The sequence below is a fragment of the Streptomyces sp. NPDC049837 genome (assembly GCF_040674455.1).
Taxonomy (GTDB): Bacteria; Actinomycetota; Actinomycetes; order Streptomycetales; family Streptomycetaceae; genus Streptomyces.
In genome coordinates, this window is the sequence record NZ_JBFAMP010000015.1 from 112,789 (window position 1) to 170,459 (window position 57,671).

46 protein-coding genes (2 of these 46 only partly in view) are annotated in these 57,671 nt (G+C 72.2%); 31 read left to right on the forward strand and 15 right to left on the reverse strand.

The genetic code is table 11. The features are described 5' to 3' along the window. On the forward strand, nt 1–329 hold the 3' portion of the coding sequence (locus AB0J57_RS31480) for a DUF4190 domain-containing protein (RefSeq protein WP_366131765.1). It extends 310 nt beyond the left edge of the window; only the last 329 of its 639 coding nucleotides appear in the window; the start codon falls outside the window, past its left edge; it ends in the stop codon at nt 327–329. 202 nt (nt 330–531) lie between these two features. Here the strand turns inward: AB0J57_RS31480 and AB0J57_RS31485 are convergent, their stop codons facing one another. Next, nucleotides 532–1,083, reverse strand: coding sequence for an NADAR family protein (locus AB0J57_RS31485; protein ID WP_366131766.1), 552 nt, complete (start codon nt 1,081–1,083; stop codon nt 532–534). A gap of 175 nt (nt 1,084–1,258) precedes the next feature. Between AB0J57_RS31485 and AB0J57_RS31490 the strand changes: the two genes are divergently transcribed. The 7 genes from AB0J57_RS31490 to AB0J57_RS31520 all read left to right on the forward strand — a co-directional run bounded on the left by AB0J57_RS31490 (nt 1,259) and on the right by AB0J57_RS31520 (nt 9,029). Then, nucleotides 1,259–2,764, forward strand: coding sequence for a gamma-aminobutyraldehyde dehydrogenase (locus AB0J57_RS31490; RefSeq protein ID WP_366131767.1), 1,506 nt, complete (start codon nt 1,259–1,261; stop codon nt 2,762–2,764). A gap of 32 nt (nt 2,765–2,796) precedes the next feature. Further along, the gene (locus AB0J57_RS31495; protein WP_366131768.1) at nt 2,797–4,041 is read left to right on the forward strand and encodes a spermidine/putrescine ABC transporter substrate-binding protein; all 1,245 of its coding nucleotides are present in this window, start codon (nt 2,797–2,799) and stop codon (nt 4,039–4,041) included. 40 nt (nt 4,042–4,081) lie between these two features. Continuing rightward, nucleotides 4,082–5,230, forward strand: coding sequence for an ABC transporter ATP-binding protein (locus AB0J57_RS31500; protein WP_366131770.1), 1,149 nt, complete (start codon nt 4,082–4,084; stop codon nt 5,228–5,230). Continuing rightward, nucleotides 5,227–6,153 (forward strand): ABC transporter permease, encoded by a 927-nt coding sequence (locus tag AB0J57_RS31505; RefSeq protein ID WP_366131771.1) that lies wholly within the window; start codon nt 5,227–5,229, stop codon nt 6,151–6,153. Before AB0J57_RS31500 ends, AB0J57_RS31505 begins: the two co-directional genes overlap by 4 nt. Continuing rightward, complete coding sequence (locus tag AB0J57_RS31510; RefSeq protein ID WP_366131772.1) at nt 6,153–6,947, forward strand: ABC transporter permease; 795 nt, start codon at nt 6,153–6,155, stop codon at nt 6,945–6,947. Before AB0J57_RS31505 ends, AB0J57_RS31510 begins: the two co-directional genes overlap by 1 nt. 22 nt (nt 6,948–6,969) lie before the next feature. Beyond that, nucleotides 6,970–8,388, forward strand: coding sequence for an FAD-dependent oxidoreductase (locus tag AB0J57_RS31515; RefSeq protein WP_366131773.1), 1,419 nt, complete (start codon nt 6,970–6,972; stop codon nt 8,386–8,388). Between the two features lie 182 nt (nt 8,389–8,570). Next, the gene (locus AB0J57_RS31520; RefSeq protein ID WP_366131774.1) at nt 8,571–9,029 is read left to right on the forward strand and encodes a hypothetical protein; all 459 of its coding nucleotides are present in this window, start codon (nt 8,571–8,573) and stop codon (nt 9,027–9,029) included. Here the strand turns inward: AB0J57_RS31520 and AB0J57_RS31525 are convergent. After that, nucleotides 9,017–9,766: a phosphatase PAP2 family protein gene (locus tag AB0J57_RS31525; protein WP_366131775.1), complete on the reverse strand. Its 750-nt coding sequence runs from the start codon at nt 9,764–9,766 to the stop codon at nt 9,017–9,019. The two genes, AB0J57_RS31520 and AB0J57_RS31525, sit on opposite strands and share 13 nt — an antisense overlap. 137 nt (nt 9,767–9,903) lie before the next feature. Then, the gene (gabT, locus tag AB0J57_RS31530; protein ID WP_366131776.1) at nt 9,904–11,238 is read right to left on the reverse strand and encodes a 4-aminobutyrate--2-oxoglutarate transaminase; all 1,335 of its coding nucleotides are present in this window, start codon (nt 11,236–11,238) and stop codon (nt 9,904–9,906) included. Nucleotides 11,239–11,489: 251 nt separating this feature from the next. Between gabT and AB0J57_RS31535 the strand changes: the two genes are divergently transcribed. From AB0J57_RS31535 to AB0J57_RS31590, 12 genes are all read left to right on the forward strand, one after another. After that, nucleotides 11,490–13,532: an ATP-binding protein gene (locus AB0J57_RS31535; RefSeq protein WP_366131778.1), complete on the forward strand. Its 2,043-nt coding sequence runs from the start codon at nt 11,490–11,492 to the stop codon at nt 13,530–13,532. 96 nt (nt 13,533–13,628) lie between these two features. Continuing rightward, nucleotides 13,629–15,191: a PucR family transcriptional regulator gene (locus AB0J57_RS31540; protein WP_366131779.1), complete on the forward strand. Its 1,563-nt coding sequence runs from the start codon at nt 13,629–13,631 to the stop codon at nt 15,189–15,191. A gap of 357 nt (nt 15,192–15,548) precedes the next feature. After that, nucleotides 15,549–16,511, forward strand: coding sequence for an EamA family transporter (locus AB0J57_RS31545; protein ID WP_366131780.1), 963 nt, complete (start codon nt 15,549–15,551; stop codon nt 16,509–16,511). A 110-nt stretch (nt 16,512–16,621) separates the two neighbouring features. After that, entirely contained in the window at nt 16,622–18,064 is a 1,443-nt protein-coding gene (locus AB0J57_RS31550) for an aldehyde dehydrogenase family protein (RefSeq protein WP_366131782.1), read from the forward strand. Nucleotides 18,065–18,241: 177 nt separating this feature from the next. Then, the gene (locus AB0J57_RS31555) at nt 18,242–20,179 is read left to right on the forward strand and encodes an acyl-CoA dehydrogenase family protein (protein WP_366131783.1); all 1,938 of its coding nucleotides are present in this window, start codon (nt 18,242–18,244) and stop codon (nt 20,177–20,179) included. Nucleotides 20,180–20,233: 54 nt separating this feature from the next. Beyond that, complete coding sequence (aroA, locus tag AB0J57_RS31560) at nt 20,234–21,463, forward strand: 3-phosphoshikimate 1-carboxyvinyltransferase (RefSeq protein WP_366131784.1); 1,230 nt, start codon at nt 20,234–20,236, stop codon at nt 21,461–21,463. A 47-nt stretch (nt 21,464–21,510) separates the two neighbouring features. Beyond that, nucleotides 21,511–22,761, forward strand: a complete 1,251-nt coding sequence (gene dxr / locus AB0J57_RS31565; protein WP_366131785.1) for a 1-deoxy-D-xylulose-5-phosphate reductoisomerase — start codon at nt 21,511–21,513, stop codon at nt 22,759–22,761. After that, a complete protein-coding gene (locus tag AB0J57_RS31570; RefSeq protein ID WP_366131786.1) occupies nt 22,758–24,059 on the forward strand; it encodes a site-2 protease family protein in 1,302 nt (433 codons plus the stop codon). Before dxr ends, AB0J57_RS31570 begins: the two co-directional genes overlap by 4 nt. 112 nt (nt 24,060–24,171) lie before the next feature. Next, complete coding sequence (ispG, locus tag AB0J57_RS31575) at nt 24,172–25,326, forward strand: flavodoxin-dependent (E)-4-hydroxy-3-methylbut-2-enyl-diphosphate synthase (RefSeq protein ID WP_366131787.1); 1,155 nt, start codon at nt 24,172–24,174, stop codon at nt 25,324–25,326. Nucleotides 25,327–25,893: 567 nt separating this feature from the next. Then, nucleotides 25,894–26,739 carry a GNAT family N-acetyltransferase gene (locus AB0J57_RS31580; protein WP_366131788.1) on the forward strand — a complete coding sequence of 282 codons (846 nt, stop codon included), beginning with the start codon at nt 25,894–25,896 and terminating at the stop codon, nt 26,737–26,739. Between the two features lie 20 nt (nt 26,740–26,759). Beyond that, on the forward strand, nt 26,760–27,299 hold the full coding sequence (locus AB0J57_RS31585; protein WP_366131789.1) for a GNAT family N-acetyltransferase: 540 nt from the start codon (nt 26,760–26,762) through the stop codon (nt 27,297–27,299). A 68-nt stretch (nt 27,300–27,367) separates the two neighbouring features. After that, the gene (locus AB0J57_RS31590) at nt 27,368–29,062 is read left to right on the forward strand and encodes a proline--tRNA ligase (protein ID WP_366131790.1); all 1,695 of its coding nucleotides are present in this window, start codon (nt 27,368–27,370) and stop codon (nt 29,060–29,062) included. Nucleotides 29,063–29,109: 47 nt separating this feature from the next. Here the strand turns inward: AB0J57_RS31590 and AB0J57_RS31595 are convergent, their stop codons facing one another. The 4 genes from AB0J57_RS31595 to AB0J57_RS31610 form a co-directional block, all read right to left on the reverse strand. Beyond that, entirely contained in the window at nt 29,110–30,063 is a 954-nt protein-coding gene (locus AB0J57_RS31595; protein ID WP_366131791.1) for a slipin family protein, read from the reverse strand. Nucleotides 30,064–30,152: 89 nt separating this feature from the next. Next, on the reverse strand, nt 30,153–31,046 hold the full coding sequence (locus AB0J57_RS31600; RefSeq protein WP_366131792.1) for an aminoglycoside phosphotransferase family protein: 894 nt from the start codon (nt 31,044–31,046) through the stop codon (nt 30,153–30,155). Between the two features lie 31 nt (nt 31,047–31,077). After that, nucleotides 31,078–31,500, reverse strand: a complete 423-nt coding sequence (locus tag AB0J57_RS31605) for a DUF4439 domain-containing protein (protein ID WP_366131793.1) — start codon at nt 31,498–31,500, stop codon at nt 31,078–31,080. After that, nucleotides 31,497–32,168 (reverse strand): hypothetical protein, encoded by a 672-nt coding sequence (locus AB0J57_RS31610; RefSeq protein WP_366131794.1) that lies wholly within the window; start codon nt 32,166–32,168, stop codon nt 31,497–31,499. Before AB0J57_RS31610 ends, AB0J57_RS31605 begins: the two co-directional genes overlap by 4 nt. A 153-nt stretch (nt 32,169–32,321) precedes the next feature. Here AB0J57_RS31610 and rimP point away from each other — a divergent pair, with 153 nt between their 5' ends. The 9 genes from rimP to AB0J57_RS31655 all read left to right on the forward strand — a co-directional run bounded on the left by rimP (nt 32,322) and on the right by AB0J57_RS31655 (nt 44,006). After that, nucleotides 32,322–32,819 carry a ribosome maturation factor RimP gene (gene rimP / locus AB0J57_RS31615; RefSeq protein WP_366131795.1) on the forward strand — a complete coding sequence of 166 codons (498 nt, stop codon included), beginning with the start codon at nt 32,322–32,324 and terminating at the stop codon, nt 32,817–32,819. A 2-nt stretch (nt 32,820–32,821) separates the two neighbouring features. After that, nucleotides 32,822–33,817 carry a transcription termination factor NusA gene (nusA, locus tag AB0J57_RS31620; protein ID WP_366131796.1) on the forward strand — a complete coding sequence of 332 codons (996 nt, stop codon included), beginning with the start codon at nt 32,822–32,824 and terminating at the stop codon, nt 33,815–33,817. A gap of 116 nt (nt 33,818–33,933) precedes the next feature. After that, nucleotides 33,934–34,212, forward strand: coding sequence for a YlxR family protein (locus AB0J57_RS31625; protein WP_366131798.1), 279 nt, complete (start codon nt 33,934–33,936; stop codon nt 34,210–34,212). Between the two features lie 148 nt (nt 34,213–34,360). After that, nucleotides 34,361–37,417 carry a translation initiation factor IF-2 gene (infB, locus tag AB0J57_RS31630; RefSeq protein WP_366131799.1) on the forward strand — a complete coding sequence of 1,019 codons (3,057 nt, stop codon included), beginning with the start codon at nt 34,361–34,363 and terminating at the stop codon, nt 37,415–37,417. A 139-nt stretch (nt 37,418–37,556) separates the two neighbouring features. Next, complete coding sequence (locus AB0J57_RS31635) at nt 37,557–37,850, forward strand: DUF503 domain-containing protein (RefSeq protein ID WP_366131800.1); 294 nt, start codon at nt 37,557–37,559, stop codon at nt 37,848–37,850. A 51-nt stretch (nt 37,851–37,901) separates the two neighbouring features. Further along, complete coding sequence (gene rbfA / locus AB0J57_RS31640) at nt 37,902–38,348, forward strand: 30S ribosome-binding factor RbfA (RefSeq protein WP_366131801.1); 447 nt, start codon at nt 37,902–37,904, stop codon at nt 38,346–38,348. Further along, on the forward strand, nt 38,345–39,244 hold the full coding sequence (gene truB, locus AB0J57_RS31645) for a tRNA pseudouridine(55) synthase TruB (RefSeq protein WP_366131802.1): 900 nt from the start codon (nt 38,345–38,347) through the stop codon (nt 39,242–39,244). The genes rbfA and truB overlap by 4 nt, the downstream gene beginning before the upstream one ends. Before the next feature lie 211 nt (nt 39,245–39,455). Then, on the forward strand, nt 39,456–43,019 hold the full coding sequence (locus AB0J57_RS31650; RefSeq protein WP_366131803.1) for a trypsin-like peptidase domain-containing protein: 3,564 nt from the start codon (nt 39,456–39,458) through the stop codon (nt 43,017–43,019). Between the two features lie 42 nt (nt 43,020–43,061). Next, a complete protein-coding gene (locus AB0J57_RS31655) occupies nt 43,062–44,006 on the forward strand; it encodes a bifunctional riboflavin kinase/FAD synthetase (RefSeq protein WP_366131804.1) in 945 nt (314 codons plus the stop codon). A 348-nt stretch (nt 44,007–44,354) separates the two neighbouring features. On the opposite strand, the gene AB0J57_RS31660 is transcribed toward AB0J57_RS31655, so the two are convergent. From AB0J57_RS31660 to eccE, 8 genes are all read right to left on the reverse strand, one after another. Next, on the reverse strand, nt 44,355–45,320 hold the full coding sequence (locus AB0J57_RS31660; protein ID WP_366131805.1) for an ABC transporter ATP-binding protein: 966 nt from the start codon (nt 45,318–45,320) through the stop codon (nt 44,355–44,357). Next, a complete protein-coding gene (locus tag AB0J57_RS31665) occupies nt 45,317–46,285 on the reverse strand; it encodes an ABC transporter ATP-binding protein (protein ID WP_366131806.1) in 969 nt (322 codons plus the stop codon). The genes AB0J57_RS31660 and AB0J57_RS31665 overlap by 4 nt, the downstream gene beginning before the upstream one ends. Next, nucleotides 46,282–47,169 (reverse strand): ABC transporter permease, encoded by an 888-nt coding sequence (locus tag AB0J57_RS31670; protein WP_366131807.1) that lies wholly within the window; start codon nt 47,167–47,169, stop codon nt 46,282–46,284. The genes AB0J57_RS31665 and AB0J57_RS31670 overlap by 4 nt, the downstream gene beginning before the upstream one ends. Continuing rightward, nucleotides 47,166–48,200: an ABC transporter permease gene (locus AB0J57_RS31675; protein ID WP_366131808.1), complete on the reverse strand. Its 1,035-nt coding sequence runs from the start codon at nt 48,198–48,200 to the stop codon at nt 47,166–47,168. The genes AB0J57_RS31670 and AB0J57_RS31675 overlap by 4 nt, the downstream gene beginning before the upstream one ends. A gap of 3 nt (nt 48,201–48,203) precedes the next feature. Beyond that, nucleotides 48,204–50,006, reverse strand: a complete 1,803-nt coding sequence (locus tag AB0J57_RS31680; RefSeq protein ID WP_366131809.1) for an ABC transporter substrate-binding protein — start codon at nt 50,004–50,006, stop codon at nt 48,204–48,206. A 191-nt stretch (nt 50,007–50,197) separates the two neighbouring features. Next, a complete protein-coding gene (locus AB0J57_RS31685) occupies nt 50,198–52,765 on the reverse strand; it encodes an SCO5717 family growth-regulating ATPase (RefSeq protein ID WP_366131810.1) in 2,568 nt (855 codons plus the stop codon). A gap of 295 nt (nt 52,766–53,060) precedes the next feature. Beyond that, nucleotides 53,061–53,801 carry a hypothetical protein gene (locus AB0J57_RS31690; RefSeq protein WP_366131811.1) on the reverse strand — a complete coding sequence of 247 codons (741 nt, stop codon included), beginning with the start codon at nt 53,799–53,801 and terminating at the stop codon, nt 53,061–53,063. Continuing rightward, nucleotides 53,801–55,084: a type VII secretion protein EccE gene (gene eccE, locus AB0J57_RS31695; protein WP_366131812.1), complete on the reverse strand. Its 1,284-nt coding sequence runs from the start codon at nt 55,082–55,084 to the stop codon at nt 53,801–53,803. Before eccE ends, AB0J57_RS31690 begins: the two co-directional genes overlap by 1 nt. Nucleotides 55,085–55,270: 186 nt before the next feature. On the opposite strand from eccE, the gene eccB reads away from it, so the two are divergent. Continuing rightward, nucleotides 55,271–56,818 (forward strand): type VII secretion protein EccB, encoded by a 1,548-nt coding sequence (eccB, locus tag AB0J57_RS31700; protein WP_366131813.1) that lies wholly within the window; start codon nt 55,271–55,273, stop codon nt 56,816–56,818. A gap of 12 nt (nt 56,819–56,830) precedes the next feature. Continuing rightward, nucleotides 56,831–57,671, forward strand: partial view of a type VII secretion-associated serine protease mycosin gene (gene mycP / locus AB0J57_RS31705; RefSeq protein WP_366131814.1) — the 5' portion only. It continues 401 nt past the right edge of the window; the window shows 841 of its 1,242 coding nt (coding positions 1–841); the start codon lies at nt 56,831–56,833; its stop codon lies off the right edge, out of view.

Below are 57,671 nucleotides of genomic sequence, written 5' to 3' on the forward strand. Positions count from 1 at the left end.
CGGCCCCGGCCAACGGCATGGGCATCACGGCTCTCGTCCTCGGCATCATCGCGGTGGTCGTCTTCTGCCTGTGGGGCCTGGGCGTCATCCTGGGCGTCCTGGCCCTGATCTTCGGCATCATCGGCCGCAAGAAGGCCCAGCGGGGCGAGGCCAACAACCACGGCATGGCGCTGGCCGGCATCATCCTCGGCGCGGTGGGGATCGTGATCAGCGGCGCGTTCCTGGCCTTCATGATCTGGTCGATCGTGACTCGGCAGGGTGACGTCTACGAGGAAGACAGCAGCGAGGACCCCTTCGCCACGTCGCTGGTGATCACGACGTCACGCTGACGTCCGCCCCGAGGGGTCCCCTTCTGAGCCCCACCCGTTGTGGGCAATCGTCCCGCAGGGCGGGACGGGTGGGCACAACGGGACGGGGCGGTGCCTTTGCCCGGTGCCCCCTGGGGCGGTGCCTGGTCCCGGTGACCCCGGGTGCGGGCCGGTGGGTCGGGCGGTCAGCCCGGCCGGATGCCGGGTGCGGGGCAGGGGCCGGTCAGCCCGTCGCTCGTAGCTTCGCGCGGGCCTCCATCAGCGCGAAGCCCAGCAGGTTCAGGCCGCGCCAGCGGGCCGGGTCGTGGGCGCGCTCGTCGTCGGCGGCGAGGCCGATGCCCCAGACGCGGTCCACGGGGCTCGCCTCCACCAGGACGCGGTCGCCCGTCGACAGCAGGAACGCCCGCAGCCCCGGGTCCGCGGCGAACTTGTGCTCGCTGCCCGCGACCACGATGCCGAACCGCTCCCGCTTCCATATCGCCTCGTCGAAGCCGCGCACCAGCCGGCCCGCCTTCTTCGCGAGCGCCGGGTTCGGCGCCTCGACGGCCTGGCGCTCGGCGTCCGCGTCGCCGAAGAGGCGGGCCTTCGACGCCATCATCCAGTGCTCGGCCGTCGCGTACTCCACGCCGTCGACCGTGAACGGCGACGGCCACCACTGGCTCAGACAGCTCGCCCCGAGCGTCCCGTCCCGCTTCGGCGTGTGCCCCCAGAAGTGCAGAAACTTGACGCGCTCACCCCTGCTGACCTGCTCGATCAGCTCGTGGATCTTCTCCATGCACGCCAGTCTGGCAGTCGCCACTGACACTCCGTACCGAGATTCCCGCGCCCGCCCGACACATGGTCGACCGAATCCGTCGCGTAACCAAAAGGCAACAACGGAATCCCTTGTTGGGTAGGGATACCTCTGTCAGGATCGGCACTCAATTCGAGCCGGGACAACGGAGAGCGTCATGGGCAACCGCTTCCAGGAACTCGACCGCTTCGCGGCCGGGGCGCAGTACATCGGCGGGCGGCTGCGGCCCGGCACCTCGGGGCGCGAACACACCGTCGTCGACCCGGCGACCGGCGGGGACGTGCTCACGTACGAACTCGCCGGCACCGCCGACGTGGACGCCGCCGTCGCCGCCGCCCGTGACGCGCTGCCCGGTTGGGCGGGCGCGACACCGGGCGAACGGTCCGACGCGATGCACCGGTTCGCCGCCCGACTGGCCGAGCGGGCCGAGGAGTTCGCCCAGGCGGAGTCCCTCCAGTGCGGCAAGCCCATCAAGCTGACGCGCGAGTTCGACGTGCCCGGCACGGTCGACAACACCGCCTTCTTCGCGGGCGCCGCCCGTCATCTGCAGGGCCAGTCGGCCGGTGAGTACAGCGGCGACCACACGTCGTACGTGCGGCGGGAGCCCATCGGTGTCGTCGGGTCGATCGCGCCCTGGAACTATCCGTTGCAGATGGCCGCGTGGAAGGTCCTCCCGGCCATCGCCGCCGGTAATACGGTCGTGCTGAAGCCGGCCGAACTGACCCCGCTCACCTCGCTGATGTTCGCCCAGGCGGCCACCGACGCCGGCATCCCCGACGGTGTCGTCAACATCGTCACCGGGGCCGGGCGGGAAGCGGGGGAGCATCTGGTGGGGCATCCGGATGTCGCGATGACGTCGTTCACCGGGTCCACCGCCGTCGGCAAGCGCGTCGCCGAGATCGCCACCGCCACCGTCAAGCGGCTCCACCTCGAACTCGGCGGCAAGGCACCCTTCGTCGTCTTCGACGACGCCGATCTGGAGGCCGCCGTCCACGGCGCCGTCGCCGGCGCGCTCATCAACACCGGCCAGGACTGCACCGCCGCCACGCGCGCGTACGTCCAACGGCCGCTGTACGACGCGTTCGTGGAGCAGGTCGCCGACCTGATGGCGAGCGTGCGCCTGGGTGACCCCTTCGAGGAGAGCACCGACCTCGGGCCGCTCATCAGCCACGCCCAGCGCGACCGCGTCGCCGCCTTCGTCGACCGCGCCCGGGCGTACGCCACCGTCGTCACCGGCGGCGTCGCGCCCAACAATGGCGGCGCCTACTACAGGCCCACCCTCATCACCGGCGCCGCCCAGGACAGCGAGATCGTCCAGGCGGAGATCTTCGGGCCGGTGCTGGTCGTGCTGCCTTTCGACGGTGATGACGAGGGCATCCGGCTGGCCAATGACACGCCCTACGGCCTGGCCGCGTCCGCCTGGACCCGCGACGTCTACCGCGCCGGCCGGGCGACCCGCGAGATCAAGGCGGGTTGCGTCTGGGTCAACGACCACATCCCGATCATCAGCGAGATGCCGCACGGGGGCTACAAGGCATCCGGCTTCGGAAAGGACATGTCAACGTACTCCTTCGAGGAGTACACGCAGGTCAAGCACGTGATGTACGACAACACGGCGGTCGCCAGGAAGGACTGGCACCGGACCATCTTCGGGGACCGATAGCCCACGACGGCCCACACCGAAAGGCACAGCGCATGGAGCAGTACGAGCCCGACCTCTCCGCGGCACAACTCGCCGCGATGCGGCGCAGCCTCACGAACGGCAGGGGAGCCCTCACCCGCCGTTCCATGCTGCGCGCCACGGGTGTCGGCGCGCTCACGATCGGCGGCGTCGCCGGTCTGGGCGCCTGTGGAATCCCGCCCGCCAAGCGGGAGGGTGATGGTCCCGCCTCCACCGACTTCTCGGCCAAGGAGAAGCAGCTCACCTTCTCCAACTGGACCCAGTACATCGACATCAGCGACGACGAGAAGCACCGTCCCACCCTGGAGGCGTTCACCAAGCGCACCGGGATCAAGGTCAAGTACACCGAGGACATCAACGACAACGTCGAGTTCTTCGGCAAGATCAAGCCGCAGCTCGCCGCCGGCCAGGACACCGGCCGCGACCTGATCTGCGTCACCGACTGGCTCGCCGCCCGCATCATCCGGCTGGGGTGGGCGCAGAAGCTCGATTCGGCCAACCTCCCGAACGCGTACGCGAACCTGTCGTCGCAGTTCCGCCGCCCCGACTGGGATCCGGGCCGCGCCTACTCGTACCCCTGGACCGGCATCTCCACGGTCATCGCGTACAACAAGAAGGCCACCGGCGGCCGCAAGGTCGACTCCGTCACCCAGCTCCTCGACGACCCCAAGCTCAAGGGGCGGGTGGCGTTCCTGTCCGAGATGCGCGACTCGGTCGGCATGACGCTCATCGACATGGGCAAGGACCCGGGGAAGTTCACCGACGCCGACTTCGACGCGGCCCTCGGCCGTCTCCAGAAGGGCGTCGACACCCAGCAGATCCGCCGCTTCACCGGCAACGACTACACCGGCGACCTCAACAAGGGCGACATCGCCGCCTGCCTCGCCTGGGCCGGTGACGTCATCCAGCTCCAGGCCGACAACCCCGACATCCAGTTCGCGATCCCGAGCGCCGGCTACATCACCTCCAGCGACAACCTCCTGGTTCCCGCCAAGGCGCGGCACAAGACCAACGCCGAGAAGCTCATCGACTACTACTACGAGCTTCCGAACGCCGCCCGCCTCGCCGCGTACATCAACTACGTCTGCCCGGTCGAGGGCGTACGCGAGGAACTGGCCAGGATCGACCCCGCCCTGGCGTCGAACACCCTGATCCTCCCGGACAAGGCGATGGCCGCGAAGTCCCGTGCCTTCCGCTCCCTCAGCAGCGCGGAAGAGACGGCGTACGAGCAGAAGTTCGCCAAGCTCATCGGTGCCTGAGCCCATCGCCCGCCCCTCGACACCCCTGGGATCGCAACCCATGACTGACACGAACACCGGCGGCGACGTCCGCCTGTCCGGCATCAGCAAGACGTACGGCTCCTTCACCGCCGTCCACCCCCTCGACCTGACCGTCCCGCAGGGCTCGTTCTTCGCCCTCCTCGGTGCCTCGGGCTGCGGCAAGACCACCACGCTGCGCATGATCGCCGGCCTGGAGGAGCCCACCACGGGCACCGTCTTCCTCGGCGACAAGGACGTCACCGACCTGCCCCCCTACAAGCGGCCCGTCAACACCGTCTTCCAGAGCTACGCGCTCTTCCCGCACCTGAGCATCTACGAGAACGTCGCCTTCGGGCTGCGCCGCCGGGGCGTCAAGTCCGTGAAGAAGCAGGTCGACGAGATGCTCGACCTCGTCCAGCTCGGCGACAAGGCCCGGCACAAGCCGCACCAGCTCTCCGGCGGCCAGCAGCAGCGCGTCGCCGTCGCCCGCGCGCTCATCAACCACCCCCAGGTGCTCCTCCTCGACGAGCCGCTCGGCGCCCTCGACCTCAAGCTGCGCCGCCAGATGCAGCTCGAACTCAAGCGCATCCAGACCGAGGTCGGCATCACCTTCGTCCACGTCACCCACGACCAGGAGGAGGCCATGACCATGGCCGACACGGTCGCGGTGATGAACGGCGGCCGGGTCGAACAGCTCGGCGCGCCCGCCGACCTCTACGAGAACCCGCGCACCACGTTCGTCGCCAACTTCCTCGGTACGTCCAACCTCATCGAGGCCGAGGTCGTCGAGGCGGGCGCCGACGTCGTGGTGACCGCCGGCGACGGCAAACTGCGGCTGCCCGCCGACCGGTGCTCCGCCCCCACCTCGACCGGCGGCCGACTGCTGGTCGGCATCCGCCCGGAGAAGATCACGCTCGCTCACGCCGACGACGCGGGCGCGATCGCCACCGGGCGCAACAAGGTCACCGGCCGGATCGTCGACACCTCCTTCATCGGTGTCTCCACGCAGTACGTCGTGGACAGCCCGGCCGGCAGCGGCCTCCAGGTGTACGAGCAGAACGTCGAGCGGGACTCCCGGCTGGTCCCCGGCGCCGAGGTCGTCCTGCACTGGAACCCGGCGCACACCTTCGGCCTGGACGCCGCCCAGGACATCGACGCGGGCGTGGAAAAGGTGGAGGACGGAGCGTGACGATCACCGAAGCACCGCCCGCGTCCGAAGCGCCACCCGCCGTCGTACGCAAGACGGCCACGCGCAAGCGGCTCGTCCCCTACTGGCTGCTCCTGCCCGGCATCCTCTGGCTGCTCGTCTTCTTCGCGCTGCCGATGGTCTACCAGGCGTCCACCTCCGTCCAGACCGGCTCCCTGGAGCGGGGCTTCGAGGTCACCTGGCACTTCCAGACCTACTGGGAGGCCTTCACCGAGTACTGGCCGCAGTTCGTCCGGTCCCTGATGTACGCCGGCACCGCGACCTTCCTGTGCCTGCTGCTCGGCTACCCGCTCGCGTACCTCATCGCCTTCAAGGCGGGCCGCTGGCGCAACCTGCTCCTGGTCCTGGTCATCGCGCCGTTCTTCACCAGCTTCCTCATCCGTACGCTCGCCTGGAAGACGATCCTGGCGGACGGCGGCGCCGTCGTCGGCGCCCTGGACGCCCTGCACGTCCTGGACGTCACCAACTGGCTGGGCTGGACCCAGGGTGACCGAGTCCTGGCCACGCCCATGGCGGTGGTCTGCGGCCTCACGTACAACTTCCTGCCGTTCATGATCCTGCCGCTCTACACCTCCCTGGAGCGGATCGACGGGCGGCTGCACGAGGCGGCCAAGGACCTGTACGCGTCGCCCGCCACCACCTTCCGCAAGGTGACCTTCCCGCTGTCCATGCCCGGCGTGGTCTCCGGGACGCTGCTCACCTTCATCCCGGCGAGCGGCGACTACGTCAACGCCGAGCTGCTCGGCTCGACCGACACCAAGATGGTCGGCAACGTCATCCAGTCGCAGTTCCTCCGGGTGCTGGACTACCCGACGGCGGCCGCGCTGTCCTTCATCCTGATGGCCATCGTGCTGATCATGGTCACCGTCTACATCCGCCGGGCCGGAACGGAGGACCTGGTCTGATGCGCTGGCTCCGCAAGAACCTCGTCGTCATCGCGGGTCTGCTGACCCTCGCCTACATGATCCTGCCGAACGTCATCGTGATGGTGTTCTCGTTCAACAAGCCGGCGGGGCGCTTCAACTACTCCTGGCGGGAGTTCTCCACCGACGCCTGGCGGGACCCCTGCGGCGTCGCCGACCTGTGCGGCTCGCTCACGCTGTCGCTCCAGATCGCCGCCTGGGCGACCCTCGGCGCCACCCTCCTGGGCACCATGATCGCCTTCGCGCTGGTCCGCTACCGCTTCCGGGCGCGCGGCGCGGTCAACTCGCTGATCTTCCTGCCGATGTCCATGCCCGAGGTCGTCATGGCCGCCTCGCTGCTCACGCTGTTCCTCAACATGGGTGCCGAGCTGGGCTTCTGGACGGTCCTCATCGCGCACATCATGTTCTGCCTGAGCTTCGTCGTGGTGGCCGTCAAGGCACGGGTGATGTCCATGGACCCGCGCCTGGAGGAGGCCGCCAGGGACCTGTACGCGGGACCCGTGCAGACCTTCCTGCGGGTCACCCTGCCCATCGCGGCGCCCGGCATCGCGGCGGGCGCCCTGCTCGCCTTCGCGCTGTCGTTCGACGACTTCATCATCACCAACTTCAACGCGGGCTCCACCGTGACGTTCCCCATGTTCGTGTGGGGCTCGGCGCAGCGCGGCACGCCCGTACAGATCAACGTCATCGGCACGGCGATGTTCGTCATCGCGGTCCTGGTGGTCGTCGCCGGACAGGTCGCGGCCGGCCGGCGCAAGCGCACCGAAGTCTCATGAGTTCCTGAGGGAGTTGGAAACCATGGCCCCAGTTGCCATGCGTACTGCTGCACAATCACTCTCGGACGCCCAGCCCGTCCCCTTCTGGCTGGAAGACCCCGGCAAGCCCGCCGCGCTGCCCGCCCTCACCGGCACCGAGCACTGCGACCTGCTTGTCGTCGGAGGCGGCTACAGCGGCCTGTGGACCGCGCTCCTCGCCAAGGAGCGGGACCCCGCGCGGGACGTCGTCCTCATCGAGGGCCGGGAGGCGGGCTGGGCCGCCTCCGGCCGCAACGGCGGCTTCTGCGCCGCCTCCCTCACCCACGGCTTCGGCAACGGCCTCGCCCGCTGGCCGGACGAGCTCGCCACCCTCGAAGAGCTGGGGGAGAAGAACCTCGACGCGATCGAGGCCGCCGTCACCGCGTACGGCATCGACTGCGACTTCGAGCGCACCGGCGAGATCGACGTCGCCACCGAGCCCCACCAGGTGGCCGAGCTGACCGGGATGTACGAGGAGGCCGACCGGCTCGGCCTCGCCGGCCACCTGGAGCTCCTCGACCGGGACGCCGTGCGCGCCGAGGTGAACTCGCCCACCTTCCTGGGCGGGCTGTGGGACCGGCGTGGCGTCGCCATGCTGCATCCGGCCCGACTGGCGTGGGGCCTCAAGCGGGCCTGCGCCGGCCTCGGCGTACGCGTCTACGAGAACACCCGGGGCCTGGAACTCGCCCGCGCGGGTGCCGGGATGGCCGTACGCACGCCCTACGGGCGGGTCTTCGCCCGGCAGGTCGCGCTCGGCACCAACGTCTTCCCCTCGCTCGTCAAGCGCGTGCGCGCGTACACGGTCCCCGTGTACGACTACGCGCTGATGACCGAGCCGCTGACGGACGAACAGCTCCAGTCCATCGGCTGGAAGAACCGTCAGGGCCTGGGAGACAGCGCGAACCAGTTCCACTACTTCCGGCTCTCCGCCGACAACCGCGTCCTGTGGGGCGGTTACGACGCCGTCTACCCGTTCGGGGGGCGCGTCCGCGCGGAACACGATCACCGTCCCGAGACCTACCTCAAGCTCGCCGAGCACTTCTTCCGCTGCTTCCCGCAGTTGGAGGGTGTCCGGTTCAGCCACGCCTGGGGCGGTGCCATCGACACCTGCTCCCGCTTCTCGGCGTTCTTCGGCACGGCGCACGCGGGACGGGTCGCGTACGCGGCCGGCTTCACGGGCCTGGGCGTCGGCGCGACCCGCTTCGGGGCGGACGTGATGCTCGACCTGCTGTCGGGTGAGCGGACCGAGCGTACGGAGCTGGAGATGGTGCGCACCAAGCCGCTCCCGTTCCCGCCGGAGCCGATCGCCTGGGCGGGCATCGGGCTGACCAAGTGGTCCCTGGCGCGGGCCGACGCCAACGGGGGCCGCCGCAACCTCTGGCTCAAGGCGATGGACCGGCTAGGGCTCGGCTTCGACAGTTGAGCCGGACGCCCGGCTCGGTTTCGGCGGTTGAGCCGAATGCGCCCGCGGCGCGCCCCCGGCGACCCGGTTCACCACCACGCCGGTCTCCCAGTCGCGTAATGATCCACGCGGACCCCTGTCTCCCCGTGTGAACGCACTGCCCGCCGGGGCAGTCACAGACACGGACATGGAGGCAGCGGGCGATGACTGGTTCGGGGGCCAAGGCCGCGGTGGAGTGGCTGGCGGCGGTGGCGCCGGATCCCGACGCCTGCCGGTGGGAGTGGGAGCGCAACCCCCTCGGGGTCGCGCTCCTGCCCGCCGGCCGGCGCTGGGACGTGCTGATCACCCCGGCCGAGCTCGGCCACGCCACACTCGACGTCCTGTGCCGGCTCGTCGACCGCCCGGGCCCGGTGCTCGCCGACTTCGGCGACGCGCGCCTGGGCTTCTTCGTGCCCGTGGGCACCGCCGCGCGGTGGGTCGGCACCGGGATGCGGGCCGCCGGCCGCGGCACCTGGATCGTCGTGCCGTACCCGGGCCGGGTGACGGGCGCGGCGCGCTGGCTGGTGCTGCCCGACGGCAGGGGCACGCTGACCGACCCGGCGCTGCTGGAGCTGGCGATGCACGAGGCGGCGGCGCACCTGGCGCGGCGTCAGGAGCCCTGACCCCGTCCGCGGCGCACAGGGAGAGCGCCGGCGCCGAACAGGCACACACTGGCCACCACGTCCAGCGGCCAGTGGTAGCCGCGCAGCACGAGCCCGATGCCCGTCGCCGCCGTCAGCAGGACCGCGAGGGGCATCAGGCGCCGGTGCACCAGCAGCGCCGCGCCGCAGTACGCCACCAGGGCCGTCGCCGTGTGCCCGGAGGGGTAGTAGCCGGTCTCGGAGGTGAGCGGGCCGACCCGGTCCACGAGCAGTTTCAGCGGTACGACCAGGGCGGGTACGAGCGCCATGGCGAGGGCCGCGTACAGCGCCTGGGCGCGGCGGCCGCGCCACACCGCGTAGGCCGCCGCGGCGGCCAGGACGGGGAGGGCCACCTGCATGTTGCCCAGGTCGGCGAGGAGTTCGGTCAGGGGGGCGGGGCCACGGCCCGCCAGGGCGCGGCTCGCGCGCTCGTCGAACCGGGCGAGGGGGCCGTGGACGACGACCTGCCAGGTGATGACGGCGAACACCGCGAGGAGAAGAGCCGGCCGCCCCGGAACAGGGGGGGTGGTTCCGAGGCGGCCGCCAAGACCGGTGTGCCGCGCGCCCCGGGGGGTGTGGGGCGGGCGACGGTCCGATCGGTGAGGAGATCCGGAGCCCGAAGCTCCGATGGTGTGCGCGAGGGCACGACCAGGACGAGGCTGGGGAGGCTCCGTCCCGGAGCCGTCCGCAGTCCCCTGCGGACGGGGTGTTTCTCTCATCTGCAGAAACCGTACGGCAGAGAAAGGGGGGACCGACAGCCGGATCTCCATCCCGCCATCGGCCCCCCACTGCTTCTTCACAACCGGTCGCACAGCGTCATGCCCGGGCTCGGGCCGCGCCGTGCCGTTCGGCGGTCTCAGATGCCGGCGAACGCGTTCTCGATGATGTCCAGGCCCTCGTTCAGCAGGTCCTCGCCGATGACCAGCGGCGGCAGGAAGCGCAGCACGTTGCCGTAGGTGCCACAGGTCAGGACCAGCAGGCCCTCCGCGTGGCAGGCCTTGGCGAGCGCGCCGGCGGCCTCCGGGTTCGGCTCCTTGGTCGCCGGGTCCTTCACCAGCTCGATCGCGATCATGGCGCCGCGGCCACGGATGTCGCCGATGATCTCGTACTTCTCCTGCATGGCGGAGAGGCGGCCCTTCATGACCTCCTCGATGCGCTTCGCCTTGCCGTTGAGGTCGAGCTCCTTCATCGTCTCGATGGCACCGAGCGCACCGGCGCAGGCCACCGGGTTACCGCCGTAGGTGCCGCCCAGGCCACCGCCGTGCACGGCGTCCATGATCTCGGCGCGGCCGGTGACGGCGGCGAGCGGCAGGCCGCCCGCGATGCCCTTGGCGGTGGTGATCAGGTCCGGGACGACGCCCTCGTCCTCGCACGCGAACCACTGGCCGGTGCGGCAGAAGCCGGACTGGATCTCGTCCGCGACGAAGACGATGCCGTTGTCGTTGGCGAACTTCACGATCGCCGGCAGGAAGCCCTTGGCCGGCTCGATGAAGCCGCCCTCGCCGAGCACCGGCTCGATGATGATCGCGGCGACGTTCTCGGCGCCGATCTGCTTGGTGATCTGGTCGATCGCCTGCGCGGCGGCCTCGGGGCCGCAGTTGTCCGGGCCGGTCGGCCAGCGGTAGCCGTAGGCGACCGGGACGCGGTAGACCTCGGGCGCGAACGGACCGAAGCCGTGCTTGTACGGCATGTTCTTGGCGGTCAGCGCCATCGTGAGGTTCGTACGGCCGTGGTAGCCATGGTCGAAGACGACGACGGCCTGGCGCTTGGTGTACGAGCGGGCGATCTTCACCGCGTTCTCGACGGCCTCGGCACCGCTGTTGAACAGCGCGGACTTCTTGGCGTGGTCGCCCGGCGTCAGCTCTGCGAGCGCCTCACAGACCTCGACGTAACCCTCGTACGGCGTGACCATGAAGCACGTGTGCGTGAACTGCTCGAGCTGGGCGCTCGCCCGGCGCACGACCGCCTCGGCGGAGGCGCCCACGGAGGTCACGGCGATACCGGAACCGAAGTCGATCAGGCGGTTGCCGTCGACGTCCTCGATGACGCCGCCACCGGCACGGGTCGTGAAGACCGGCAGCACGGACCCCACGCCGCCCGCGACCGCGGACAGACGGCGGGCCTGAAGCTCCTGCGACTTCGGGCCGGGGATGGCGGTGACGACGCGGCGCTCCTGCGGGATTTCGGTCATGCGGGGCTCCTGGGGTGGGGTCTTTCGGACGCTACTTCTCTTTCTTCCGCAGGCTAGGGCCGGGGGAGGGGGGTGGGCATGCTCCATCAGGGAGTGGTCGGTGCCGTGTCCTTGTCCGGGACGGACATAGCCGCCCCTCGCCGCCCCGCCGCTCCGGAGTTGTCCACAGGTCGCTGAACCGCCCCCGCCGGACGGCTAGATTGACGGAGGCACAGACGCGCGGGACCTGGCTGGTCAGGGGGCAGGGGTTCATGGACACCGACGGTACGTACGAGGCACGGCGCAGCCACGTCGGCAAGCCGCCCGTGCCGCCCCCGCCCCGGCACGCCCCGGCGCCCGCGGGCGGGGGCACCGCGCAGTGGCTGCGCACGCCCCGGCCGGCGGCCGAGCCCGGCGTGTGGCGGCTCGGGCACCGGCCGCGCCCGGAGGAGGAGCCGGAGGCGGTGCCCGCCCGTCGGCTGTTCGCCGGCGCGGTGATCGCCCTGCTCAGCGGCTGGCTCCTGTGGTCCCTGCTGTGGAACGGATACCTGGGCTACTACTGGCTCTGGCCGCTCCTGGCGTTCACCCCCGACGAGTGGCGCACGCAGCCGGGCACCTGGGCCACGGCCAGCTACGTGTACTACGCCATCGTCGGCGGCGGCCTCCTGGTCTTCTTCGCCCGGATCGGCCACGTCCCCGAGATCTGGCGCCGGTACGCGAAGAAGAAGGACACCCCGCCCCCGCCGCCGCCCCCGGACGCCGACCCCGCCGACTGGCCCGAGCTGCGGGACGCCGGGCTGACGGAAGCCGCCCGGAAGCTCGCCGAGGCCACCCGCTCGGGCGCCCTGGGCGATGTGGACTACGCGCGCATCCGGCGGGCCTGGCAGGGCGTGCGCACCCATCCGGACCGGCTCGCCGCGTTCACCGACGCCGTGCGCGCCCACGGGCCCGCCGCGTGCGCCCACCCGTCGGGCGTGCGCGACCTGCCCGTCCGCACCGCCGCCCACGACCTGGCCACCGCCCAGGTGCGGATCGGCACCGCGGCCGACCACCCCCGCAACCCCTACGCCCGGCGGACCACCGGGGTCGCCCTGGAGCCCGCCGTGCTCGGCACCTCGCTGCTGGCCGTCGGGCCCGCCGGGTCCGGCAAGACGGTCCGGCTGGTCCGCCCGGTCGTGGAGTCCCTGTGCCTCCAGGCCCTCGCCAACCGCGCCGCCGTCGTCGCCGTGACCGCCCACGGCACCGCCCTCGCCCCGGACGCCGCCTTCGACGTGATCGTCTCCGTCGGCCGCCCCGACTCCACGCACGACCTCGACCTGTACGGCGGCGCCGACGACCCCGACGAGGCCGCCCGGATGCTCGCCGAGGCCCTCGTCGGCGACCTCGTCCCCGACAGCCGCCGCGCCGCCACCGCGCTGGCCCAGCTCATCGGCCCCTACCGGGCCGCGCACGGCCACTTCCCCGCCGTACCGGAGCTGCGCGAGCTGCTCGGCGGGGCGCCCAAGGCGCTGGCCGAGCTGCGCGCGGCCGTGGCCGACGACCCGGCCCAGCTCCGTGAGCTGGACGCCCGGGAGCGGCAGGCCGAGCGCGGCGACGACGTCGGGGTGCTGCTGGCCGAGCGGATCGCCTTCCTCGACCGGCCGGCCTTCGCCCGGTTCTTCCGCACCGACACCGAAGGGCGCCGGTTCTCGCCGCGCGCCATCGAGCACCCGCTGCGCGTACGCGTCGACCTGCCCGAGCGCGGGCACGCCGAGGCGTCCCGGATCGTGGCGCGGCTGCTGCTGGCGCAGTTCACCGAGGCGGCCCTGGCGCGCGGCGACCGGTCGCTGTTCGCCTGCCTGGTCCTGGACGACGCCACATACACGGTCACCGCCGACTCCGTACGCGCCATCCAGCGCCTGCGCTCGGCGCACGCGGGTGTCGTCCTGGCGCTGCGCACCCTGGAGGACGTGCCCGAGGCGCTGCGCGGGCCGCTGCTGGGCGCGGTCGGGTGCCGGATGGCGTTCGCGGGCATCGCGCCCTGGGACGGCGGGCGGTTCGCGGAGACCTGGGGCACCGAGTGGGTGCAGACCCGGGACGTGACCAACCGGCAGATCATCTCCGACGAGCCGCTCACCAAGGCCCTGCACTTCCTGCGCCGCCTGGTGACCGGCAAGGCGGCGACCGCCGAGGCGGTGACCGTACGGGAGGTGGAGCGGCAGCGCTGGTCGGCCTCCGACCTCGCCCACGCCGTGCCTCCCGGGCATGCCGTACTGTCCCTGACAGGCGTGCGAGGGGAACATGTCCCTCCGCTTCTGGTCGACCTGCGAACGTGACGTGACGTGACAACCTGGCAGAATTGAAGGGAGTCGTTCATACGGGACGGCGAAAAACCCTTCCGTGACCCCTCCCGAAAGTCCGACGGTCCCGCCATGCCGCTCACGCTCGCCTCGCTCGTCCAGCACTCGGCGCTGAAGCTCACCGTCCGCGCCGGGGAGGACCGCCTCGACACACCCGTCCGCTGGGCACACGTCAGCGAGCTCACCGACCCCGTCCCCTACATGGAGGGCGGTGAGCTGCTCATGGTCACCGCGATGAAGCTGGACGCCGAGAACCCCGAGGCCATGCGCCGCTACGTCAAGCGGCTGGCCGACGCCGGGGTCGTCGGGCTCGGCTTCGCCGTGGGCGTCAACTACGACGAGACCCCGCAGGCCCTGGTGGACGCGGCCCGCGAGCAGGGCCTGCCGCTGCTGGAGGTGCCGCGCCGCACCCCGTTCCTCGCCATCTCCAAGGCGGTGTCGGCGGCCATCGCGGCGGACCAGTACCGGGCGGTGACGGCCGGGTTCGAGGCCCAGCGGGAGATGACCCGGGCCGCCCTCGCCGAGGGCCCCGCCGCCGTCGTGGCGCGGCTCGCCGCCCACGTGGACGGCTGGGCGGCGCTGTACGACGCTTCCGGCGCCGTGCTGGCCGCGGCGCCCGAGTGGGCGGCGCGCCGGGCCGCACGGCTCACCCCCGACGTGGAACGGCTCCGGGAGCGGTCGGCGCCCGCCAGCGCGGTGGTCGGCGGCACCGAGGACCGGGTGGAGCTCCAGTCGCTGGGCAGCGGCCGACGGGTGCGGGGCGCCCTGGCGGTCGGCACGGGCGCGCCGCTGGGGACGGCGGAACGGTACGCCGTCCATTCGGCCATCGCCCTGCTGACGCTCACCACCGAGCGGTCGCGCTCCCTCCAGGCGGCCGAGCAGCGGCTCGGCGCGGCGGTGCTGCGCATGATGCTGTCCGGGCAGCCGGACCACGCCCGGGCCGTGGCGGGCGACCTGTACGGGGGGCTGCTCGACGCCCCGTTCCGGCTGCTGATCGCCGAGCCCGCCTCGGCGGAGCGCGACCCGAACGCCGATCCGCCGCTGCCCGCCCTCGCCGACGCCCTGGAAACGGCGGCCGCCCGCACCGGCGAGACGGTGTTGACGGTCCCGGAGGGCGACGAGCGGCTGGTCGTGCTGGCCGGGGACGGGGGCGCGGTGGCCACGGCGTGCGAGGCGTACGCCGAGAAGGAGGCCGAGGAGGCCGGGGTGGTGATCGGCCTGTCCGCCCCGACCGGCCCGATCGCGGCCGCCGCCGCGTACAAGCAGGCCGAGCAGGCCCTCTCGGTCGCCCGCCGGCGCGGCCGCGCGCTGGTCGAGCACGAGGAGCTCGCGGCCGGCTCGGTCCTGCCGCTCCTCGCGGACGACGCCGTGCGCGCCTTCGCCGACGGCATGCTCCGCGCGCTGTACGAGCACGACGCGACCGGCCGAGGCGACCTGGTCGCCTCGCTGCGCGCCTGGCTCTCCCGCCACGGCCAGTGGGACGCGGCCGCGGCGGACCTGGGCGTCCACCGGCACACGCTGCGGTACCGGATGCGCCGCGTGGAGGAGATCCTGGGCCGCTCGCTCGACGACCCGGACGTACGGATGGAGCTGTGGCTCGCCCTCAAAGCCACGGGCGGCGCGCCGGCGTCGTAACGGTGCCCGCACCCGGCATCCGGCCCGGGTGGGGCCGTGCAGGGTCGCCCCCGCAGAGGTTGGCGGCAAAGGCCGGGCTCCCAAGAGCCGTGACCCAAGGCCGCCGGCCTCGAGGAGGTGAGCCCGGAGGGGCCCCGCCCCCACCCACCCGGGCTGGCCGCCAGGCCCACCAAGCCGCACCCGGTGGTCACCGGGAACAGGCACCGCCCCGGTCCCGTTGTGCCCACCCGTCCCGCCCAGCGGGACGACTGCCCACAACGGGCCCACAACGGTTGCCCTGACGAAACCCCCCTCCCCCTGCCCGAAGACGGGCAAATTCCTTGCCGTTCAGCTCGGAAGATCAATACTCTCCCGTGCATGACAAGCCGCGCCGCAGCCTCGGCCACAACCTCCACCACCCCAGCAGACCGTCCCGCACCACCCGCTCCGGCTCGCCGCATCACCGGTGCCGTGTGGGCCGCGCTGGCGATCGTGTACGTGGTGTGGGGGTCCACCTACCTCGGCATCGCCGTCGTCGTCGAGACCATGCCGCCCTTCCTGTCGGCCGGCGTCAGGTTCGTCGTCGCCGGCCTCCTCCTCGCCGCGCTGCTGGCCTGGCGGAAGGGCATCGGCGTCCTGAAGGTCACCCGCGCGCAGCTCGCGTCCGCCGCCGTGGTCGGGCTGTGCCTGCTGCTCGGCGGCAACGGGCTCGTCGTGCTCGCCGAGACCTCCGTGCCCTCCGGGCTCACCGCCCTGCTCATCGCGGTCGTCCCCGCCTGGGTCGTGCTGCTGCGCACCGTCTTCGGGGAGCGGCCGGGCCGGGGCGCGTACACGGGTGTCCTGCTCGGCCTCGCCGGGCTCGCCGTCCTCACCCTGCCCGGCCTCAGCGGCGACGTACGGATCGGCGGCGTGCTCACCGTGATCGTGGCGACCGTGCTGTGGTCCGTCGGGACCTTCTCCTCGTCCCGGATACCCATGCCCGCCAACCCCTTCACCGCGAGCGTCTACGAGATGATCGCCGGCGGCCTCGGCTGCCTGCTCCTCGGACTCGTGCGCGGCGAGCAGCGCGGCCTGGACGTGGCTGCCTTCTCCGCCCGCTCCTGGACCGCCTTCGCCTACCTCATCGTCTTCGGTTCGCTGCTGGCCTTCACCGCGTACGCCTGGCTCCTCCAGACCGCCCCGCTCTCCCTCGTCGCGACCTACGCCTACGTCAACCCCGTCGTCGCCGTCCTCCTCGGCGCGTTGATCCTCGGCGAGGCGCTGACCTGGCCCATCGCCCTCGGCGGCGCCGTCGTCGTGGCCGGGGTGTGCCTCATCGTCAGTACGGAACGGCGAAACTGACGCCAAGCACTACTCCATCCCGGACAAGCGACCGCGCGGCTTCACGGCCCTACCGTGTGAACAGGGACAGCCCCCACTCCGCACAGCTTCGAAAGGGCCGGGATTCGCGAATGACTGCCACCGCCTTCTGGCTCGCCGGCCGCCAGGCCACCGGCGAGACCACCTTCGACGTCACCTCCCCCTGGGACGGCCGCACCGTCGGCCAGGTGAGCGTGCCCACCGAGGCCCAGGTCGAAGAGGCCGTGGCCGCCGCGCACGCGGTGATCGACGAGTTCGCCGCGACCCCCGCCCACGTCCGCGCCGCCGCCCTCGACCACGTGTCGAAGCGGCTCGCCGAGCGCACCGAGGAGATCGCCCGGCTGATCTCCGCCGAGAACGGCAAGCCCATCAAGTGGGCGCGTGGTGAGGTCGGCCGCGCCGTCTCCGTGTTCCGCTTCGCCGCCGAGGAGGCCCGCCGCTTCAACGGTGGCGAGGCCCAGCGCCTCGACACCGACGCCGGCGGCACCGGCCGTCTGGGCCTGACGCGCCGCTTCCCCAAGGGCGTCGTCCTCGGTATCGCGCCGTTCAACTTCCCGCTGAACCTGTGCGCCCACAAGATCGCCCCGGCCATCGCCGTCGGCGCGCCGATCATCCTCAAGCCCGCCCCGGCCACCCCGCTGTCCGGCCTGATCCTCGGTGACCTGCTCGCCGAGACGGACCTGCCCGCCGGCTCCTGGTCGATCCTCCCGGTCACCAACGACCGCATGCCCGCCCTCGTCAAGGACGAGCGCCTGCCGGTCATCTCCTTCACCGGCTCCGACAAGGTCGGCTACGCCATCCAGGAGTCCGTGCCGCACAAGCACTGCACCCTGGAGCTGGGCGGCAACGCCGCCGCCGTCGTCCTCGGCGACTGGTCCTCCGAGGAGGACCTGGACTGGGCGGCGACCCGCATCGCCACCTTCTCCAACTACCAGGGCGGCCAGTCCTGCATCTCGGTGCAGCGCGTCATCGCCGACGCCTCCGTCTACGACCGCCTGGTCGCCAAGGTCGTCACCGCCGTCGAGGCCCAGGGCACCGGTGACCCGTCCGACGACGCCACCGACGTCGGCCCGCTGGTCAGCGAGGACGCCGCCAAGCGCGTCGAGGCCTGGGTCGACGAGGCCGTCAACGCCGGCGCCAAGCTCCTCACCGGCGGCAAGCGCGACGGCGCCACCTACGCCCCGACCGTGCTGGAGAACCTGCCCGCCGATGTCACCCTCGCCTGCGAGGAGGTCTTCGGCCCGGTCCTGACCCTGCACAAGGTCGACGGCGAGGCCGAGGCGTTCGCCAAGGTCAACGACTCCAAGTTCGGCCTCCAGGCGGGCGTGTTCACCCACGACCTCCAGACCGCCTTCCGCGCCCACCGGGCCCTTGAGGTCGGCGGCGTGATCATCGGCGACGTCCCGTCCTACCGCGCCGACCAGATGCCGTACGGCGGCGCCAAGCAGTCCGGCGTCGGCCGCGAGGGCGTCCGGTACGCGATGGACGACTACACCTACGAGCGCGTGCTGGTCCTCACGGGCCTGGCCCTGTAACAGGGCCCTGTAACAGCACGTCACTCGTACGGCCCAAGACCGGCGGCCCGAACCCACTGTGCGGGGGTTCGGGCCGCCTTTTCGTACCCGCCGTAATCGGGTAATACGGTCGAGTAGCACCGGTCGGTAGGACCACCGGCCGGCCGCCCCCGACTGAAGCGGCGAGGTGAGCCCACCATGTCCGGCCCCCACCACAAGCCCAAGGTCTCCGAGCGCGAAGCCCGCCAGGTCGCCGAGGCCGCCCGCGAACAGGACTGGCGCAAGCCCAGCTTCGCCAAGGAACTGTTCCTGGGCCGCTTCCGGCTCGACCTGATCCACCCGCACCCGCTGCCCGCCACCGAACACGTCCAGCGCGGCGAGGAGTTCCTCGCCAAGCTCCGCGACTTCTGCGAGACGAAGCTCGACGGCGCCCTCATCGAGCGGGAGGCCCGCATCCCCGACGCCGTCATCGACGGCCTCAAGGAGATCGGCGCCCTCGGGATGAAGATCGACACCAAGTACGGCGGCCTCGGCCTCACCCAGGTGTACTACAACAAGGCCCTCGCCCTGGCCGGTTCGGTGAGCCCCGCCGTCGGCGCCCTGCTCTCCGCCCATCAGTCGATCGGCCTACCGCAACCGCTCAAACTCTTCGGCACGCCCGAGCAGAAGGAGACCTACCTCCCGCGGCTCGCCCGCACCGACATCTCCGCCTTCCTCCTCACCGAGCCCGACGTCGGCTCCGATCCGGCGCGCCTGGCCACCACCGCCGTCCCGGACGGCGACGACTACGTCATCGACGGCGTGAAGCTGTGGACCACCAACGGCGTCGTCGCCGACCTCATGGTCGTCATGGCCCGCGTACCGAAGTCCGAGGGCCACAAGGGCGGCATCACCGCCTTCATCGTCGAGGCCGGGTCCGACGGCGTCACCGTCGAGAACCGCAACGCCTTCATGGGCCTGCGCGGCCTGGAGAACGGCGTCACCCGCTTCCACCAGGTACGCGTCCCGGCCGCCAACCGCATCGGCCCAGAGGGCGCCGGCCTGAAGATCGCGCTCACCACCCTCAACACCGGGCGGCTGTCCCTGCCCGCCATGTGCGCGGGCGCCGGCAAGTGGTGCCTGAAGATCGCCCGGGAATGGTCGGCCGTCCGCGAGCAGTGGGGCAAGCCCGTCGCCCACCACGAAGCCGTCGGCGCGAAGATCTCCTTCATCGCCGCCACCACCTTCGCCCTCGAAGCGGTCCTGGACCTCTCCAGCCAGATGGCCGACGAGGACCGCAACGACATCCGCATCGAAGCCGCCCTCGCCAAGCTGTACGGCTCCGAGATGGCCTGGCTCATGGCCGACGAGCTGGTCCAGATCCGCGGCGGCCGGGGCTACGAGACCGCCGACTCCCTCGCCGCCCGCGGCGAACGGGCCGTACCCGCCGAACAGCTCCTGCGCGACCTGCGGATCAACCGGATCTTCGAGGGCTCGACGGAGATCATGCACCTGCTGATCGCGCGCGAGGCCGTCGACGCCCACCTCGCCGTCGCCGGCGACATCATCGACCCCGACAAGTCGCTGGGCGACAAGGCGAAGGCCGGCGCCCAGGCCGGCGTCTTCTACGCCCGCTGGCTGCCCAAGCTCGTCGCCGGACCGGGCCAACTGCCGCGCGCGTACGCGGACTTCCACCCCGCGGGCCACGCCGACCTGTCCACCCACCTCCGCTACGTCGAGCGCACCTCCCGCAAGCTGGCCCGCTCCACCTTCTACGCCATGTCCCGCTGGCAGGGCCGTATGGAGACCAAGCAGGGCTTCCTCGGCCGGATCGTTGACATCGGCGCCGAGCTGTTCGCCATGAGCGCCGCCTGCGTACGGGCGGAACTGCTGCGCACCACCGAGGCGCACGGCCGCGAGGCGTACCAGCTCGCGGACGCCTTCTGCCGCCAGGCCCGCATCCGCGTGGAGGAGCTGTTCGGGCGGCTCTGGAACAACACCGACGACCTCGACCGCAAGGTCGTCAAGGGCGTCCTGGCCGGCACGTACACCTGGCTGGAGGAGGGCATCCTCGACCCCAGCGGCGACGGCCCCTGGATCGCCGACGCCACCCCCGGCCCCTCCACCCGCGAGAACGTCCACCGTCCCATCCGCTGACCAGTTCGTGAGACGCACGGCGCCCGCCCGCCCCCGGACGGCAGGATGGGCGCCGTGACCGTCATCGACATCCCCGGCTCCAAGTCCGTCACCGCCCGCGCCCTGTTCCTCGCCGCCGCGGCCGACGGCACCACCACCCTCGTCCGCCCGCTCGTCTCCGACGACACCGAAGGCTTCGCCGAGGGGCTGACGACCCTCGGGTACGAGGTCGAGCGCGGCGCTCATGAATGGCGCGTCCAGGGCCGCCCGGCCGGCCCCGCCGCCGCCACCGCGGACGTCTACTGCCGCGACGGCGCCACCACCGCCCGGTTCCTGCCCACGCTCGCCGCCGCCGGGCACGGCGACTTCCGGTTCGACGCCTCCGCGCAGATGCGCCGCCGCCCGCTCGCGCCGCTCACCCAGGCGCTGCGCACCCTCGGCGTCGACCTGCGCCACGAGGCGGCCGAGGGCCACCACCCGCTGCGGATCGCCGCCTCCGGCATCAAGGGCGGCGCACTGACCCTGGACGCCGGGCAGTCGTCCCAGTACCTCACCGCGCTCCTCATGCTGGGCCCGCTCACCGCCGAGGGCCTCACGATCACCGTCACGGACCTGGTCTCGGAGCCGTACGTCGAGATCACCCTCGCGATGATGCGCGCCTTCGGCGCCGAGCCCACCCGCGCGGGCGACGTCTTCACCGTCCCGCCCACCGGCTACCGCGCCACCACCTACGCCATCGAGCCGGACGCCTCCACCGCCGGCTACTTCTTCGCCGCCGCCGCGCTCACCGGCCGCGAGGTCACCGTCCCCGGCCTCGGCACCGGCGCCCTCCAAGGTGACCTCGCCTTCGTGGACGTCCTCCGCCGCATGGGCGCCGACGTCACGGTCACCGCCGACGGCACCACCGTGCGCGGCACCGGCCGCCTCAGCGGCCTCACCGTCAACATGCGTGACATCTCCGACACCATGCCGACCCTCGCCGCCCTCGCCCCGTACGCCGACGGCCCGGTCCGGATCGAGGACGTCGCCAACACCCGCGTCAAGGAGTGCGACCGGCTGGAGGCCTGCGCCGAGAACCTCCGTCGCCTCGGCATCACGGTCGCCACCGGCCCCGACTGGATCGAAATCCACCCCGGCGCCCCCACCGCCGCCGAGATCATCACGCACGGCGACCACCGCATCGTCATGTCGTTCGCCGTCACGGGCCTGCGCACCCCCGGCATCTCCTTCGACGACCCCGGCTGCGTACGCAAGACCTTCCCGGACTTCCACGCCCACTGGGAGAAGTTCACATCCCTGGCTTAGGGGATGCCGGGTCGGGGCACGGCGCGGATGCGGCAAGAATGGGGGGCATGAGCGACAGCCCAGCCCCCCTCGCAGACCCGCACATCGCCTTCGATCCGGCCGAAGGCCGCCGGGACATCGTCGTCCTCGGCTCCACCGGGTCCATCGGCACCCAGGCCATCGACCTGGTGCTGCGCAACCCCGACCGCTTCCGCGTCACCGCCCTGTCCGCCGCCGGCGGCCGGGCCGGGCTCCTCGCCGAGCAGGCGCGCCAACTGCGGGTGCGCACGGTGGCCGTGGCGCGCGAGGAGGCGGTGCCCGCGCTGCGGGAGGCGCTGAAGGAGCAGTACGGCACCGAGCCGCTCCCCGAGATCCTCGCCGGACCGGACGCCGCCACCCAGGTCGCGGCCTCCGACTGCCACACCGTGCTCAACGGCATCACCGGCTCCATCGGCCTCGCGCCGACCCTCGCCGCCCTCGAAGCCGGCCGCACCCTCGCCCTCGCCAACAAGGAGTCGCTGATCGTCGGCGGCCCGCTGGTGAAGGCCCTCGCCAAGCCGGGCCAGATCATCCCGGTCGACTCCGAGCACGCCGCGCTGTTCCAGGCGCTGGCCGCCGGCACCCGCGCGGACGTCCGCAAACTGGTCGTGACGGCCTCCGGCGGACCCTTCCGCGGCCGTACGCGGGCGGAGCTGGCCCACGTCACCCGCGAGGACGCCCTCGCGCACCCCACCTGGGCCATGGGCCCGGTGATCACGGTCAACAGCGCCACGCTCGTCAACAAGGGCCTGGAAGTCATCGAGGCCCACCTGCTCTACGACATCCCCTTCGACCGCATCGAGGTCGTCGTACACCCGCAGTCCTACGTGCACTCCATGGTGGAGTTCACCGACGGGTCCACCCTCGCCCAGGCCACCCCGCCCGACATGCGCGGGCCGATCGCCATCGGCATCGGCTGGCCCGAACGCGTCCCCGACGCCGCCCCCGCCTTCGACTGGTCCAAGGCGTCCACCTGGGAGTTCTTCCCCCTCGACACCGAGGCGTTCCCGTCCGTCGGCCTCGCCCGCCACGTGGGCGAGCTGGGCGGCACGGCCCCGGCGGTCTTCAACGCCGCGAACGAGGAGTGCGTGGCGGCGTTCCTCGACGGCCGGCTGCCCTTCAACGGCATCATGGACACGGTCACGGCGGTCGTCACCGAGCACGGCACCCCGGCCGAGGGAACTTCCCTGACCATGCCGGACGTCCTGGAGGCGGAGACCTGGGCACGCGCCCGGGCCCGTGAACTGACGGCGAAGGCAACCGCGGAGGCTCGCGCATGACGATTCTGTTGACGATCCTCGGCATCGCGCTCTTCGCGGTCGGACTGCTGTTCTCCATCGCCTGGCACGAGCTCGGCCACCTGTCCACGGCCAAGCTCTTCGGCATCCGCGTGCCGCAGTACATGGTGGGCTTCGGCCCCACCCTCTGGTCACGCAAACGGGGTGAGACCGAGTACGGCATCAAGGCCATCCCGGCCGGCGGCTACATCCGCATGATCGGGATGTTCCCGCCCGGCGACGACGGCCGCATAGAGGCCCGCTCCACCTCCCCGTTCCGCGGCATGATCGAGGACGCCCGGTCGGCGGCGTACGAGGAGCTCCAGCCGGGCGACGAGACGCGGCTGTTCTACACGCGCAAGCCGTGGAAGCGCGTCATCGTCATGTTCGCCGGCCCCTTCATGAACCTGGTCCTGGCCGTCGCGATCTTCCTCGGCGTCGCCATGACGTTCGGGTTCGCCACCCAGACCACAGAGGTCGCCGGCGTACAGAAGTGCGTCATCGAGCAGAGCGAGAAGCGCGACACGTGCGCCAAGGGCGACCCGGTGTCCCCGGCCCACGCCGCCGGGCTCAGGACGGGCGACAAGATCGTCGCCTTCGACGGGAAGCCGGTCGACGACTGGGCCACGCTCTCCGAGCGCATCCGCGACACCATCGGCCCCGCCGACCTCACCGTCGTCCGTGACGGCAAGGAGCTGACCCTCCACCCCACCCTCATCGAGAACCAGGTGGTCCAGAAGGACGAGGACGGCGAGGTCGTCGAGGGCAAGTACGTACCGGCCGGCTACCTGGGCTTCGCGGCCAAGACCGAGATCCTGCCGCTCAGCTTCGGCCAGTCCGTGGACCGTATGGGCGACATGATCGAGAACGGCGTCGAGTCCATCGTCGCCCTGCCGTCCAAGGTCCCCGACCTGTGGAACGCGGCCTTCGGCGACGGCGAGCGCAAGGCGGACTCCCCGGTGGGCGTCGTCGGCGCGGCCCGGATCAGCGGCGAGGTGATGAACCTGGACATCCCCACGCAGAACATCATCGCCACGTTCCTGACCCTGCTGGCCGGCTTCAACCTGTCCCTCTTCCTGTTCAACATGCTGCCGCTGCTGCCCCTGGACGGCGGACACATCGCGGGCGCGCTGTGGGAGTCCGTACGCCGCAACGTCGCGAAGGTCTTCCGCCGGCCCGACCCGGGCCCGTTCGACGTGGCCAAGCTGATGCCGGTCGCCTATGTGGTGGCGGGGATCTTCATCTGCTTCACGCTGCTCGTGCTGGTCGCGGACATCGTCAATCCGGTGAAGATCTCCTAGCCACGCGGCCGGACACCCCGCGGTGTCCGGCCGCGTCATCTCGGGGCTGTAATCTCGAAGCGGAGCCCGCCGATCTCGGGACCTCGATCCACACCTTGGGGTTGCACAGCAGATGACCGCGATTTCTCTCGGTATCCCGTCCGTTCCGACCAAGCTCGCCGACCGCCGCAAGTCGCGGCAGATCATGGTGGGGAACGTCCCGGTCGGCGGCGACGCCCCCGTGTCGGTGCAGTCGATGACGACGACCCGGACGTCCGACATCGGCGCGACGCTCCAGCAGATCGCCGAGCTGACCGCGTCCGGCTGCCAGATCGTCCGCGTGGCCTGCCCCACCCAGGACGACGCCGACGCCCTCGCCACCATCGCGAAGAAGTCGCAGATCCCGGTCATCGCCGACATCCACTTCCAGCCGAAGTACGTCTTCGCCGCCATCGACGCCGGCTGCGCCGCCGTCCGCGTGAACCCGGGCAACATCAAGCAGTTCGACGACCAGGTCAAGGAGATCGCCAAGGCCGCCGGGGACGCGGGCACGCCCATCCGCATCGGCGTCAACGCGGGCTCCCTCGACAAGCGGCTGCTGGAGAAGTACGGCAAGGCCACGCCCGAGGCGCTGGTCGAGTCCGCGCTGTGGGAGGCGTCCCTCTTCGAGGAGCACGGCTTCCGCGACATCAAGATCTCGGTCAAGCACAACGACCCGGTCGTCATGGTCAACGCCTACCGCCAGCTCGCCGCCCAGTGCGACTACCCGCTGCACCTGGGCGTCACCGAGGCGGGCCCGGCCTTCCAGGGCACCATCAAGTCGGCCGTCGCCTTCGGCGCGCTGCTCTCCGAGGGCATCGGCGACACCATCCGCGTCTCCCTCTCCGCCCCGCCGGCGGAGGAGGTCAAGGTCGGCATCCAGATCCTGGAGTCCCTCAACCTCCGCCAGCGCCGCCTGGAGATCGTCTCCTGCCCCTCGTGCGGCCGCGCCCAGGTCGACGTCTACAAGCTGGCCGACCAGGTCAGCGCCGGCCTGGACGGCCTCGAGGTCCCGCTGCGCGTCGCGGTCATGGGCTGCGTCGTCAACGGCCCGGGCGAGGCGCGTGAGGCGGACCTCGGTGTCGCCTCCGGCAACGGCAAGGGGCAGATCTTCGTGAAGGGCGAGGTCATCAAGACCGTGCCCGAGTCCAAGATCGTCGAGACGCTCATCGAGGAGGCGATGAAGATCGCCGAGCAGATGGAGAAGGACGGCGTGATGTCGGGCGAACCGGAAGTCTCAGTGAGCTGACCCCCGCGTCCCCGCGCCCCGGCTGCCGCCTCGGCACCGGGGCGCGCGTCGTTTGCCGGGCCGTGCCCACCACTCACCGTCCCGCACCCGGCGTCCGGCCGGGCGGGGCCGTGCAGGGTCGCCCCCGCAGAGGTTGGCGGCGACGGCCGGGCTCCCTTGCCTGTGACCCAAGGCCGCCGGCCTCGAGGAGGTGAGCCCGGAGGGGCCCCGCCCCCACGCACCCGGGGTGGCCGCCGCCCCACCGACCCGCACTCGTGGTCACCGGGAGCAGGCACCGCCCCAGGGGGCACCGGGCAAAGGCACCGCCCCGGACCGTTTGTGCCCACCCGTTCCGCCCTGCGGAACGAATGCCCACAACGGGTGTGGCACCCACCCCCCAGGGCACCCGCCCACAACGGGTGTGGCACCCACCCCCCACCGCACCCACCCCCCAGCGCACCGCCCGCGGCGCGGGCGCCGCCCGCGAAGGCGCACCCGCGTGCCGGCGGGGTTCGTCGGCCTGACGTTTCAGCAGGGTCGCCAGGTACAGTGCCAGGACCCGTATGGAACGCATGGTGAGGCCCCCTCGTGTTGACGCAGACCACCACCCGGGTCCTCGAACCCAGCGACCTCGGCGCCGCGCTCGCCGTCCTGGAGAGCGAGCCCGTCGCCAACGCGTTCGTCACCTCCCGCGTGCAGGTCGCGGGGCTCGACCCGTGGCGCCTCGGCGGCGAGATGTGGGGCTGGTACGCGGACGGGCGGCTGCGCTCGCTCTGCTACTCCGGCGCCAACCTCGTCCCCATCTGCGCCACCCCCGAGGCCGTCCGCGCCTTCGCCGACCGCGCCCGCCGGGCCGGCCGCCGCTGTTCGTCGATCGTCGGCCCCGCCGAGCCGACCGCCCAGCTCTGGCGGCTGCTCGAACCGAGCTGGGGCCCCGCCCGCGACGTCCGCGCCCACCAGCCGCTGATGGTCACCGACCGGCCGTCCCCGGACGTCGAGCCCGACCCGTACGTGCGCCGCATCCGCAAGAACGAGGTGGACGTGATCATGCCTGCGTGCGTGGCCATGTTCACCGAGGAGGTCGGCGTCTCGCCCATGGCCGGCGACGGCGGCCTGCTCTACCAGGCCCGCGTCGCCGAACTCGTCGGCGCCGGCCGCTCCTTCGCCCGCATCGAGGACGGCAAGGTCGTCTTCAAGGCCGAGATCGGCGCCGCGACACCGCAGGCCTGTCAGATCCAGGGCGTCTGGGTCGCCCCCGAGCACCGGGGCCGCGGCCTGTCCGAGACCGGCATGGCCGCCGTGCTGCGCTACGCCCTCGCCGACGTCGCGCCGGTGGTCTCCCTGTACGTCAACGACTACAACCTCCCGGCCAGGGCCGCGTACCGCCGCGTCGGGTTCAGGGAAGTCGGCGCTTTCATGAGCGTGTTGTTCTGACGCTTGTAGGGTTCGGTCGTATGGATGACGTCGTGGTCCGACCGGTCGACCTCGCCGCGCGCGTGGACGACGCCCTCGCCGTACAGGCCCTCGCCTTCGGGCTGACCGAGGACGAGGTCGCGGTACGTCGCCACATCGTGCTGCGCCACCTGATCAACCCGGGCGCGTGCGCGTACGGAGCGACGACACCGAGCGGGCGGCTCGTCGGGTTCGTGTACGGGATGCCCAACGACCGCACCCACTGGTGGTCGACCGTCGTCCAGCCCTACCTCGTCCGCGAGGGCAACGACTCCTGGCTCGACGACTCCTTCGTCATCACCGAGCTCCACGTCCACCCCGGCTTCCAGGGCCGGGGCATCGGCCGTGAGCTGATCACCACCATCACGGACGCCGCCGACCAGCCGCGCTCCATCCTCTCCGCCATCGACGTCGAGAACCCCGCCCGCTTCCTCTACCGCGCCCTCGGGTACCAGGACCTCGCCCGCCAGGTCCACTTCCCGAGCGCGGCGAAGCCGTACGCCGTGATGGGCGCGCCGCTCCCCCTGCTGCGGCCGAACTGATTTCCTTCGGCACCCGCCCCGGAGCTAACCTCCTAGCCATCACACTTTTCACCGCAGGAGAGTTCCCCATGGCCCAGGTCCAGCGCATGTCCCGGTTGATGGTCAAGACACTGCGCGACGACCCGGCGGACGCCGAGACGCTCAGCCACAAGCTGCTCGTCCGCGCCGGTTACGTGCGCCGCAACGCCGCGGGCATCTGGTCGTGGCTGCCGCTGGGCATGAAGGTCCTGGAGAACGTCGCGCGCGTCGTGCGCGAGGAGATGGACGCCATCGGCGCGCAGGAGGTCCTGCTGCCCGCGCTGCTGCCCAAGGAGCCGTACGAGGCGACGGGCCGCTGGGAGGAGTACGGCGCCGAGCTGTTCCGCCTGAAGGACCGCAAGGGCGGCGACTACCTCCTCGGTCCGACCCACGAGGAGATCTTCACCCAGCTCGTCAAGGACCAGTGCACGTCCTACAAGGACCTGCCGGTGATCCTCTACCAGATCCAGACGAAGTACCGCGACGAGGCGCGTCCCCGCTCCGGCATCCTGCGCGGCCGCGAGTTCCAGATGAAGGACTCGTACTCGTTCGACACCACGGACGAGGGCCTGGCCGAGTCGTACGCGCTGCACCGCGAGGCGTACATCAAGATCTTCGACCGGCTCGGCCTCAAGCACAAGATCGTCTCCGCCGTCTCGGGCGCCATGGGCGGCTCCGCGTCGGAGGAGTTCCTGGCCCCGGCCGCCGCCGGTGAGGACACCTTCGTCTACTGCCCGAACTGCGACTACGCCGCGAACACCGAGGCCGTCACGTTCAAGCAGCAGCCGGAGGACCCCACCGCGCACGGCCCGGTCGAGGAGCTGGACACCCCCGACACGCCGACCATCGAGACGCTCGCCGCGCACCTGGACGTCCCGGCGTCCCGCACGCTGAAGAACCTCCTGGTCAAGGTCGACGGCGAGATCGTCGCCGTCGGCGTGCCGGGCGACCGCGAGGTCGACATGGGCAAGCTGGAGGACCACCTGGCCCCGGCCGCCGTCGAGCTCGTCACCGCCGAGGACTTCGAGGGCCGCGACGACCTCGTGCGCGGCTACGTCGGTCCGCAGGGCCTGGACAAGGTCCGTTACATCGCCGACCCGCGCGTCTCGCCCGGCACGGCCTGGATCACCGGCGCCAACAAGCCCGACACCCACGCGAAGAACGTCGTCGCCGGGCGCGACTTCGAGGTCGACCAGTACCTGGACGTCGTCGTCGTGGAAGAGGGCGACCCCTGCCCGAACTGCGGCTCCGACCTGAAGATCGACCGAGCCATCGAGATCGGCCACATCTTCCAGCTCGGACGCAAGTACGCCGACGCCTTCCAGCTCGACGTCCTCGGCCAGAACGGCAAGCCCGTCCGCGTCACCATGGGCTCGTACGGCATCGGTGTCTCCCGCGCGGTCGCGGCCCTGGCCGAGCAGCACGCCGACGAGCAGGGCCTGTGCTGGCCCCGCGAGATCGCCCCGGCCGACGTCCACGTCGTCGCGGCCGGCAAGGCGCTCCAGACCGAGCTGGCCCTGGAGGTCTCGGAGAAGCTGAAGGCGGCCGGCCTCCGTGTCCTGGTCGACGACCGGGCCGGGGTGTCACCTGGCGTGAAGTTCACGGACGCGGAGCTCATCGGCGTACCGAAGATCCTCGTGGCGGGCCGTCGCTCCGGCGAAGGCGTCGTCGAGCTCAAGGACCGCCGCACGGGCGAGCGCGAGGAGCTGACGGTCGACGAGGCCATCGCCCGCCTCAGCGCCTGACCCCCCGGCCCCGCGCCCGGAGCCAGGAGGCCAGGCGGCCAGGGGCGTCAGATGCAGCCCGCCGTACCGGTGTCGTCGTCCCGCACGTGGGGCGACGGCGCCGGTTCGTGTACCGGTGGCTCGGGCGTTCCCCGCGACGCGCGGAACGTGTCCAGTGGATCGTGCAGGTGCGGATCGTGGACGTGCAGTGCCGTCGTCGACTGGGGGACTGGCGGCGCCTGCTGGCCCACGAGGGGCGGGTTCTGCGCTGCCCGCTCCAGGAAGCGCAGCAGCTCCACCGGGAAGGGCAGCACCAGCGTGGAGTTCTTCTCGGCGGCCACGGCCACCACGGTCTGCAACAGCCGCAACTGGAGCGCGGCCGGCGTCTCCGACATCACGCCCGCCGCCTCTGCCAGCTTCTTGGACGCCTGGAGCTCCGCGTCGGCGTTGATGACCCGGGCCCGCCGCTCGCGGTCGGCCTCGGCCTGGCGGGCCATCGAGCGCTTCATCGTCTCCGGCAGCGAGACGTCCTTGATCTCGACCCGGTCGATGGTCACGCCCCACTCCACGGCCGGGTTGTCGATCATCAGCTCAAGGCCCTGGTTGAGCTTCTCCCGGTTGGAGAGCAGGTCGTCCAGGTCGCTCTTGCCGATGATCGAGCGCAGGGAGGTCTGCGCGATCTGGGAGACCGCGAACCGGTAGTCCTCGACGCGGATGATCGCCGCCGCGGCGTCGACGACCTTGAAGTACACGACCGCGTCCACCCGGACCGTGACGTTGTCCCGGGTGATGCCCTCCTGGGCGGGCACCGGCATGGTCACGATCTGCATGTTGACCTTGTGCAGCCGGTCGATGAACGGGACCACCAGGGTGAAGCCGGGTGGCCGGATGCCGTGCCGGAGCCGGCCGAACCGGAGCACCACACCCCTCTCGTACTGCTTGATGACCCTGGCGGCGGCCGACAGGTACAGCGCGCCCGCGGAACCCGTCGCCGCGGCGGCCGTGAGCAGTTCCTCGACCATGACAACCCCCTGCCGTAGTAGCCGGGTGTGTGGGTGCGATATGCCCAATATCGCACCTGCGGGGCCGTCTGGGGAGCTCTGGAGGAGTTCTAGAGCCAGCTCGCGAATTCCAGCAGCAGCTCGCCGTCCTGCCGCCGCCCCGCCGCCAGGGCGCGCGTGCCCGACTCCACGGCCCGGAACAGCGTCCAGCCGCGCAGCCGCTCGCGGTCCACGTCGAGGGAGTCGGCCAGCTTGTTCACCCGGCGGCGCCCGGACGCCGGGCCCGAGGCCGCCGCCACCAGGTCCTCGACCCGGTCGCGGACCAGCCGGGCCAGGTCGTACGCGCGCTCGCCGACGAGCGGGTCCGGGCCGACCGCCAGCCAGGGCGCCCGGTCCCCGGCCAGGACCTTGCCCTGGCGGAAGTTGCCGTGCAGCAGCAGCTCCTCGGGGGCGTCCGCGACCAGCTCGTCCCGGGCGCCGAGCGCCGCGGACACCAGCTCGGCCGTCTGCGCGTCCTTCACCGCCCGCATCGCCTCCGCCTGCCGCGCGGTCCGCTCCGCGACCGACTCGAAGGCGTGGCCCTCCGGCGGGGCCACCCACAGCCGCCGCACCGTGCCGGCGGCCTCCAGCAGCGCCTTGGCCTCCGGCAGGGAGCGCAGGCTCACCTCCGCGTGCAGCCGCTCCAGCAGCAGGTCCGGCCCGGCGGTGTCCAGCAGCCGCACCGCGCCCCAGCCGTTCCAGTGCGCCAGCGCCGCCCGCTCCAGGTCCGGCGCGGCGAACGGCGGCGCCACCTTCAGCGCGCCCGGGGTGCCGTCCGGCAGCCGTACGAGCGCGACCAGGCTGCTCCGGCCGCCCGGCGCGATCACCCGTTCGACGTCCAGGTGCCGGTGGTCCACCGCCTGCCGGGCGAGCTCCGGAAGCCGGGCGAGCCAGTCGCCCGCGGCCGCGTCCCCGTACGTCTCGCCGAGAGCCCGCACCAGTCGCTGCGGCGGTTCAAAACCCATGCGTGCGTTGTTCCCTCTCCAAAGCCGGGGCTCACAGTCGCTCGGCGAGCCCAGGAAAGGCTACGCCGCTGCCCCGCCACCGCACGGCCCGCACCGCGGCCTCCCGCAGCGCGCTCGCCGCCTCCCGCCGCAGCGGGCCCTCGGCGGCCCGTACGAGGTCGGAGTACACGCCCGCGACCCGGTCCTCCAGCTCGGCGGCGAGCCGCACGGCCGCCGCCGCGTCCGGCACGGGGAACGGCAGCGCGTAGGCGGCGGCGGACGCGGCGGGCTTGCCGCCCAGGTCGCGCACGGCACGCGCCAGCGCGTCCCGCCGGGCCCGGTGCGCGGCGTGCGCGGCGGTCGCCTCCGCCATGCGCGCGTCGCCGACCCGGCCGCCGACGACCCCGTACCCGTACACCGCCGCGTGCTCGGCGGCGAGCGCCGCCTGCGCGGCCTCCAGGGCGGCCTCGCTCATGACCGGGTCCCTTCGCTGGTCAGCAGGTACGCGTGCGCCGCCCCCGCGGCCGCCACGGACGCCAGCAGCCGCGCGTACTCGGGCGGGGCGGTCAGCAGGGCGGCGGCGTGTACGTCGGCGGCCCGCCGCGTGGCCGCCGCCAGCTCGCCGACCGCGACGGTGGGGTCGGCGGGCACGGGGTCGGTGGCCGTACCGGCGGTCGGGCTTCCGGCGACCGGCGCTCCCGCCCGGGCCGGGGCGTCCGGCACGGCCGGCGGGCCCGGGGTGGCCGGACCGCTCGGGTCGGCCGGCGCTCCCGCCCGGGCCGGGGGCTCCGGTGTGCCCGGTCCGGTCGGGGCGGCCGGGGTGGCCGGGCCGCTCGGCGTGGGCGACGCGTCCACCGGGCCCAGGGCCGCCACGTGGGCCGCGACCGCCGCGCGGAGCGGGGCCAGCCGGGCGGTCAGCGACGGGTGCGCGGCGAGGACCTCGTCGTACCGGGCCAGCAGCGCCGCGCTGGTCGCGGCCGACCGGCGCCGCAGCGCCGCCTCCGCGCGGGCCGCGCGTTCGGCCGCCGGCACCGACGGCGTACCGCCCGGGCCGTCCGACGTGCACGCCCCGAGCACACCGGCCGCGGCCACCGCGCCCGTGGCGATGAGCGCGCGTCTGCGTGTCGTTCCCGTACGCCCCACGCGTCACTCCCTCCACCCGACCCCAAGATCACCGCAGGCGAGCGTACCTGCGGCTCGGCGCGAGGTGGACGGCAACACCCCCCGCGACCGGATACCCTTTGATCTGACACGCGACGATCCCACAACAGCACACGCGGCCGAGGAGTCACCCGGATGAGCACCACCCAGAGCGAAAGGCTGCGCGGGCTGCTGGAACCGCTGGTCAGCGCCAAGGACCTGGACCTCGAGGAGATCGAGGTGTCCCGGGCGGGCCGGCGGCGGATGCTGAGGATCATCGTCGACTCGGACGAGGGCGTGGAACTCGACGCCTGTGCCGAGCTGAGCCGCGCCATCTCCGACAAGCTCGACGAGACGGACGCGATGGGCGACGAGGAGTACGTCCTCGAAGTCAGCTCGCCGGGCGCCGACCGCCCGCTGACCGAGCACCGCCACTACGTACGCGCCACCGGCCGGCTCGTGAAGTTCCAGTTGCACGAGAGCGGCGACCTGGTGGCCCGCATCCTCTCCGTGGACGACGAGGGCCTCGATCTCGAGGTGCCGGGCGTGAAGGGGCGCAAGCCCACCGCCCGCCGCGTGACGTTCGGGGACATCGCGAAGGCGCGCGTGGAGATCGAGTTCAACCGCAAGGACAAGAAGGAAGAGGAGGCGTAGCCGTGGACATCGACGTGAAGCTCCTGAGGGGCTTGGCACAGGAGAAGGAGATTCCCTTCGACCTGCTGGTCGAGGCGATCGAGTCGGCCCTCCTCATCGCCTACCACCGCACCGAGGGAGCCCGCCGCCACGCCCGTGTCGTGCTGGACCGGCAGACCGGTCATGTGACGGTGTGGGCGAAGGAGGACCCGGCCGACCTGGAGGAGGGGCAGGAGCCCAAGGAGTTCGACGACACGCCGTCGGACTTCGGCCGCATCGCGGCGAGCACCGCCCGCCAGGTCATCCAGCAGCGGCTGCGGGACGCCGAGAACGACGTCACCTTCGGCGAGTACGCCCGCCGCGAGGGCGACATCGTCGCCGGCATGGTGCAGCAGGGCAAGGACCCCAAGAACGTCCTGGTCAAGCTGGACGACAAGCTGGAAGCGATCCTTCCGGTGCAGGAGCAGGTGCCGGGCGAGGAGTACACGCACGGGCTGCGGCTGCGGACGTACGTCGTCCGCGTCGCCAAGGGCGTGCGCGGTCCGTCCGTCACCCTTTCGCGTACGCATCCCAATCTGGTGAAGAAGCTCTTCGCGCTGGAGGTCCCGGAGATCGCCGACGGGTCCGTCGAGATCGCCGCGATCGCCCGTGAGGCCGGCCACCGCACCAAGATCGCGGTCCGGTCCACCCGTTCGGGCCTGAACGCCAAGGGCGCCTGCATCGGCCCCATGGGCAGCCGAGTGCGCAATGTCATGGCCGAGCTGCACGGTGAGAAGATCGACATCGTGGACTGGTCGGACGACCCGGCCGAGATGGTGGCGAACGCCCTGTCCCCGGCCCGTGTCTCCAAGGTCGAGGTCGTCGACCTCGCCGCCCGGTCCGCCCGGGTCACCGTGCCGGACTACCAGCTCTCGCTGGCGATCGGCAAGGAGGGCCAGAACGCCCGCCTGGCCGCCCGCCTCACCGGCTGGCGCATCGACATCCGCCCGGACACGGAGCAGACCTCCGAGCAGGACTGACCGCTCCGTGGAATAGAACCCGCCATGGTCACGTTGTGCAGTGGCGAGATCACGACAACAACCGTTCGATTCTTGCCCCAAAGGGGTGAGGTCGGTGCGGGGAGGTAGACTTAACCGTGTCTGGCCGGACGCAAGCCCGCGCCTGCCCTGAGCGAACCTGTCTGGGATGCCGGGAGCGAGCGGCCAAGCGCGATCTGCTGCGCATCGTGTTGATCAAGGGCGACTGCGCCCCCGATCCACGCGGTACGCTGCCCGGCCGGGGTGCTTATGTGCATCCCGCCTTGGTCTGTCTCGACCTGGCGGTCCGCCGCCGGGCGTTCCCGAGGGCCCTCAGGGTCCCGGGACCGCTCGACACCGCGGACGTCCGCCGGTACGTCGAGCAGTCGGCACCGTAAGAAGAAGTACGGCACGGAACCCCGTGCGGTCAGGTACCTCGCGAGTTGGAAGTAGGTCGAGATTGCGATGAGCACTCGATGAGTACGCGATGAGTACGCCCATGAAGTAGCGACGGTCCGGCGGTAACCCGGACCTAAAAGGAGCGAAGTGGCTAAGGTCCGGGTATACGAACTCGCCAAGGAGTTCGGTGTGGAGAGCAAGGTCGTCATGGCCAAGCTCCAGGAACTCGGTGAATTCGTCCGTTCGGCGTCTTCAACGATCGAAGCGCCGGTTGTACGTAAGTTGACTGACGCGCTGCAGGGGCCCGGCACCGCCGGCAAGTCCGCAGCGAAGCCCGGCGCGCCCCGCAAGGCCGCGCCTGCCAAGCCGTCCGCCCCCGCGCCCTCCCCGGCGCAGGCGGCCCGCCCCGCTGCCCCGAAGCCCGGCGCCCCCGCGCCGAAGCCCGCGGCGGCCGAGAAGCCCGCGACGCCGGCCCCCGGCCCGCGTCCCACCCCGGGTCCGAAGCCCGCGGCGGCGCCCAAGCCGGCGCCCGCCTCGCCGGCTCCGGCGAACCCGGAGTTCACCGCGCCCCCGTCGGCCCCGGCCGCCGGTCCCCGGCCCGGTGCCACCCCCGGTCCCCGTCCCGCCGGCCGCCCGCAGGGCGAGCGCGGTCAGGGCGGCGAGCGTGGCGGTGCCCGTCCCGGTGCCCCGCGCCCCGGTGGCGAGCGTCAGGCGCCCCGTCCGGGTGCCCCGCGTCCCGCGGGTCCGCGTCCGGGCAACAACCCGTTCACCTCTGGTGGCTCCACCGGCATGGCGCGCCCGCAGGCGCCCCGTCCGGGCGGTGCCCCGCGTCCCGGTGGCCCCGGTGCCCCGGGCGGTCCGCGTCCGCAGGGCGCCGGTCAGGGCGGTCCCCGTCCGCAGGCCGGTCCCGGTGGCCCGCGTCCCACTCCCGGCGGCATGCCGCGTCCCCAGGCCCCGCGCCCGGGTGGCGGCCCCGCCGGTAACCGCCCGAACCCGGGCATGATGCCGCAGCGTCCGGCTGCCGGTCCCCGCCCCGGCGGTGGCCCTGGTGGCGGTCGCGGTCCCGGTGGTGGCGGTCGTCCCGGCGGTGCCGGTGGCGGCGGTCGTCCCGGCTTCGCCGGCCGTCCGGCCGGTCCCGGCGGCGGTGGCGGCGGTTTCGCCGGCCGTCCCGGTGGCGGTGGCGGCGGTCGTCCCGGTGGTCCCGGTGGCGGTGGCGGCGGCTTCGGCGGTCGTCCCGGCTTCGGTGGCCGTTCCGGCGGTCCCGGTGGCCGTGGTGGCACGCAGGGCGCGTTCGGCCGTCCCGGCGGTCCGGCCCGTCGTGGCCGTAAGTCGAAGCGGCAGAGGCGCCAGGAGTACGAGGCCATGCAGGCCCCGTCGGTCGGCGGCGTGATGCTGCCTCGCGGCAACGGCGAGACCGTTCGCCTGTCGCGTGGTGCGTCCCTCACCGACTTCGCGGAGAAGATCAACGCCAACCCGGCGTCGCTCGTCGCGGTCATGATGAACCTCGGCGAGATGGTCACCGCCACGCAGTCCGTCTCCGACGAGACGCTGCAGCTCCTCGGTGACGAGATGAACTACCAGGTTCAGATCGTCAGCCCCGAGGAGGAGGACCGCGAGCTGCTCGAGTCCTTCGACCTCGAGTGGGGCGAGGACGAGGGCGGCGAGGAGTACCTCGCGCCGCGTCCGCCGGTCGTGACCGTCATGGGTCACGTCGACCACGGTAAGACCCGACTGCTGGACGCGATCCGCAAGACGAACGTCGTCGCGGGCGAGGCCGGCGGTATTACGCAGCACATCGGTGCGTACCAGGTCGCCACCGAGGTCAACGGCGAGGACCGCAAGATCACCTTCATCGACACCCCGGGTCACGAGGCGTTCACCGCCATGCGTGCCCGTGGTGCGAAGTCCACCGACATCGCGATCCTCGTGGTCGCGGCCAATGACGGTGTGATGCCCCAGACGATCGAGGCGCTGAACCACGCCAAGGCGGCCGACGTGCCGATCGTGGTCGCGGTCAACAAGATCGACGTCGAGGGCGCGGACCCGGTCAAGGTGCGCGGTCAGCTCACCGAGTACGGCCTGGTGGCCGAGGAGTACGGCGGCGACACCATGTTCGTCGACATCTCCGCCAAGCAGGGCCTGCACATCGACGAGCTGCTGGAGGCCGTGATCCTGACGGCCGACGCCTCGCTCGACCTCCGGGCCAACCCGGAGCAGGACGCGCAGGGTATTGCCATCGAGGCCCACCTGGACAAGGGCCGCGGCGCCGTCGCGACCGTCCTGGTCCAGCGAGGCACGCTGCGGGTCGGCGACACGATGGTCGCGGGCGACGCCTACGGCCGCGTCCGCGCCATGCTCGACGACAAGGGCGAGAACGTGGAAGAGGCGGGTCCCTCGACCCCGGTCCTCGTCCTCGGTCTCACCAACGTCCCGGGCGCCGGCGACAACTTCCTGGTGGTCGACGAGGACCGTACGGCCCGTCAGATCGCCGAGAAGCGTGCCGCCCGTGAGCGCAACGCCGCGTTCGCCAAGCGCGTGCGCCGCGTCTCCCTCGAGGACCTGGACAAGGTGCTCAAGGCCGGCGAGATCCAGCAGCTCAACCTCATCATCAAGGGTGACGCTTCCGGTTCCGTCGAGGCGCTCGAGTCGTCGCTGCTCCAGCTCGACGTCGGCGAAGAGGTCGACATCCGGGTCCTGCACCGCGGTGTCGGTGCGGTCACGGAGTCGGACATCGACCTGGCGATGGGCTCCGACGCCATCGTCATCGGCTTCAACGTCCGCGCGGCCGGCCGTGCCGCGCAGATGGCGGAGCGCGAGGGCGTCGACGTCCGGTACTACTCGGTGATCTACCAGGCCATCGAGGAGATCGAGGCGGCCCTCAAGGGCATGCTCAAGCCGGAGTACGAAGAGGTCGAGCTCGGTACGGCGGAGATCCGCGAGGTCTTCCGCTCGTCCAAGCTGGGCAACATCGCGGGTGTTCTCATCCGCTCCGGCGAGGTCAAGCGCAACACCAAGGCGCGCCTCATCCGCGACGGCAAGGTCATCGCGGAGAACCTCAACATCGAGGGTCTGCGTCGCTTCAAGGACGACGTCACCGAGATCCGCGAAGGCTTCGAGGGTGGTATCAACCTCGGAAACTTCAACGACATCAAGGTCGACGACGTCATCGCGACGTACGAGATGCGCGAGAAGCCGCGCGGCTGATCGCAGTCACGGCAGCCGGGGCCGGTTGGCGGAAGTATTTCCGTCGATCGGCCCCGGCCGTTCCGTGTACGGTTCTTGGTGTCCCTGCCAAGTGGTTGGCGGGGCCCTGAACCCGAACCGGCGGGACATCCGGGCACACATGTATGTGGGGACTCTGTCCTTCGACCTGCTCCTCGGCGACGTACGGTCGTTGAAGGAGAAGCGCTCCGTCGTCCGGCCGATCGTCGCCGAGCTCCAGCGGAAATTCGCGGTGAGCGTGGCGGAGACCGGCTCCCAGAACCTCCATCGCAGGGCCCAGATCGGCCTGGCGATGGTGTCCGGGGACGTCGGGCACCTGACGGAGGTGCTGGACCGGTGCGAACGCATGGTCGCGGGCCGGCCCGAGGTGGAGCTGCTGTCGGTGCGCCGGCGCATGCACACCGATGAAGACTGAACGTGCCGCCCTGCGGCACGACGAACGTAGGACGAAAGAGGAGAAGGACCGGTGGCCGACAACGCGCGGGCCCGCAAGCTGGCCGATCGCATCCAGGTCGTGGTCGCGGAGACCCTGGACCGGCGTATCAAGGATCCGCGGCTGGGCTTCGTGACCATCACGGACGCCCGGGTCACCGGTGACCTGCGGGAGGCCACGGTCTTCTACACGGTCTACGGCGACGAGGAGGAGCGGGCGGCGTCCGCGGCGGCGCTGGAGTCCGCCAAGGGCATCCTGCGCTCCGAGGTGGGCAAGCAGACCGGTGTCCGCTTCACGCCGACCCTGACCTTCGTACCGGACGCGCTGCCGGACAACGCCCGCACCATCGAGGACCTCCTGCACAAGGCGCGGGCCAAGGACGCCGAGGTGCGCGAGGTGTCGACCGGCAAGACGTACGCGGGCGAGGCCGACCCGTACCGCAAGCCGGAGGACGAGGACGAGGGCGAAGCCTCGGAATGACACAGCACAACAAGACGCCCGACGGGCTTGTCATCGTCGACAAGCCGTCGGGCTTCACTTCGCACGACGTCGTCGCCAAGATGCGCGGGATCGCCAGGACCCGCCGCGTCGGACACGCGGGGACGCTCGACCCGATGGCGACCGGCGTACTGGTCCTCGGCGTCGAGAAGGCCACCAAGCTCCTCGGTCACCTCGCGCTGACCGAGAAGGAGTACCTGGGCACCATCCGGCTCGGGCAGAACACCATCACCGACGACGCGGAGGGCGAGATCACCTCGTCCACCGACGCCTCCGGGGTCACCCGCGAGGCCGTCGACGGGGAGGTCGCCAAACTGACCGGCGACATCATGCAGGTGCCGTCCAAGGTCAGCGCCATCAAGATCGACGGCAAGCGGTCGTACGCCCGCGTGCGGGGTGGCGAGGAGTTCGACATCCCGGCCCGCCCGGTGACCGTGTCGTCGTTCCAGGTGTACGACATGCGCGACGCCGTCGCCGAGGACGGGACCCCGGTCGTCGACCTCGTCGTCTCGGTGGTCTGCTCCTCCGGCACGTACATCCGCGCCCTCGCCCGCGACGTGGGCGCCGGTCTCGGCGTCGGCGGTCACTTGACGGCCCTGCGGCGCACCCGCGTCGGCCCGTACAAGCTGGACGCGGCCCGGACGCTGGACCAGCTCCAGGAGGAGCTCACCGTCATGCCGATCGCCGAGGCCGCGGCGGCCGCGTTCCCCCGCTGGGACGTGGACGAGCGGCGGGCGAAGCTCCTGCTCAACGGCGTACGGCTGGACATGCCGGCGTACGACACGGCCCCCGTGGCGGTCTTCGGACCCGAGGGGCGCTTCCTGGCGCTGGTCGAGGAGAAGAAGGGCAAGGCGAAGAGCCTGGCCGTCTTCGGGTGACGGGCTGCTTCGGCTTGGCCTCTTCCCCCATCGTGGAGCGGGCGACGACCCCGGGTGCCCGCTCCACGATCCCCCTCTCACACGGTCTATCCGCCCCGCACGCAGGATTCACCCGGTTGGCCAGGCGCTCGGAGTGAATGGTGGGGGCACACGGGGGCGCTTTCGAATCGCGTTCTTCTCCCGGTGATCAACACCGCCCTACCGTCGAATCATGGAACGCGGGGATCGGGCCAGGCTGGTACGGATCAGTGATCCGGCGGGCCGCACCCGAGGGGTCGGCTTCGTCGCCGACGACGAGGGAACGGTCGTGACCAGCCACGAGGCCGTGGACGGGCTCGTACGGGTGGTGGTGCACGCGCCCGGCGACGGACGGAGCCGCGTCGCCGAGGCCGACGCCATCACACCGCTGCCCGAGGCCGACCTGGCACTCGTGCGCACCGAGGGGCTCGGGGTGAGTCCGCTGCCGGTCGCGGCCCGGGGGCGGGTCGAGGCGGGTACGTACGTACGGATCGCCGCGCGCGGCTGGCGCGAGGCCCGGGTGCTCGGCACCGCCCGGGTGACCTACACGGCGGCCGACCGGTTCCACCTGCTCGGGGACGCGATCGAGCTGGCCATCGGCACCGAAGGGCGCGAGGCGCTCCGGCTGGGCGGCGAGGCCGCGGGCGGACCCGTCCTGGACGCCACCACCGGCGCGGTGCTGGGCGTGCTGGGCACCGCGCTGCACGCCGGGCACCGTGCGGCCGGGCTCGCCGTGCCGCTCACCCGCGTCGCCGCCGCGGCGCCCGACGGCCCGCTGGCCGCGCTGCTGCGGCGCAACGCCGCCACCGTCCCCGCGTACGGCGCCGACCTGAACCTGGCGGGCGTGCTGCGGCTGACCGCCACGACGGTCGGCCCCGCCGGCGAGCCCGGCCCCGTGGAACGGCGTGCCGTCACCCGTGAGCTGGAGGCCTTCGAGGCGTCCGACGCCGTGGTGTTCACCCTCGTCGGCGACCCCGGCACCGGCCGCACCACCGAACTGCGCGCCCACGCCGCCCGCCGCGCCCTCGGCGACGCCCCCGCGCCGACCCTTTGGCTGCGCGGCGCCGACCTGCGCGCCGACGACGCCTCCCTCGCCGACGCGGTCGCGCGGGCGCTCCGGCTCGGCGGCCGGGTCGTGGCCTGCTCGGAAGGGCTCGGCGACCTGGGCACCGCCACGCCCGAGCGGGTCGCCCGGCTCGCCCGCGACTGGGGACGCCCCCTGCACGTCCTGCTCGACGCCCCCGAGGAGATGCCGGCCGCCCTGGCCCACAGGCCCGCCGGGTGGACCACCGCGACGGCCGCCTGGCTCCGCGCCCACCGCGCCCGGCTCGTCGTCGCCTGCCGCCCGGAGTACTGGGAACAGGCGGGCGCGCTGTACCCCTCCGGCGCGCTGTACCGGCCCGGGCGGCCAGCCTGGCGGCTGCCGGACGCGCTGCGGATCGGCGACCTCGCCGGGCGGGAGGCGAAACGGGCGAGGGACCGGTACGGACTGCCGGGCGACGCCATCGCGGCGGACGACGCCCGGCACCCGCTGGCGCTGCGGCTCCTCGCGGAGGTACGGGCCGCTGTGCGGGACGCCGTGGGGGAGGCCGTGTCCGGGGACGAGCCCGGGGACGTGCCCGGGGACGTGCCGGGGCGGCCCGGCCGGCACGAGATCTTCGCCGCGCACCTGGACCTGGTGTGCCTGCGGGTCGCCGAACGGATCGCGGCCGGGTCCGGGGCGTGGCCTGCCCCCCGGGGCAGCGCGGTGCGGCGCCTGGCGGCGCGGGTCGCGGGGCGCGTGCACGAGGCGGCACGGCGCTGCCTGGGACCGGGGCAGGGGGAACTGACCCGGGCGGAGTTCGAGGAGCTGTTCCCCTGGACGACCGGCTGGGCGGCGGCCGTCCTGACGGAGGGCCTTCTGGTCCCGGCGGGCACCGGCTACCGGTTCGCCCACGAGGAGGTCGGCGACTGGCTCCAGGGCGCCCACCTGGACCTGGACGCGGCGCTGGACGCGCTGGTCCACCAGAACGCCGACGCCCCGGAAGAGCCGCCCGGCCTCCCCGTGCCGCGCCACCGGATCGGCCCGGTCGTCCAGGCGCTCCTGCTGCTCGACCGCCTCCAGGGGCCGGCCGCCCTGTCCCGGCGGCTGGAGACCCTGATCGACGCCTTGGAGGGGGCGGGCGCGGGGGCGGGCGCCGGGCTGGGTGGTGCGGGGGGTGAGGATGCCGACTGGTGGGGCGCCAAGCTGCTGGGCGAAACGCTGCTGCGGGTTCCTGACGTGCGGCCGTACCTGGGCGTGCTGCGGCTGCTCGCCGAGCGCATCGTGTCGGGGAGCGGACCGGCTCCCGGTAACGGCGAGTTCGGGCCGTGGTTCTGGGAGCGGCTGCGGATCGGTGAGGACGACCGCGTCGACCTGCTGCGGCGCCTCGTGCCCGCCGACGGCGCGCCGGGGACGCGGGACGTTCCGCGCTACCTCGACGCCGTCGCCGTACGGCTGGCCGCCGATCCCCGGGGCGTACAGCCGCTGCTGTGCCGCTGGTTCACCGACGAGCGGCCGCTGCCCGCCCAGTCCGGCGCACAGGTGAGGCCCACCGTCGCCGGGGCGGCGCAGGCCCTGCTGTACGCCCACCGCGACCTGGCCGCCGACGACCTGTGCGAGGCGCTCGTCACCACGGCCCACCCGCGCGCCGACGAGCTGCTCGCCGCCCTCGCCGAGGACGAGCCGGCCGCGCTGTGCCGGGCCGTCGACCGCTGGGCGCACGACGACACGCGGCCCGGCCGGCGCGTGGCCGCCGCCGCGTACGGGCAACTGCTCGCCGCGCACGTCACCACCGACGCGGAGCGCGAGCTGCTCCGGTACGCCGCCGTCGCGCTCCTCGGCCGCCCCGGGGACGCCGCCCTGCACGGACCGGCGCTCGACCTGCTCGTGCGCGACCCGCACAGCCGGAACCAGTACCTGGGCCGGGCCCTGGCCGCCTTCCGGGCCGGCGCCCCCGGGCTGCCCGCGAACGCGTTCGCCGCCGCGCTGAACACCCACCCCGAGCCGGTGCTCGCCGCGTTCCGGGCACGGCTCCTGGACGGCGGCCCCGGGCCGGGCGCCGCCGCCGTGCTGGACGCCCTCGCCGGCCTCCGCACGCCCGCGCTCGCCCGCCGCGCCGCCGAGCTGGTCCGCGCCTACGTCCACCGCCACCCCGAGGGCGCCGTCCACGCGGCCGCGTACGTCGACCGGCGCCTGGAACAGGGACCGGCCGCCCGTGCCTTGCTCTTCCCGCTGGTCAGCGGCCTGCTGCGGGGCTGCCCCGTTCAGGTGCGCGGCGCGCTGGCCCCGGTCCTCGCGGCGCCCGGTACGCCCGCGTCGCGACCGCTGCGCGACGAGCTCCTCGACGTGCTCCTGGAGCACGAGCGGTACGAGAGCCACGACGGCCGCGACCTCGCCGTCCTCGACGCGCTGCTGAGGGCCGCCGCGCTCGGCGCCGGGCGGCGGCCGGAGGGGCGCACCCGGGAGCTGGTCCACCGCGCCGGTCTGCTCCTCATCCGTACGCCCGAGGGCGCGACCTGCTTCGACCGGCGGCTCGTCGAGCTCGCCCGGGAAGTGCCGGGGTTCGCCTCCCTGGTCGTGGGGTGGCTCCGGGAGGCCCCCACGGACTGGGCGTTCGTCGTCGGACCCAGCGCCCGCCGGACCGTCGAACGCCTGGGCGGCGCCCCGGCCGGTCCGGTCCATCCGATGCCGATGCGGGCCGAAAGCCGTGGGCATGGCAGTCTTAGACCTGCGTAAGCGGTCAATGACGTACACGGGTTCGGGCGAGGAGCGGTCACAGTGCAGCGCTGGCGTGGCTTGGAGGACATCCCCCAGGACTGGGGGCGCAGCGTCGTCACCATCGGCTCCTACGACGGGGTGCACCGCGGGCACCAGCTCATCATCGGGCGGGCCGTCTCCCGCGCCCGGGAGCTGGGCATCCCGGCGGTCGTCGTCACCTTCGACCCGCACCCCTCGGAGGTCGTCCGCCCCGGCAGCCACCCGCCGCTGCTCGCCCCGCACCACCGGCGCGCCGAACTGATGGCGGACCTCGGCGTCGACGCCGTCCTCGTGTTGCCCTTCACGGCCGAGTTCTCGCAGCTCTCGCCGGCCGACTTCATCGTGAAGGTCCTCGTCGACAAGCTGCACGCCCGCGCCGTCATCGAGGGCCCGAACTTCCGCTTCGGCCACAAGGCCGCCGGGAACGTGGACTTCCTGCGGGAGATGGGCGCGACGTACGACTACGAGGTCGAGGTCGTCGACCTCTACGTGCGCGGCGAGGCGGGCGGCGGCGAGCCGTTTTCCTCGACCCTGGTGCGCCGCCTGGTCGCCGAGGGCGACGTCGAGGGCGCCGCCGAGATCCTGGGCCGGCCCCACCGTGTGGAGGGCGTCGTCGTACGCGGCGCCCAGCGCGGCCGCGAGCTGGGCTACCCGACCGCGAACGTCGAGACCCTGCCGCACACCGCCATCCCCGCCGACGGCGTCTACGCCGGCTGGCTCACCGCGGCGGGGGAGCGGATGCCGGCGGCGATCTCGGTCGGCACGAACCCCCAGTTCAACGGCACGGAACGCACGGTCGAGGCCTACGCGATCGACCGTGTCGGCCTCGACCTGTACGGACTGCACGTGGCGGTCGACTTCCTGGCGTACGTACGGGGCCAGCAGAAGTTCGAGTCCATCGAAGCGCTCCTGGAAGCGATCGCGGACGACGTCAAACGCTGCCGCGACCTCACCTCCGGCCGGTAGGGCCCGCCCTCCGGGCGACGTTGCCCACCCCCGCCGCGGGCTCCGCCCGGTCTGATCCCGTTGTGGGCAATCGTTCCGCACGGCGGAACGGGTGGGCACAACGGGACAGGGGCGGTGCCTTTACGCGGTGCCCCCTGGGCGGTACCCGGTCCCGGTGCCCCCGGGTGCGGGCCGGTGGGCCGGGTCGCCACCCCCGGTGGGTGGGGGCGGGGCCCCTCCGGGCTCACCTCCTCGAGACCGGCGGCCTTGGGTCACGGGCAAGGGGAGCCCCTGCTTCGCCGCCATCCTCTGCGGGGGCGACCCTGCACGGCCTGCACCCGGCCGGACGCCGGGTGCAGGCCGTGGGGCTCAAGGTCCGTGCACATGGCACGCTGCCGCCCGGCCACGGCCGTTCAGGACGGGCAGCGGGACCGTACGGCACGCGCCAGCCAGGCCCGCTCGGTCCGCCTCGCCCGACGCCAGCACCTGGCACCGCGCGTGGAAGCGGCAGCCGGGCGGGACGCGGGACGGGTCGGGGGGTTCGCCCGTGAGGACGACCGGCTCGGTGGGGGACTCCGGGAGGACGGAGAGGAGTGCCCGGGTGTACGGGTGACGAGGAGCCGAGAGGACCTCCTCGACCGTGCCCGTCTCGACGATGCGGCCCAGGTACATCACCGCCACCCGGTCGGCGATGTTCCATGCCAGGCCCAAGTCATGCGTCACGACCAGCGCGGACAGGCCCAGTTCGGAGCGCAGCCGCAGCAGGAGGGCGAGGATCTCGCCGCGTACCGAGGCGTCCAGGGAGGCGACCGGCTCGTCCGCGACGATGAGCTCCGGTTCGAGGACGAGCGCGCCGGCGATGACGACCCGCTGCCGCTGACCGCCCGACAGTTCGTGCGGGTAGCGGAGGAAGAAGCGTTCCGGGGGGCGCAGCCCGGCACGGGAGAGGGCGGAGGCGACGGCGGCACGCTCGTCGGAGGCGGCGCCGTGGATGCGGAGGCCCTCCGCGACCGCGTCGTACACGGTGTGCCGGGGGTTGAGCGAGCCGCTCGGGTCCTGGAGCACGAGCTGGACGCGCCGCCGGTACGCCTTGAGGTCGGCGCTCCGGTACGAGAGCGGTGCTCCGGCGAACGTGATGGAGCCGGACGTGGGGCGGACCAGGCCCAGCAGCGAGCGCGCCAGGGTCGTTTTGCCGCAGCCCGACTCGCCGACGAGCGCGACGATCTCGCCGGCGCCGATGTCCAGGTCGACGCCGTCCACGGCACGGGCGGAGGGGCCACCGCGCCGGCCGGGGAAGGTGACGTGGAGGCCGGAGGCGGACAGCAGGGGGTTCATGCGGGGCTCCCGGTCGTCAGGACGCAGGCCGCGCGGTGTCCGGGTGCCGCCTCGGTGAGGGGCGGGTCCTGGGACGCGCACACGTCCAGCGCGACCGGGCAGCGCGGGTGGAACGTACAGCCGGACGGCAGCGCGGCCGGGTCGGGCGGGTCGCCGGGCAGACCGCGCGGGGCGAGCCGGGACGCCGGGTCGCCGATGCGCGGGAACGCGGCGGACAGGGCGCGCCCGTAGGGGTGCCGGGCGGCGTCGTAGACGGCCCGTGCCGGGCCCTCCTCGACGACCCGGCCCGCGTACATGACCGCCAGCCGGTCGCACGTGTCGGCCAGGACGGCCAGGTCGTGGCTGATCATGACGAGGCTGATGTCCTGCTCGGTGACCAACTGCTCCAGCAGCCGGAGGATCTGTGCCTGGATCATCACGTCGAGCGCCGTCGTGGGCTCGTCGGCGACGATCAGGCGCGGGTCGCAGGCGAGGGCCATGGCGATCATCACGCGCTGGCGCTGGCCTCCGGACAGCTCGTGGGGGTACGCGTTGGCTCGGGCGGCCGGCAGTCCTACCTGTTCCAGCAGGTCACCCACCCGCTCGCGGGCCGCGGCCGGGGTGGCTCGGCGGTGGACGAGGAGGGGCTCGGCGATCTGGTCGCCGATCCGGTGCACGGCGTTGAGCGAGTGCATGGCGCCCTGGAACACGATCGACGCGCCCGCCCACCGTACGGCCCGCAGCCGTCCCCATTTCATGGTCAGGACGTCCTCACCGGCCAGCAGGATCTCCCCGGTGAGGCGGGCGGAGGCGGGCAGCAGCCGCAGCAGTGCCAGCGCCAGCGTCGACTTGCCGCACCCCGACTCGCCCGCGATGCCGAGCTTCTGCCCCGCCTCCACGGTCAGGTCGACACCGCGCACGGCGGGCACGGCCGCCGGTCCTGACCCGTAGGTGACGTGCAGGTTCCTGATCGTGAGGAGGCTCAACGGCCCACCCCCAGCTTCGGGTTGAGTACCGACTCGATCGCCCGCCCGCACAGCGTGAAGGCGAGCGCGACGACCGCGATGGCGATGCCGGGCGGCGCCAGGTACCACCAGTGCCCGGACGAGACCGCGCCCGCCTCGCGCGCGTCCTGGAGCATGCCGCCCCAGGAGACGACCGTCGGGTCGCCCAGGCCGAGGAAGGCGAGCGTGGCCTCGGTGAGGATGGCGGTGGAGATGCACAGGGTGGTCTGGGCCAGCACCAGCGGCATGACGTTGGGCAGCACGTGGCGGCCCATGACGTGCCCGTGGCCGCCGCCGAGCGCCCGCGCGCGTTCGATGTACGGGCGGGACTCCACCGCGATGGTCTGGGCGCGGACGAGGCGGGCGGTGGTGGGCCAGCTCGCGACCCCGATCGCCAGGACCACCGTCCACATGCTCCGGGACATCACCGTGGCCAGCACGATCGCCAGCACCAGCGACGGCATCACCAGGAACCAGTCGGTGATCCGCATGACCACTGTGGAGAACCAGCCGCCGAAGTGGCCCGCGAGGATGCCGACGAGCGTACCGATGGCGACGGACAGCGCGGCCGCGAGCAGTCCCACGGCGAGCGACACGCGGGCGCCCCAGACGAGGAGGCCCAGCAGTGACCGCCCGAACTGGTCGGTGCCGAGCGGGAATCGGGCGCTCGGCGACTCCAGTGCCGCACCGGGGGCGTTGGTCACGCTCTGCACGTCACCGCCGACGAGCAACGGCGCCGCGAGCGCGACGAGCGCGATCAGGGCGAGGGCACCGAGCCCGTACAGCCCGGCCCGCTGCTTGCGGTACTGGCTCCAGAAGCGTGCCGCCGACGCGCGGCGGCGGGACCAGAGCAGCGATCTTGTCATCGGCCCACCCGGGGGTCGAGGAGCGGGTACAGGAGGTCCGCGAGGAGGTTCATCAGGATCATCGCGCCCGCGAACACCACGAACAGACCCTGGACGAGCGGCAGATCGGGCACGGAGAGCGCCTGGTAGAACAACCCGCCGAGCCCCGGCCACGAGAACACCGTCTCGACGAGGATCGACCCGGCGGCCACGTGCCCTAGGTTGATGAAGATCATGGTGACGGTCGGCAGCAGGGCGTTCGGTACGGCGTGCCGGCGGCGTACGACGTCGTCGCGGAGGCCTTTGGCCCGCGCGGTCGTCAGGTAGTCGCCGCCCATCTCGTCGAGCAGCGAGGCACGCATCACCAGCAGCGTCTGCGCGTACCCGACGGCGACCAGCGTGAGGACGGGCAGCACCATGTGGTGGGCGACGTCGAGGACGTACGCGAAGCCCGTCTCGTCACCGGATTCCATGCCGCCCGTCGGGAACATGCCCGGGATGGGCCCGATGCCCACCGAGAAGACGATGATGAGCAGCAGCCCGAGCCAGAACGACGGCACCGACCACAGCGTCAGCGCGATGCCCGTGTTGACCCGGTCGCCGAGGCCGCCGTGGCGCCAGGCGGAGCGGGTGCCCAGCCACAGCCCGATCACCGAGTAGACGACGACGGCGACGCCGGTGAGGAGGAGGGTCGCGGGGAGCTTGTTCACGATCAGCTCGCCGACCGGCGCGCGGAACTGGTACGACATACCGAGATCGCCGGTCAGCGCCTTGGCGCAGTAGTCCGTGAACTGCTGCCACAGGGGCAGGTCGAGCCCGAACTGGCGGCGGAGTGTGGCCATTTGCTCGGCGGACGTCGGTACGCCGTGCGTCATTGCCCTGACCGGGTCGCCGGGGATGATGCGGAAGAGGAAGAAGCTGGTGACGAGCACGGCGAAGAGGGAGACGACCGCGCCGCCCAGCTTGCCCGCCAGGTAGCGCGGGTAGGCGGTGGTGGTGAGCCCGCCGGGGCGCTTGTCCACCGCCCCGGCGGTCGTGCCGGCTGTCGTCATCGGCTACTCGCGGTCGTCGGCGGTGGAGCGGCGGCGTGCGGCGGTCCAGACGCCCACGGCGAGGAGGACGACCGCGGCCGAGCCGATGCCGATCCACATGCCCGTCGACGAACCGGAGTCGCTGCTCTCGCCGTTCGTGGCCGGCTCGGCGGACCACCAGCTCCAGTAGCCGTCCTGGCCGTAGATGTTGCCGCCGTCGGCCGGCATGGTGGTGATGGACTTGATGTGGTCCGTGCGGTAGGCCTCGACGGCGTTGGGGTACGCCATGACGTTCATGTACCCGGTGTCGTAGAGCCGTGACTGCAACTGCTTGACCAGATCGGCTCGCTTGGCGGTGTCGTACTCGACGGCCTGCTTGGCGTACAGCTCGTCGTACCGCTTGTCGCAGATGAAGTTGTCCGTCGCGCCGGTGTCCTTGGGGGTGGCAGGGAGCGCGGCGCAAGTGTGGATGGACAGGACGAAGTCGGGGTCGGGGTTGACCGACCAGCCGTCGAAGGCGAGGTCGTAGTCGCCCTTGAGCCACGGGTCGGAGACGTTGTCGAGGCAGTCGACCTTCAGCCCGATGCCCAGTCGGCCCCACCACTCCTGGAGGTACTTGCCGACCGCCTTGTCGTTCGGGTCGGTGGCGTGGCACAGGATGCGGAAGTCGAGCGGCCTGCCGTCCTTGCCGACGCGCTTGCCGCTGCTGTTCCTCTTGTATCCGGCCTGTTCGAGGATCTGCTCGGCCTTGGCGGGGTCGTAGGCGATCTTCTGGGTGTCCTCCGGCTTCCAGAAGTACGTGTCGAAGCGGGGCGGGATGTAGCCCTCGCCCTCCACGGCGTGGCCCTGGAAGACCTTGTCGACGATCGTCTTGCGGTCGACGGCGTGGAACAGCGCCTTGCGGACCGCCGGGTCGAGCAGCGCGGGGTGGCCGCTGCCGAACTTCTTGCCGTCCTTGGAGCGCGCCCCCGGGTTGGTGGCCAGGGCGAAGAAGCGGCGGCCGGGCGCGTCGTTCACCTTGATGTTCTCGGCGGACTTCAGGGACGCGGCCTGGGCGGGGGTGAGGTTCGGTACGAAGGACACCTCGCCCTTGCGGAGGGCGGCGACCGCGGCGTCACCGTCCTTGTAGTAGCGCAGCACCAGCTCGTCGAACTTCGGCGCCCCGCGCCAGAAGTCCTTGTTCGGCTTGAGCTTCACGTACTGGTCGACCTTGTAGTCGGTGATGATGAACGGGCCGTTGCCGACGATCGGGAACCGCTTGTCGTTGTTGTACTTCGAGAAGTCCCCGACCTTCTCCCAGATGTGTTTGGGGACGATCGGCACGTCGAGGGCCGTCATGGTGGCCTGCGGCTTCTTCAACGTGATGACCAGCGTCTTCGGGTCCGGCGCGGTGACCTTCGCGAAGTTGGCGGTGAAGCTGCCGTTGGCGGTGGCGGCGTTCTCGTCCGTCATCATCTTGTTGAACGTCCAGGCGGCGTCCTCGGCCGTGGCCTGCTTGCCGTCCGACCACTTGGAGTTGTCGCGGATGGTGTACGTCCACGTCAGCTTGTCCGGCGACGACTTCCAGGCGGTGGCGAGACCGGGGATGGTGCGCGCGTCCTTGGCGTCGTAGTTGGTCAGGTACTCGTAGGTGAGCCGGTGGATGCTGGTCGACACCAGCCGCTGGGCGAGGAAGGGGCTCAGGGAGTCCACGCTCTGCGAGACGGCGACGGTGAGGACGGACTTGCCGTCCCCGTCGTCCGCCTGCGCCGGCTGGCCGACGGTGAGTGGAGTGGTGGCGGCGATGGCTGAGGCGAGAAGCAGGCGGAAGGAGCGATGTGGAGCCATGGTGACCATGAGGTTGACCTCGCGTCGATCTTGGGGCGCCAGCTAGTGAAGCGAAGGTCTATCAGCGGGGATGTAGCCCAGTCAACGAGGCGTCAAACCGCTTGTGGACTGCGGGAATACGGCGGGGGATACGGCGAGGGCCCGCACCGTGGTCACGGTGCGGGCCCTCATTGGTCCAGTCCTCTGTCGCCCTACTGCTGAGGGGCTGGCGGCGCCTGCGGAGGCTGCTGCTGCGGCTGCTGCGGCCACCCGGGGTGGGGTTGCTGGTGCGGCTGCTGCGGGTGCTGGGCCGGGGGCATGGGCTGGCCGGGCTGCTGGTACGGCTGCCAGCCCTGCGGGGGTACGCCGGGCTGCTGGGGCGGGTAGGGCTGCTGGCCTGGCATGGGCTGGCCGGGCATGGGCTGCTGGCCGGGCGCGGGCTGACCCGGCAGCGGCTGGCCCGGGACCGGCGGGGCCATCTGGGGCGGCATGGAGCCGTGACCGTCGCCGGTCCACAGCCCCTGCGCCTGCTGCGCCCGTACGAAGTCCTCGGCGACCATCGCGGAGAGGTTGAAGTACGCCTCCCGCGTCTTCGGCCGCATCATGTCGAGGTCCACCTCGGCGCCCGCGGCCAGGTGCTCGTCGAACGGCACCACGACGACCCCGCGGCAGCGCGTCTCGAAGTGCTGCACGATGTCATCGACCTTGATCATCTTGCCGGTCTCACGGACACCCGAGATGACCGTGATCGAGCGCTGCACCAGGTCGGCGTACCCGTGCGCGGACAGCCAGTCGAGCGTGGTCGACGCGCTGGACGCGCCGTCGACGGACGGGGTGGAGATGATGATCAGTTGGTCGGCGAGGTCCAGCACGCCGCGCATGGCGCTGTAGAGCAGACCGGTGCCGGAGTCGGTGAGGATGATCGGGTACTGCTTGCCCAGGACGTCGATCGCCCGCCGGTAGTCCTCGTCGTTGAACGTCGTCGAGACGGCCGGGTCCACGTCGTTGGCGATGATCTCCAGACCGGAGGGCGCCTGCGAGGTGAAGCGGCGGATGTCCATGTACGAGTTGAGGTACGGGATCGCCTGGACCAGGTCACGGATGGTGGCCCCGGTCTCGCGGCGCACGCGCCGGCCGAGCGTACCGGCGTCGGGGTTGGCGTCGATCGCCAGGATCTTGTCCTGCCGCTCGGTCGCCAGGGTGGCGCCGAGGGCGGTGGTCGTCGTGGTCTTGCCGACGCCGCCCTTGAGGGAGATGACCGCGATCCGGTAGCAGGACAGCACCGGCGTACGGATCAGCTCCAGCTTCCGCTGCCGCTCCGCCTCCTCCTTCTTGCCGCCGAGCTTGAACCGGGCGGCGGCGGAGGGATTGCGGCTGGACTTGGCCTTCTGCTTGTTGTTGCGCAGCAGGCGGTCGGAGGACAGCTCGACGGCCGCCGTGTAACCGAGCGGCGCGCCCGGCACGGACCGCTCGCGCTGGTCGTGCGTGACCGACGTGGGCCACGCCTGACCGGTCCGCGGATCGACGGGCGGCTGCTGGGGCTGCTGCGGCGGCTGTCCCGGCTGGGGGAACCCGTAGCCGCCCTGGGGCTGCTGGGCCTGCGGCTGGGGTTGCCCGGGCTGGGGGAAGCCGTAGCCGCCTTGGGGGGCGGGCTGGGGCTGCGGCTGGCCGGGGTGCGGAAAACCGTACCCGCCCTGGGGCTGCTGGGCCTGCGGCTGGGGCTGCCCGGGCTGGGGGAAGCCGTAGCCGCCCTGGGGGGCCTGCGGCGGCAGCGGTGCGGCGGGCGCCGGTGCCTGGGGCGGCACGGGCGCGGGCGGAGCCGACTGCTCCTGGGCCGGCGCCGGCTGCACGGGCCACTGCGGCGCACCGGTCGGCGCCCCCGTCGGCGTGGCCGGCTGGAACGCGGGCGGCAGCGGCGGCAGCCCGGCGCCCTGCTGCCCCGGCGCGGGCGCCCACGGCTGCGCCGCCTCGGGCGCGGGCGGGGGGGTGTCCTGCGGCGGTGCGTCCTGCGGCGGTGCGTCTTGGGGCGGCGTGTCCTGCGGCGCCGCCTCCGCGACCGCTTCTTCCGGCGCCTCCGTCTCGGCGCCCTCGTCACCGGCGTCCGCCTGAGGGGCCTCCTCGGCGGCCTTGACCGCTTCAGCCTCCGCGTCCCCGGAGGAACCTTCGGCAGCCTCTGCCGACTTCGCCGCCTCCCGCTCCGCGATCTCGGCCATCTCACGCTTCAACGCGGCCGGGGAGAAGCGCATGGTGGCCCCACTCTCCACATCACCGCCCCCGAACGGCTGCGCCGCCTCGTCCTTCCCCTGCTCACCAGGCGCAGGAGCAGCAGGCGCCGGAGCAGCCGGAGCAGGCTCAGCCGGAGCCGGAGCCGGAGCCTCCGGCGCCGAAGGGGCGGGTGCCGCATCAGCCGGGGGAGCCGACGGAACCGGAGCCGAAGGCGCCGCCCCCGGCGCCCAGTCCGGCTGGAAACCGCCGCCCTGCGGCACCCCCGGCACGGCCACCGGCGTCGCCCCGCTCGGCGGCGGAGGCGGCGTAACCGGAGGCGTGACCGGCGGGGTGACCGGAGGCGTAACCGGAGGCGTGGCCGGCGAGGTAGCCGGCGGTGTGGCCGACGCCCCGCCACCCGACGACGTGTCGCCCGCGTTCTGCGTGTACCAGGCAGGCGGTGTGTAGTCGATGGTGAACTCACCCGTCATCTCGGCGGGATCCGCGTCGGACTGATCGTCGACGGGCGGCGCGTTCCAGCCGCCCCCGCGGATCTCGTCCCGATCGCCGTTCACTTTGCCTCCTGGTGTGGTCGAGCACCCTTGTGCCGTCGTGGGTGGGGGCGACCGTTCCTGTCGTCGTCCGTCCGCCCGGCTCTCCCCCTCGGGACGCCGCGCACCCGCGGCCATGTTCGTGCCGCGCTCTTCCCACCCTAATCGTCAACAGTGTCCATACGTCAGGCCCGTCGGCCCGCCATCGACTGTCACGTACCCCACCCACTGTCCCCAAGTGACGTGGGTGCGCCGCAGTGTGAAGAAGTATCCCCTCAAAACGGTACACAAGGGTAAGAATTCTGGGCGGAGAGGCGGCTCAGTCCATCCGGCGCGCGCTGCCCAACAATCCGGTCTCGGCATCCGTCGCCTGCGTCATGACGAACCGGCGGTCACGACCCGTACACCAGAGGGTGACCCCGTCCGCGAGCGTGGACAGCGCCTCCGCCTCGCTCCGGGGCAGGTTCATGAGCCGAGCGATGTGCGTGGCCTCGTCCGGTGACACCCGCTGCACACCCACTAGCCCCGACTTCTCCATCAGCCGGGGCGCGACCGGGCTCAGATAGGGAAGCAGCGTCACCACCGACTGCCACGGCCCCGAAACGACCCGCCCCCGCGGCGGACGCATCCCGCAGTCCCGGACCACGACCACCGGACTGCCGGCGGACGCGCCCTGCGGAGGGACCCGCCCCACGTCGTGCAGCGTGATGCACGGCTGACCGCCGCCGGCCGCCTGTGCCAGCGCCGTCCACGCCTGCGCTCGCCCCGTCTCCACGGCGACCCGCGCTCCGGTCGCGGCCGCCCGCAGTGCCATGATCTGCGCGGTCCACAGACCGCCGATCAGCGTGACGTCGTACGGCGTCGGGCGGTTGATGCCCAGAACCGCCGGCCGCCCCTCGGCATCGACGCCGATGACCATGCCGTCGTCACCGACCGGCAGGCCCAGCGACTCCAGTTGCTCCAGGGGCACCAGGTGGCGCTCGCGGCGCGGCCCGATCAGCCCGAACCCGATGCGGGGCCGGCCGCCCCGTCCCCTACGTACGGCAGACGTGGAAGACATCAGCGGGCACCCCCGAGCGGAAGAGAGGCGAGCACCCCGGGCACCTGCTCACGGTCGAGTCGGACCAGCCCGGTCCTCACTCCGCGCGCGGCCCGCTCCAGTTCGTGCCGCGCCGCCACGAGCTCCTCGTCGCTGCGGCCGGTGATCCGAACATGGCCGGTCACCGTCGCCCCTTGCCGGTCACCGCCGCTCATCGTCAGGCTGAACGTGCTGGCCAGCGCCGGAATGGAGGTGAGCAGCGCCACCAACTGCGGCATCGAGGCGCCGCCGGGGCCGAACTGGGGCCAGCGCGCCACCCAGTACGTTGTGTGCCGCCGGTCGTCGCAGCGCCAGGTCCGCGATGTCTCCTGCGTGCGCCGCCCCGGCGTCTGGGCCCTGCCCGCCTGCGTGATGGCGAGCGGATTGGCACACGTCGACGTCGCGATCGCGGCGGTCAGTTCCTGTTCGGTCAGCACGGTCGCCCGGAACCCGGCCCCGGTGAGGCGGCTCGCCAGTTGGTCCGCCGCCCGCACCACGCACTTCTGCGCGCCCTCGAGGCCGCCGCCGCGCGCGGCCACGGCCTCCGGGCACAGTTCGGGGTCGAGCTTCAGTGCGATCCAGGTGATCCGCAACGCGGGCGAACCGGTCTGCGCCTGGAGCGGCGCGTAGTTGCGTGCCGCTATCGACTGCTGCGGCAGGTGCGGGGCGGGGGCGGGCTGGGTGTGCTGCACTATCTGCGCCGACTCCAGCCGGATGCCGTCGACCTCCAGTACGTCCCGCACCAGGCCGAGCGGCAGTGGCCGCGCGGAGCGGTCCGGCCGCAAGGCGGTGGCGTCCGACTCGACCTGGAGGACGGCGGTCAGGAACGTACCGTCGCCGATCATGCCGACCGGCCGCCGGTCGCGGTCGCTGTAGGTGCAGGTCCGCAGGGCGGGGTCGCACTCCACGACGGGTGCCAGTCCGGGCTCCGTACCCGCAGGGACCGTCCACGAGGTCGCCCTCCGGGTACGTGCCCGCAGCGCGAGCGCCGTCGAGAGCCACTCGGGAAGCGAGCGGCGGTGGCGGCGCACCACGGCGAGCAGCACCAGCAGCGCGGCCACCACACCCGCGGGCACCAGCAGCAGCGGATCGACGACCCACGCCACCAGCAGCAACGCCGCGGCGACCTCGATCAGCACGAGCTGTTGCAATCGGAACGATCCGATGTGACCGGGACGGCTCTGGAGACGGGGTGCCGCGGCCGACCGGTCCGGCGCCCTGCCCGGCGCGGCCGTGGCTGGCCGCGTCTGCGTCGCGGAAGCCATGCTGGAGATCCCCCATTCGTCCCGATCACCCTGGCCTGCCAGGGCTTTGGCGGCTGGATCACCCTACCCGCCCCACAAGCACCCTCGGACAACAGGCATAGTAGGGGGCCGGTCCGACAACGAGGCTCCGGGTGTCACGCTCCCCGGGCGCTCGCAAGTGACTGTGCCTTTCGAAGATGGGGTCTCATGGCATCACGGCGGGATGAGCTCAACGCGTACACCTTTGCGAAGAAGCGCACGGTGGCCGCATTCCTCCAACCTTCGCCCACGGTCACGGAGGAGGGGGCGCCGCGTCCGTTGCGTGCCGTCGTCCCGAGCCTGATCGTGGCGGCGCTCGTGCTGGCCGGTTTCGGCGCTTGGGGCATGTTCCGCCCCAAGGCGCCCAAGGACTGGGACGAGCCCGGTGCCAAGGTGATCGTCGGCAAGCAGTCGACCACCCGCTATGTCGTCCTGACCACCGGCAAGGGCAAGGACGGGAAGACCCTGCTGCATCCGGTGCTCAACCTGGCCTCGGCCCGACTGCTGCTGGACCCGCAGGAATTCGGGGTGATCCAGGTCAGCGACGACATCCTTGACGCGGGCAAGCCGCCGCGCGGCCCCATCCTCGGCATCCCGTACGCCCCCGACCGGCTGCCCAGCGACACCGAGGCCGCCAAGGCCAAGCGCTGGGCAGTCTGCGAGCAGCCCGGCGGCGGCAAGGGCGCCAGCGTGCAGAAGGCCACCTTCGTACTCTCCGAACGCGATTTCTCCCGCACGGATGGCAAGGAGCGGCTCAAGGGCGGCCAGGTCCTGTACGTCAAGGGCCAGAAGGGCGCCCGCTATCTCGTCGACTCCTCCGGGACCAAGTACCTGGTAAGCGGTACGCCCACCGACGCCGCCGTCCTCACCACTGCGCTCGTCGGCCTGAACAAGGAACCGCAGGCCGTCACGGACGACTGGCTGGCGACCCTCCACGACGGCAGCCCCATCGACTTCCCGGAGATTCCCGGCACGGTCGGTGAACCCGCCGGCATAGAGGGACTGGGCGCGAACGAGAACCGGGTCGGCATGGTGCTCCTGGCCAAGACCGGTTCCGGCCCCCAGCACTTCGTCGTGCTGCCAGGCAAGGTACAGCCGGTCTCCGACTTCACCGCGTGGCTGCTGATCAACCACCCGGAGACCAAGGACCTCAATATGAACGGCGAGCCGGCCGCCGTCGGCGTCCAGTCGTTCACGTACGACTCCCAGACCTTCGGGTCCCAGTACCGCTGGCCCGCGCGCAAGGCCCAGCAGACCAACTCCACGGGCGGCGACGGAGCCCGCGACACGGTGTGCAGCGTGCTGCGCGAGGTCGACGACAAGGGCCGCACCACCCTGTCCACCTGGGCGGGTACCGAGTACCCCGCGGACATCAGCGCCGGCGGCAGCAGTACCTACGTCACCCCAGGCAGTGGCCTTCTCTACACACAGGTCCAGGGGAAACAGACCAAGCCCGACGGCTCTCTCTTCCTCGTCACCGATACCGGGCTCCGGTACGCCGTTCAGGCGAACGGTGACAGTGACAGCGAGCGGTCCGAAATCGGCACCGGTGGGGCGCAGAAGCAGCAGGACGGCCGTCCGGAGCCCAGCCAGGCGCAGATCCGGCTCGGCTACGAGAAGGTCACCCCCGCCCTCGTCCCGATCGCGTGGTCGGAGTTCCTGTCCAAGGGCCCCCGGCTGGACACCAACAGCGCGCGCCAGCCGCAGGGTTCGTGACGGAGGATGCCGATGCCGTACCGCATGACCGCCCTGCTGACCGCCACGGTGGCCGCTCTCACCGGCCTCGTGGCACTGCCAGCCGTCGCGCACGCGAATGACGTCGACGGGCTCAACGGCAGCGGTGAGTGCACCTTTCCGATGAAGAAGCAGATCGCCGGTACGCCATGGCCGCTCCAGCGCGTCCTGCTCGATGAACTCTGGCAGGACACCAAGGGCAAGGACGTACGAGTCGCGGTCATCGACACCGGCGTCGACGACGTCAACCCGCAGTTGAAGGAGGCCGTCGACGCCTCCGCGGGCGCCGATTTCCTCAAGCCGGAGAAGGGCGACAAGGACAGCAAGCGAGGGAAGACCGACGGCACCGTCGACGAGGTCGGCCACGGCACGAAGGTCGCCGGCATCATCGCGGCACGCCCCCGCAAGGGCACCGGCTTCGTGGGACTGGCCCCCCAGGCGACGATCATCCCGATCCGGCAGAACGACGAGAAGAACAGCGGCAAGTCCGACACGATGGCGGAAGCGATCGACCACGCGATCGCGAAGAAGGCCGATGTCATCAACATCTCCCAGGACACCACACAGGCGCTGACGCCCCAGTCGTCGCTCGGCAGAGCGGTCCAACGGGCCCTCGACCAGGACATCGTGGTCGTCGCCTCGGCCGGTAACGACGGCATCGACGGCAAGCTCAGGAACACCTACCCAGCGGCCTTCCCCGGTGTCCTCGCCGTCGCCTCCTCGGACCGCAACAACGAGCGCGCAGCCTTCTCCCAGTCCGGCACCTTCGTCGGCGTCGCCGCCCCGGGCGTGGACGTCGTCTCCACCGTCCCGGGCGGCGGTCAGTGCGTCGACA

What these genes read in the sequence shown, in the direction of transcription:
- AB0J57_RS31485 (WP_366131766.1), bottom strand. Translation starts at nt 1,083, where the DNA reads ATGGAGAAGATCCACGAGCTGATCGAGCAGGTCAGCAGGGGTGAGCGC.
- AB0J57_RS31490 (WP_366131767.1), top strand. Translation starts at nt 1,259, where the DNA reads ATGGGCAACCGCTTCCAGGAACTCGACCGCTTCGCGGCCGGGGCGCAG.
- AB0J57_RS31495 (WP_366131768.1), top strand. Translation starts at nt 2,797, where the DNA reads ATGGAGCAGTACGAGCCCGACCTCTCCGCGGCACAACTCGCCGCGATG.
- AB0J57_RS31500 (WP_366131770.1), top strand. Translation starts at nt 4,082, where the DNA reads ATGACTGACACGAACACCGGCGGCGACGTCCGCCTGTCCGGCATCAGC.
- AB0J57_RS31510 (WP_366131772.1), top strand. Translation starts at nt 6,153, where the DNA reads ATGCGCTGGCTCCGCAAGAACCTCGTCGTCATCGCGGGTCTGCTGACC.
- AB0J57_RS31515 (WP_366131773.1), top strand. Translation starts at nt 6,970, where the DNA reads ATGGCCCCAGTTGCCATGCGTACTGCTGCACAATCACTCTCGGACGCC.
- AB0J57_RS31520 (WP_366131774.1), top strand. Translation starts at nt 8,571, where the DNA reads ATGACTGGTTCGGGGGCCAAGGCCGCGGTGGAGTGGCTGGCGGCGGTG.
- AB0J57_RS31525 (WP_366131775.1), bottom strand. Translation starts at nt 9,766, where the DNA reads ATGAGAGAAACACCCCGTCCGCAGGGGACTGCGGACGGCTCCGGGACG.
- gabT (WP_366131776.1), bottom strand. Translation starts at nt 11,238, where the DNA reads ATGACCGAAATCCCGCAGGAGCGCCGCGTCGTCACCGCCATCCCCGGC.
- AB0J57_RS31535 (WP_366131778.1), top strand. Translation starts at nt 11,490, where the DNA reads ATGGACACCGACGGTACGTACGAGGCACGGCGCAGCCACGTCGGCAAG.
- AB0J57_RS31540 (WP_366131779.1), top strand. Translation starts at nt 13,629, where the DNA reads ATGCCGCTCACGCTCGCCTCGCTCGTCCAGCACTCGGCGCTGAAGCTC.
- AB0J57_RS31545 (WP_366131780.1), top strand. Translation starts at nt 15,549, where the DNA reads ATGACAAGCCGCGCCGCAGCCTCGGCCACAACCTCCACCACCCCAGCA.
- AB0J57_RS31550 (WP_366131782.1), top strand. Translation starts at nt 16,622, where the DNA reads ATGACTGCCACCGCCTTCTGGCTCGCCGGCCGCCAGGCCACCGGCGAG.
- AB0J57_RS31555 (WP_366131783.1), top strand. Translation starts at nt 18,242, where the DNA reads ATGTCCGGCCCCCACCACAAGCCCAAGGTCTCCGAGCGCGAAGCCCGC.
- dxr (WP_366131785.1), top strand. Translation starts at nt 21,511, where the DNA reads ATGAGCGACAGCCCAGCCCCCCTCGCAGACCCGCACATCGCCTTCGAT.
- AB0J57_RS31570 (WP_366131786.1), top strand. Translation starts at nt 22,758, where the DNA reads ATGACGATTCTGTTGACGATCCTCGGCATCGCGCTCTTCGCGGTCGGA.
- ispG (WP_366131787.1), top strand. Translation starts at nt 24,172, where the DNA reads ATGACCGCGATTTCTCTCGGTATCCCGTCCGTTCCGACCAAGCTCGCC.
- AB0J57_RS31585 (WP_366131789.1), top strand. Translation starts at nt 26,760, where the DNA reads ATGGATGACGTCGTGGTCCGACCGGTCGACCTCGCCGCGCGCGTGGAC.
- AB0J57_RS31590 (WP_366131790.1), top strand. Translation starts at nt 27,368, where the DNA reads ATGGCCCAGGTCCAGCGCATGTCCCGGTTGATGGTCAAGACACTGCGC.
- AB0J57_RS31595 (WP_366131791.1), bottom strand. Translation starts at nt 30,063, where the DNA reads ATGGTCGAGGAACTGCTCACGGCCGCCGCGGCGACGGGTTCCGCGGGC.
- AB0J57_RS31600 (WP_366131792.1), bottom strand. Translation starts at nt 31,046, where the DNA reads ATGGGTTTTGAACCGCCGCAGCGACTGGTGCGGGCTCTCGGCGAGACG.
- AB0J57_RS31605 (WP_366131793.1), bottom strand. Translation starts at nt 31,500, where the DNA reads ATGAGCGAGGCCGCCCTGGAGGCCGCGCAGGCGGCGCTCGCCGCCGAG.
- rimP (WP_366131795.1), top strand. Translation starts at nt 32,322, where the DNA reads ATGAGCACCACCCAGAGCGAAAGGCTGCGCGGGCTGCTGGAACCGCTG.
- AB0J57_RS31635 (WP_366131800.1), top strand. Translation starts at nt 37,557, where the DNA reads ATGTATGTGGGGACTCTGTCCTTCGACCTGCTCCTCGGCGACGTACGG.
- truB (WP_366131802.1), top strand. Translation starts at nt 38,345, where the DNA reads ATGACACAGCACAACAAGACGCCCGACGGGCTTGTCATCGTCGACAAG.
- AB0J57_RS31650 (WP_366131803.1), top strand. Translation starts at nt 39,456, where the DNA reads ATGGAACGCGGGGATCGGGCCAGGCTGGTACGGATCAGTGATCCGGCG.
- AB0J57_RS31660 (WP_366131805.1), bottom strand. Translation starts at nt 45,320, where the DNA reads ATGAACCCCCTGCTGTCCGCCTCCGGCCTCCACGTCACCTTCCCCGGC.
- AB0J57_RS31670 (WP_366131807.1), bottom strand. Translation starts at nt 47,169, where the DNA reads ATGACAAGATCGCTGCTCTGGTCCCGCCGCCGCGCGTCGGCGGCACGC.
- AB0J57_RS31675 (WP_366131808.1), bottom strand. Translation starts at nt 48,200, where the DNA reads ATGACGACAGCCGGCACGACCGCCGGGGCGGTGGACAAGCGCCCCGGC.
- AB0J57_RS31680 (WP_366131809.1), bottom strand. Translation starts at nt 50,006, where the DNA reads ATGGCTCCACATCGCTCCTTCCGCCTGCTTCTCGCCTCAGCCATCGCC.
- AB0J57_RS31690 (WP_366131811.1), bottom strand. Translation starts at nt 53,801, where the DNA reads ATGTCTTCCACGTCTGCCGTACGTAGGGGACGGGGCGGCCGGCCCCGC.
- eccE (WP_366131812.1), bottom strand. Translation starts at nt 55,084, where the DNA reads ATGGCTTCCGCGACGCAGACGCGGCCAGCCACGGCCGCGCCGGGCAGG.
- eccB (WP_366131813.1), top strand. Translation starts at nt 55,271, where the DNA reads ATGGCATCACGGCGGGATGAGCTCAACGCGTACACCTTTGCGAAGAAG.